Origin of the sequence: Virgibacillus ndiopensis, from assembly GCF_900187325.1 — a bacterium.
In the GTDB taxonomy this organism is placed as follows: Bacteria; Bacillota; Bacilli; order Bacillales; family Amphibacillaceae; genus Virgibacillus_E; species Virgibacillus_E ndiopensis.
Genome location: NZ_FZMZ01000006.1, coordinates 1,326,445 through 1,384,115, shown reverse-complemented (window position 1 = coordinate 1,384,115; position 57,671 = coordinate 1,326,445). Strand labels below are relative to the sequence as shown.

65 protein-coding genes and 2 riboswitches (2 of these 67 only partly in view) are annotated in these 57,671 nt (G+C 35.9%); of the genes, 18 read left to right on the top strand and 47 right to left on the bottom strand.

Annotation, left to right across the window (positions count from 1 at the left end; all coding sequences use genetic code 11):
- The 3 genes from CS937_RS19020 to CS937_RS19605 form a co-directional block, all read right to left on the bottom strand.
- A protein-coding gene (locus CS937_RS19020; RefSeq protein ID WP_099160124.1) for a S8 family serine peptidase crosses the window boundary here: on the bottom strand, positions 1 to 340 show its beginning. Its footprint begins 3,995 nt before the window's first position; only the first 340 of its 4,335 coding nucleotides appear in the window; its start codon is at positions 338 to 340; its stop codon lies beyond the left edge, outside the window.
- 692 nt (positions 341 to 1,032) lie between these two features.
- Positions 1,033 to 2,091: a M20/M25/M40 family metallo-hydrolase gene (locus tag CS937_RS19015; RefSeq protein ID WP_099160031.1), complete on the bottom strand. Its 1,059-nt coding sequence runs from the start codon at positions 2,089 to 2,091 to the stop codon at positions 1,033 to 1,035.
- 191 nt (positions 2,092 to 2,282) lie between these two features.
- Positions 2,283 to 2,450, bottom strand: coding sequence for a hypothetical protein (locus CS937_RS19605; RefSeq protein ID WP_176555890.1), 168 nt, complete (start codon positions 2,448 to 2,450; stop codon positions 2,283 to 2,285).
- A gap of 304 nt (positions 2,451 to 2,754) precedes the next feature.
- Between CS937_RS19605 and CS937_RS19010 the strand changes: the two genes are divergently transcribed.
- Positions 2,755 to 3,309: a thioredoxin family protein gene (locus CS937_RS19010; protein WP_099160030.1), complete on the top strand. Its 555-nt coding sequence runs from the start codon at positions 2,755 to 2,757 to the stop codon at positions 3,307 to 3,309.
- A 108-nt stretch (positions 3,310 to 3,417) separates the two neighbouring features.
- Complete coding sequence (locus tag CS937_RS19005) at positions 3,418 to 4,419, top strand: potassium channel family protein (protein WP_099160029.1); 1,002 nt, start codon at positions 3,418 to 3,420, stop codon at positions 4,417 to 4,419.
- On the opposite strand, the gene CS937_RS19000 is transcribed toward CS937_RS19005, so the two are convergent.
- Complete coding sequence (locus CS937_RS19000) at positions 4,408 to 4,812, bottom strand: YugN family protein (protein WP_099160028.1); 405 nt, start codon at positions 4,810 to 4,812, stop codon at positions 4,408 to 4,410. The genes CS937_RS19005 and CS937_RS19000 overlap by 12 nt on opposite strands.
- Positions 4,813 to 4,920: 108 nt before the next feature.
- Between CS937_RS19000 and yugI the strand changes: the two genes are divergently transcribed.
- Together yugI and CS937_RS18990 are read left to right on the top strand one after the other, a co-directional pair.
- Complete coding sequence (gene yugI / locus CS937_RS18995) at positions 4,921 to 5,307, top strand: S1 domain-containing post-transcriptional regulator GSP13 (RefSeq protein WP_099160027.1); 387 nt, start codon at positions 4,921 to 4,923, stop codon at positions 5,305 to 5,307.
- 285 nt (positions 5,308 to 5,592) lie between these two features.
- Positions 5,593 to 6,762 carry a MalY/PatB family protein gene (locus CS937_RS18990; protein ID WP_099160026.1) on the top strand — a complete coding sequence of 390 codons (1,170 nt, stop codon included), beginning with the start codon at positions 5,593 to 5,595 and terminating at the stop codon, positions 6,760 to 6,762.
- Between the two features lie 47 nt (positions 6,763 to 6,809).
- Here CS937_RS18990 and CS937_RS18985 read toward each other — a convergent pair whose 3' ends face one another.
- Complete coding sequence (locus CS937_RS18985) at positions 6,810 to 7,385, bottom strand: superoxide dismutase family protein (protein WP_099160025.1); 576 nt, start codon at positions 7,383 to 7,385, stop codon at positions 6,810 to 6,812.
- A gap of 313 nt (positions 7,386 to 7,698) precedes the next feature.
- Positions 7,699 to 7,887 carry a hypothetical protein gene (locus tag CS937_RS18980; RefSeq protein WP_099160024.1) on the bottom strand — a complete coding sequence of 63 codons (189 nt, stop codon included), beginning with the start codon at positions 7,885 to 7,887 and terminating at the stop codon, positions 7,699 to 7,701.
- Positions 7,888 to 8,018: 131 nt separating this feature from the next.
- On the opposite strand from CS937_RS18980, the gene kapB reads away from it, so the two are divergent.
- Entirely contained in the window at positions 8,019 to 8,411 is a 393-nt protein-coding gene (gene kapB / locus CS937_RS18975) for a kinase-associated lipoprotein KapB (RefSeq protein WP_099160023.1), read from the top strand.
- Positions 8,412 to 8,453: 42 nt separating this feature from the next.
- Here the strand turns inward: kapB and CS937_RS18970 are convergent, their stop codons facing one another.
- The 3 genes from CS937_RS18970 to CS937_RS18960 form a co-directional block, all read right to left on the bottom strand.
- On the bottom strand, positions 8,454 to 9,629 hold the full coding sequence (locus tag CS937_RS18970) for a cation:proton antiporter (RefSeq protein WP_099160022.1): 1,176 nt from the start codon (positions 9,627 to 9,629) through the stop codon (positions 8,454 to 8,456).
- Positions 9,630 to 9,635: 6 nt separating this feature from the next.
- The gene (locus CS937_RS18965) at positions 9,636 to 10,124 is read right to left on the bottom strand and encodes a cation:proton antiporter regulatory subunit (protein ID WP_099160021.1); all 489 of its coding nucleotides are present in this window, start codon (positions 10,122 to 10,124) and stop codon (positions 9,636 to 9,638) included.
- 72 nt (positions 10,125 to 10,196) lie between these two features.
- Entirely contained in the window at positions 10,197 to 10,460 is a 264-nt protein-coding gene (locus CS937_RS18960; protein ID WP_099160020.1) for a phosphocarrier protein HPr, read from the bottom strand.
- Positions 10,461 to 10,707: 247 nt separating this feature from the next.
- Between CS937_RS18960 and deoD the strand changes: the two genes are divergently transcribed.
- From deoD to CS937_RS18945, 3 genes are all read left to right on the top strand, one after another.
- Positions 10,708 to 11,415 carry a purine-nucleoside phosphorylase gene (gene deoD / locus CS937_RS18955; protein ID WP_099160019.1) on the top strand — a complete coding sequence of 236 codons (708 nt, stop codon included), beginning with the start codon at positions 10,708 to 10,710 and terminating at the stop codon, positions 11,413 to 11,415.
- 115 nt (positions 11,416 to 11,530) lie between these two features.
- A complete protein-coding gene (locus CS937_RS18950) occupies positions 11,531 to 12,124 on the top strand; it encodes a biotin transporter BioY (protein ID WP_099160018.1) in 594 nt (197 codons plus the stop codon).
- A 343-nt stretch (positions 12,125 to 12,467) separates the two neighbouring features.
- Positions 12,468 to 12,941 carry a divergent PAP2 family protein gene (locus CS937_RS18945; RefSeq protein WP_099160017.1) on the top strand — a complete coding sequence of 158 codons (474 nt, stop codon included), beginning with the start codon at positions 12,468 to 12,470 and terminating at the stop codon, positions 12,939 to 12,941.
- Positions 12,942 to 12,981: 40 nt separating this feature from the next.
- Here CS937_RS18945 and CS937_RS18940 read toward each other — a convergent pair whose 3' ends face one another.
- From CS937_RS18940 to CS937_RS18930, 3 genes are all read right to left on the bottom strand, one after another.
- Entirely contained in the window at positions 12,982 to 13,689 is a 708-nt protein-coding gene (locus CS937_RS18940; RefSeq protein WP_425445489.1) for a 3D domain-containing protein, read from the bottom strand.
- A gap of 74 nt (positions 13,690 to 13,763) precedes the next feature.
- Complete coding sequence (locus tag CS937_RS18935) at positions 13,764 to 14,075, bottom strand: YuiB family protein (protein ID WP_099160016.1); 312 nt, start codon at positions 14,073 to 14,075, stop codon at positions 13,764 to 13,766.
- Positions 14,076 to 14,170: 95 nt separating this feature from the next.
- Complete coding sequence (locus CS937_RS18930) at positions 14,171 to 15,388, bottom strand: NAD(P)/FAD-dependent oxidoreductase (protein ID WP_099160015.1); 1,218 nt, start codon at positions 15,386 to 15,388, stop codon at positions 14,171 to 14,173.
- Between the two features lie 298 nt (positions 15,389 to 15,686).
- Here CS937_RS18930 and CS937_RS18925 point away from each other — a divergent pair, with 298 nt between their 5' ends.
- Positions 15,687 to 16,673: an NAD(P)/FAD-dependent oxidoreductase gene (locus CS937_RS18925; RefSeq protein ID WP_099160014.1), complete on the top strand. Its 987-nt coding sequence runs from the start codon at positions 15,687 to 15,689 to the stop codon at positions 16,671 to 16,673.
- 104 nt (positions 16,674 to 16,777) lie between these two features.
- Here CS937_RS18925 and CS937_RS18920 read toward each other — a convergent pair whose 3' ends face one another.
- The 3 genes from CS937_RS18920 to CS937_RS18910 all read right to left on the bottom strand — a co-directional run bounded on the left by CS937_RS18920 (position 16,778) and on the right by CS937_RS18910 (position 18,395).
- Positions 16,778 to 17,134: a HesB/IscA family protein gene (locus CS937_RS18920; RefSeq protein ID WP_099160013.1), complete on the bottom strand. Its 357-nt coding sequence runs from the start codon at positions 17,132 to 17,134 to the stop codon at positions 16,778 to 16,780.
- A 66-nt stretch (positions 17,135 to 17,200) separates the two neighbouring features.
- Positions 17,201 to 18,055 (bottom strand): diaminopimelate epimerase, encoded by an 855-nt coding sequence (gene dapF / locus CS937_RS18915; RefSeq protein WP_099160012.1) that lies wholly within the window; start codon positions 18,053 to 18,055, stop codon positions 17,201 to 17,203.
- 19 nt (positions 18,056 to 18,074) lie between these two features.
- On the bottom strand, positions 18,075 to 18,395 hold the full coding sequence (locus CS937_RS18910) for a YuzD family protein (protein ID WP_099160011.1): 321 nt from the start codon (positions 18,393 to 18,395) through the stop codon (positions 18,075 to 18,077).
- A 159-nt stretch (positions 18,396 to 18,554) separates the two neighbouring features.
- Here CS937_RS18910 and CS937_RS18905 point away from each other — a divergent pair, with 159 nt between their 5' ends.
- Positions 18,555 to 18,779, top strand: a complete 225-nt coding sequence (locus CS937_RS18905) for a NifU family protein (RefSeq protein WP_099160010.1) — start codon at positions 18,555 to 18,557, stop codon at positions 18,777 to 18,779.
- A gap of 52 nt (positions 18,780 to 18,831) precedes the next feature.
- Here the strand turns inward: CS937_RS18905 and CS937_RS18900 are convergent, their stop codons facing one another.
- Together CS937_RS18900 and CS937_RS18895 are read right to left on the bottom strand one after the other, a co-directional pair.
- Positions 18,832 to 19,800 (bottom strand): 2-hydroxyacid dehydrogenase, encoded by a 969-nt coding sequence (locus tag CS937_RS18900; protein ID WP_099160009.1) that lies wholly within the window; start codon positions 19,798 to 19,800, stop codon positions 18,832 to 18,834.
- 12 nt (positions 19,801 to 19,812) lie between these two features.
- Entirely contained in the window at positions 19,813 to 20,787 is a 975-nt protein-coding gene (locus tag CS937_RS18895) for a protein kinase family protein (RefSeq protein WP_099160008.1), read from the bottom strand.
- A gap of 96 nt (positions 20,788 to 20,883) precedes the next feature.
- Here CS937_RS18895 and CS937_RS18890 point away from each other — a divergent pair, with 96 nt between their 5' ends.
- The gene (locus tag CS937_RS18890) at positions 20,884 to 21,396 is read left to right on the top strand and encodes a phosphatidylglycerophosphatase A family protein (protein ID WP_099160007.1); all 513 of its coding nucleotides are present in this window, start codon (positions 20,884 to 20,886) and stop codon (positions 21,394 to 21,396) included.
- A gap of 234 nt (positions 21,397 to 21,630) precedes the next feature.
- Here CS937_RS18890 and CS937_RS18885 read toward each other — a convergent pair whose 3' ends face one another.
- Both CS937_RS18885 and CS937_RS18880 read right to left on the bottom strand, forming a co-directional pair.
- Positions 21,631 to 22,401, bottom strand: a complete 771-nt coding sequence (locus CS937_RS18885) for a TIGR01457 family HAD-type hydrolase (RefSeq protein ID WP_099160006.1) — start codon at positions 22,399 to 22,401, stop codon at positions 21,631 to 21,633.
- A 35-nt stretch (positions 22,402 to 22,436) separates the two neighbouring features.
- Positions 22,437 to 22,874 (bottom strand): DUF86 domain-containing protein, encoded by a 438-nt coding sequence (locus CS937_RS18880; RefSeq protein WP_099160005.1) that lies wholly within the window; start codon positions 22,872 to 22,874, stop codon positions 22,437 to 22,439.
- 108 nt (positions 22,875 to 22,982) lie between these two features.
- Here CS937_RS18880 and CS937_RS18875 point away from each other — a divergent pair, with 108 nt between their 5' ends.
- Positions 22,983 to 23,243, top strand: coding sequence for an SAV0927 family protein (locus tag CS937_RS18875; protein WP_099160004.1), 261 nt, complete (start codon positions 22,983 to 22,985; stop codon positions 23,241 to 23,243).
- Positions 23,244 to 23,334: 91 nt separating this feature from the next.
- A complete protein-coding gene (locus CS937_RS18870; RefSeq protein WP_099160003.1) occupies positions 23,335 to 23,619 on the top strand; it encodes a hypothetical protein in 285 nt (94 codons plus the stop codon).
- Positions 23,620 to 23,636: 17 nt separating this feature from the next.
- Here CS937_RS18870 and CS937_RS18865 read toward each other — a convergent pair whose 3' ends face one another.
- Positions 23,637 to 23,912 (bottom strand): YutD family protein, encoded by a 276-nt coding sequence (locus CS937_RS18865; RefSeq protein WP_099160002.1) that lies wholly within the window; start codon positions 23,910 to 23,912, stop codon positions 23,637 to 23,639.
- A gap of 168 nt (positions 23,913 to 24,080) precedes the next feature.
- Between CS937_RS18865 and CS937_RS18860 the strand changes: the two genes are divergently transcribed.
- Together CS937_RS18860 and CS937_RS18855 are read left to right on the top strand one after the other, a co-directional pair.
- Positions 24,081 to 24,626: a YhcN/YlaJ family sporulation lipoprotein gene (locus CS937_RS18860; protein ID WP_245835854.1), complete on the top strand. Its 546-nt coding sequence runs from the start codon at positions 24,081 to 24,083 to the stop codon at positions 24,624 to 24,626.
- Positions 24,627 to 24,787: 161 nt separating this feature from the next.
- The gene (locus tag CS937_RS18855; RefSeq protein ID WP_245835852.1) at positions 24,788 to 25,720 is read left to right on the top strand and encodes a M23 family metallopeptidase; all 933 of its coding nucleotides are present in this window, start codon (positions 24,788 to 24,790) and stop codon (positions 25,718 to 25,720) included.
- A 43-nt stretch (positions 25,721 to 25,763) separates the two neighbouring features.
- Here CS937_RS18855 and CS937_RS19265 read toward each other — a convergent pair whose 3' ends face one another.
- The 24 genes from CS937_RS19265 to CS937_RS18750 all read right to left on the bottom strand — a co-directional run bounded on the left by CS937_RS19265 (position 25,764) and on the right by CS937_RS18750 (position 49,738).
- Positions 25,764 to 25,871: a methionine/alanine import family NSS transporter small subunit gene (locus tag CS937_RS19265; protein ID WP_141554380.1), complete on the bottom strand. Its 108-nt coding sequence runs from the start codon at positions 25,869 to 25,871 to the stop codon at positions 25,764 to 25,766.
- On the bottom strand, positions 25,871 to 27,403 hold the full coding sequence (locus CS937_RS18850; protein ID WP_099160001.1) for a sodium-dependent transporter: 1,533 nt from the start codon (positions 27,401 to 27,403) through the stop codon (positions 25,871 to 25,873). The genes CS937_RS19265 and CS937_RS18850 overlap by 1 nt, the downstream gene beginning before the upstream one ends.
- A gap of 225 nt (positions 27,404 to 27,628) precedes the next feature.
- Positions 27,629 to 29,179 (bottom strand): Na+/H+ antiporter NhaC family protein, encoded by a 1,551-nt coding sequence (locus tag CS937_RS18845; protein WP_099160000.1) that lies wholly within the window; start codon positions 29,177 to 29,179, stop codon positions 27,629 to 27,631.
- A 168-nt stretch (positions 29,180 to 29,347) separates the two neighbouring features.
- Positions 29,348 to 29,525: riboswitch (Lysine riboswitch) on the bottom strand.
- 45 nt (positions 29,526 to 29,570) lie between these two features.
- Entirely contained in the window at positions 29,571 to 30,353 is a 783-nt protein-coding gene (gene yunB / locus CS937_RS18840) for a sporulation protein YunB (protein WP_099159999.1), read from the bottom strand.
- 50 nt (positions 30,354 to 30,403) lie between these two features.
- Positions 30,404 to 31,489 carry an HD-GYP domain-containing protein gene (locus tag CS937_RS18835; RefSeq protein ID WP_099159998.1) on the bottom strand — a complete coding sequence of 362 codons (1,086 nt, stop codon included), beginning with the start codon at positions 31,487 to 31,489 and terminating at the stop codon, positions 30,404 to 30,406.
- Positions 31,490 to 31,657: 168 nt separating this feature from the next.
- Positions 31,658 to 31,960 carry a YunC family protein gene (locus CS937_RS18830; RefSeq protein ID WP_099159997.1) on the bottom strand — a complete coding sequence of 101 codons (303 nt, stop codon included), beginning with the start codon at positions 31,958 to 31,960 and terminating at the stop codon, positions 31,658 to 31,660.
- A 69-nt stretch (positions 31,961 to 32,029) separates the two neighbouring features.
- Positions 32,030 to 33,424 (bottom strand): bifunctional metallophosphatase/5'-nucleotidase, encoded by a 1,395-nt coding sequence (locus tag CS937_RS18825; RefSeq protein WP_099159996.1) that lies wholly within the window; start codon positions 33,422 to 33,424, stop codon positions 32,030 to 32,032.
- 13 nt (positions 33,425 to 33,437) lie between these two features.
- The gene (locus tag CS937_RS18820; protein WP_099159995.1) at positions 33,438 to 34,262 is read right to left on the bottom strand and encodes a sulfite exporter TauE/SafE family protein; all 825 of its coding nucleotides are present in this window, start codon (positions 34,260 to 34,262) and stop codon (positions 33,438 to 33,440) included.
- Positions 34,263 to 34,648: 386 nt separating this feature from the next.
- Entirely contained in the window at positions 34,649 to 34,729 is an 81-nt protein-coding gene (locus CS937_RS20030) for a putative holin-like toxin (protein WP_373308339.1), read from the bottom strand.
- Positions 34,730 to 35,192: 463 nt separating this feature from the next.
- Entirely contained in the window at positions 35,193 to 36,590 is a 1,398-nt protein-coding gene (gene sufB, locus CS937_RS18815) for a Fe-S cluster assembly protein SufB (protein ID WP_099159994.1), read from the bottom strand.
- A gap of 45 nt (positions 36,591 to 36,635) precedes the next feature.
- Complete coding sequence (gene sufU, locus CS937_RS18810) at positions 36,636 to 37,070, bottom strand: Fe-S cluster assembly sulfur transfer protein SufU (RefSeq protein WP_099159993.1); 435 nt, start codon at positions 37,068 to 37,070, stop codon at positions 36,636 to 36,638.
- Complete coding sequence (locus CS937_RS18805) at positions 37,060 to 38,280, bottom strand: cysteine desulfurase (RefSeq protein WP_099159992.1); 1,221 nt, start codon at positions 38,278 to 38,280, stop codon at positions 37,060 to 37,062. The genes sufU and CS937_RS18805 overlap by 11 nt, the downstream gene beginning before the upstream one ends.
- Positions 38,280 to 39,587 (bottom strand): Fe-S cluster assembly protein SufD, encoded by a 1,308-nt coding sequence (gene sufD / locus CS937_RS18800; RefSeq protein ID WP_099159991.1) that lies wholly within the window; start codon positions 39,585 to 39,587, stop codon positions 38,280 to 38,282. Before sufD ends, CS937_RS18805 begins: the two co-directional genes overlap by 1 nt.
- A gap of 17 nt (positions 39,588 to 39,604) precedes the next feature.
- Positions 39,605 to 40,390, bottom strand: a complete 786-nt coding sequence (gene sufC / locus CS937_RS18795; protein WP_099159990.1) for a Fe-S cluster assembly ATPase SufC — start codon at positions 40,388 to 40,390, stop codon at positions 39,605 to 39,607.
- Between the two features lie 344 nt (positions 40,391 to 40,734).
- Positions 40,735 to 40,905 (bottom strand): YuzK family famiily protein, encoded by a 171-nt coding sequence (locus CS937_RS19600; protein ID WP_176555889.1) that lies wholly within the window; start codon positions 40,903 to 40,905, stop codon positions 40,735 to 40,737.
- Positions 40,906 to 41,117: 212 nt separating this feature from the next.
- Positions 41,118 to 41,948, bottom strand: coding sequence for a MetQ/NlpA family ABC transporter substrate-binding protein (locus tag CS937_RS18790; RefSeq protein WP_099159989.1), 831 nt, complete (start codon positions 41,946 to 41,948; stop codon positions 41,118 to 41,120).
- A gap of 23 nt (positions 41,949 to 41,971) precedes the next feature.
- The gene (locus CS937_RS18785) at positions 41,972 to 42,640 is read right to left on the bottom strand and encodes a methionine ABC transporter permease (protein ID WP_099159988.1); all 669 of its coding nucleotides are present in this window, start codon (positions 42,638 to 42,640) and stop codon (positions 41,972 to 41,974) included.
- The gene (locus CS937_RS18780; RefSeq protein WP_099159987.1) at positions 42,630 to 43,658 is read right to left on the bottom strand and encodes a methionine ABC transporter ATP-binding protein; all 1,029 of its coding nucleotides are present in this window, start codon (positions 43,656 to 43,658) and stop codon (positions 42,630 to 42,632) included. Before CS937_RS18780 ends, CS937_RS18785 begins: the two co-directional genes overlap by 11 nt.
- Positions 43,659 to 43,763: 105 nt before the next feature.
- Positions 43,764 to 43,876: riboswitch (SAM riboswitch) on the bottom strand.
- 95 nt (positions 43,877 to 43,971) lie between these two features.
- Positions 43,972 to 44,283, bottom strand: a complete 312-nt coding sequence (locus CS937_RS18775; RefSeq protein WP_099159986.1) for a thioredoxin family protein — start codon at positions 44,281 to 44,283, stop codon at positions 43,972 to 43,974.
- Positions 44,284 to 44,293: 10 nt separating this feature from the next.
- Complete coding sequence (locus tag CS937_RS18770) at positions 44,294 to 44,650, bottom strand: toprim domain-containing protein (RefSeq protein WP_099159985.1); 357 nt, start codon at positions 44,648 to 44,650, stop codon at positions 44,294 to 44,296.
- Positions 44,651 to 44,845: 195 nt separating this feature from the next.
- Positions 44,846 to 48,067 (bottom strand): ABC transporter permease, encoded by a 3,222-nt coding sequence (locus CS937_RS18765; protein ID WP_176555888.1) that lies wholly within the window; start codon positions 48,065 to 48,067, stop codon positions 44,846 to 44,848.
- On the bottom strand, positions 48,060 to 48,755 hold the full coding sequence (locus CS937_RS18760) for an ABC transporter ATP-binding protein (protein ID WP_425445479.1): 696 nt from the start codon (positions 48,753 to 48,755) through the stop codon (positions 48,060 to 48,062). The genes CS937_RS18765 and CS937_RS18760 overlap by 8 nt, the downstream gene beginning before the upstream one ends.
- A gap of 166 nt (positions 48,756 to 48,921) precedes the next feature.
- Positions 48,922 to 49,305 (bottom strand): glycine cleavage system protein GcvH, encoded by a 384-nt coding sequence (gene gcvH / locus CS937_RS18755; protein WP_099159983.1) that lies wholly within the window; start codon positions 49,303 to 49,305, stop codon positions 48,922 to 48,924.
- Positions 49,306 to 49,375: 70 nt separating this feature from the next.
- Positions 49,376 to 49,738, bottom strand: a complete 363-nt coding sequence (locus CS937_RS18750) for an arsenate reductase family protein (RefSeq protein ID WP_099159982.1) — start codon at positions 49,736 to 49,738, stop codon at positions 49,376 to 49,378.
- A 176-nt stretch (positions 49,739 to 49,914) separates the two neighbouring features.
- Here CS937_RS18750 and CS937_RS18745 point away from each other — a divergent pair, with 176 nt between their 5' ends.
- Positions 49,915 to 50,523, top strand: coding sequence for a Uma2 family endonuclease (locus CS937_RS18745; protein WP_099159981.1), 609 nt, complete (start codon positions 49,915 to 49,917; stop codon positions 50,521 to 50,523).
- 34 nt (positions 50,524 to 50,557) lie between these two features.
- Here CS937_RS18745 and CS937_RS18740 read toward each other — a convergent pair whose 3' ends face one another.
- The 3 genes from CS937_RS18740 to CS937_RS18730 are packed head-to-tail and all read right to left on the bottom strand — an operon-like array spanning position 50,558 to position 55,988.
- A complete protein-coding gene (locus CS937_RS18740; protein WP_099159980.1) occupies positions 50,558 to 52,342 on the bottom strand; it encodes an acyl-CoA dehydrogenase family protein in 1,785 nt (594 codons plus the stop codon).
- A 47-nt stretch (positions 52,343 to 52,389) separates the two neighbouring features.
- Positions 52,390 to 53,565, bottom strand: a complete 1,176-nt coding sequence (locus tag CS937_RS18735) for an acetyl-CoA C-acetyltransferase (protein ID WP_099159979.1) — start codon at positions 53,563 to 53,565, stop codon at positions 52,390 to 52,392.
- Positions 53,566 to 53,588: 23 nt separating this feature from the next.
- The gene (locus CS937_RS18730) at positions 53,589 to 55,988 is read right to left on the bottom strand and encodes a 3-hydroxyacyl-CoA dehydrogenase/enoyl-CoA hydratase family protein (protein WP_099159978.1); all 2,400 of its coding nucleotides are present in this window, start codon (positions 55,986 to 55,988) and stop codon (positions 53,589 to 53,591) included.
- Positions 55,989 to 56,343: 355 nt separating this feature from the next.
- On the opposite strand from CS937_RS18730, the gene CS937_RS18725 reads away from it, so the two are divergent.
- The gene (locus CS937_RS18725; protein WP_099159977.1) at positions 56,344 to 57,273 is read left to right on the top strand and encodes a metal ABC transporter solute-binding protein, Zn/Mn family; all 930 of its coding nucleotides are present in this window, start codon (positions 56,344 to 56,346) and stop codon (positions 57,271 to 57,273) included.
- A 13-nt stretch (positions 57,274 to 57,286) separates the two neighbouring features.
- Positions 57,287 to 57,671, top strand: the 5' portion of a protein-coding gene (locus tag CS937_RS18720) for a metal ABC transporter ATP-binding protein (protein ID WP_099159976.1). Its footprint extends 371 nt past the window's final position; only the first 385 of its 756 coding nucleotides appear in the window; it begins with the start codon at positions 57,287 to 57,289; its stop codon lies off the right edge, out of view.

Below are 57,671 nucleotides of genomic sequence, written 5' to 3'. Positions count from 1 at the left end.
TTTCAGATTGCTGTTCAAGATATTGCTTTACATTTTGTTGTGATGTTAAAGAAGTAGATTTTAACTCAGAGACGACCGCAGAACGTTGAATGAGCTCCGCCTTTTGTGCAGTTACATTCGCCTTTGTAGCACTCGATCTAGCTTCCTTAGCGATCTTTTTCGTGTCTGCCTTTTCCTTGAATTTAATCAAAAATGTAACTTTGTCATCTGTTTTAAATTCATCTAGTAGTCGATCACTAACTTTTACTTTTGCATTAGTCTGGGAGTCATTTAACGAACGATACAACTTCTCATTTGTTTCAGCGCCTGCCATGCTTGGTGTTATTAAAGAAAATATCATGAGTAGTGACGCTACTATACTAAAGAAGCGGACTTGACGTTGTTTCTTTTTTCTCAACTTGTTTCCTCCTCCCGAATTTTGAAAAACAATGCAATGACTGTTGTCTTTGAATAGATTAAAAAAACACATCTATGCCAAATTCAACAAAAAAGACACCCTTAGCTCCCCTCCTTTACTAATAAATAGTTTAAGTAGGTCTCAGCTGTTAGCGTGCCGTTTGTTTTGTTCTCGTTGTTAATGTGACTATAATATACTGCAACAAAAAATTGTGTCGAATTTTGTCGTTTTTGATCAGAATTTTCTAAATTGATAGATAAGAACTGTTTCTCTTATCTATTTTCTAGTCAAAAGTCCTATCACCACTGTCGCATAATTAATCACATATAAATCAAGACATATACCATATAAGGTTTTATTAGATTACATGACTATTAATCTATTATCCATTATTTAACTGCAGTTGGAAAAAATGCATAAATAAACCTATCTATTTCTCTAAAATCCACAATTGAATTATTAAATTGAACTGGAAATTAGTCCCTTTTTACCTTTTTCGATATAAAAATTGTCTAGAAAAGCATTAATTAGTCATGTGTGAAATAGCACTCACAATACTAATGGCCCAAATAAGAAAAAGCCTTAATCGGACAAAAAAGATTAAGGCTTTTCGTATTACTATAGATAATAAATTTTTAATCCTCCAACGGATTTAAACTTTCCTCTCCAGATAATCCAGCAATCATCTTAACAAGTAATTCAATCTCTTCATCCATATCTTTTAAGCTTGCTGTTTCTACTGGAGAATGCATATAGCGTAAAGGCAATGATACAAGTGATACCGGAACACCCTTGCCAGTTAATCGCATTTTATCTGCGTCTGTTCCTGTCATTCTAGGTGTCAACTCATATTGAACATTTATGTTACATTTTCTGGCTGTTTTTTCCAAAAGTTTGTTAATTTTAATATTGATTGGAGCACCCTTTGCAAGAACTGGTCCTTTCTCTAGTTTCACATCACCATGCTTATTTTTGTTAACACCGGGGTAGTCTGTTGCAAATGTAACATCACAGGCAATTGCCATTGTTGGTTCAATACCTGCTGCAGCAAAATATGCCCCACCCATATTTGTTTCTTCATTTACGGTACTTGCTGCATATACACCAACATTACACCCTTCTTCAGACAATCGTTTAAGTACTTCTGCAACAATAAATGATCCTGTTCTATTATCTAAACCTCGACCAGAAACATAGCGATCCATCAATATTTCAGGGTCTGTTTTATATACAGAAAGATCACCAATTTGCACATACTTTTCTGCTTCTTCTTTTGATTTCCATCCACAATCAATAAACAAATCTTCAAGACCAAAGTCATCTTTTAGACCACCGTGATGCTGTGCGTTAACACCAATTACACCTGTGATCGTTTTGTAATTTCCCAATACCGTTGTCTTCATACCAACAGCTGCTTTTGGATTAATACCACCCATTTTATCAAAATGCAAAAATCCATTGTCATCGATGCGGTTGATCACAAGCGCGATTTCATCACAATGCCCTGCCAATAACACCTTAAATGGTGCATTAGGATTCAATACACCAATTGCATTTCCAGCATTATCTGTCCTTATTTCATCTGCAAAAGTCTCTACATATTTAATCCATTTCTTTTGAATTTCCATTTCATTACTTGAGGGTGACGGAGTATGTAATAACTCTAATAAAAAGTCTCTGTTCACTTGTTCCATTTAAAAATTCCTCCTTGTAATCGTTGCCAATTTTTGATTTTTATTTTATCTTTTTCCATACTATCATACAAATTAAATTAAGGCTCTTTTCGTAAATTTTGTATTCGTAGTCTCAATAAAATGCGACGTAAGTTATCTTATGTAGCTGTTATTCCCACAGCCAGTATACACTACGATTTCCGGAGCAGCTGCTATCCTTGCTCTCCTGCCGATATTCCTGCTCTCCTGCTGATATTCACGCTCTCCTGCCGATGTTCCTGCTCTCCTGCCGATGTTCCTGCTCTCCTGCCGATATTCACGCTCTCCTGCCGATATTCCTGCTCTCCTGCTGATATTCCTGCTCTCCTGCTGATGTTCACGCTCTCCTGCTGATGTTCACGCTCTCCTGACGATATTCACGCTCTACTGCTGATGTTCCTGTTCTCCTGCTGATATTCACGCTCTACTGCTGATGTTCACGCTCTACTACCGAGCATCATCTCCCCAGGATGTCATTAGTATAAAAGTAAAATTTTTGCTTGGTGTTTATGTCGCTTTCTATGTTTTTTGTGTAATAACAATACTCTTTTAGGAAACAGCTTAAATTAAAGAGAGCACATTTGTTTACGTACTTGTTTGTATTGGATAAAATTTTATCAAATACGAATAAGGAGTGTACTGAAAATGACATTAAATGATTGGTTCGAAAAAGGAATTTCACCTGATACATATATTGAATCGATGGAAAAACACAAGGAGAATCTGCTGCACATATATGATAATTTTACTCCTCCTGACGATGATGAATTTTTTCAGGCAACAAAAAAGAAGAATCTTCGTGTGATCGTTTTAACTGAGGATTGGTGCGGAGATGCAATGCTAAATATCCCCATTTTACTTCGTATAGCTGAACAAACGAACATAGACGTCCGGATGCTTTTGCGCGATCAGAATTTAGATTTAATGGATAACTATCTAACAAACGGAAAATCTCGTTCGATTCCAATATTTATTTTTATTGATGATAATGGTAATGAAGTTGCAAAATGGGGACCGCGTGCCGAAAAAATCCAACAATTTGCAGATGACTCTAAATCAGAGCTGCCTGCCAAAGGTAATGACGATTATGAAGAGAAGTTCAAAGAAATGCTCATGTTTATGACAAAGGCATTTCGTGACAACTCTGATTTTTGGGATGAAGTATACGAAAGTTTGAAACGGGCGATAGCGAAAAAATGATTTATCGAGGCAACCGATCTTATTCGGATGCCTCGTTTTTGTATAAGTAAATGTTGTGTTTGTCTATACTAATGAATAACGTATACTTAGACAAAATAAGGTGAAAAAATGAGCATTGAATTATTTAAACATATATATTTTCGGCTTCCTGTTGTAGTTAGACTTTTATTAACCATTTTTATTACAATGGTTCTTTTTGGTATAGTTATTCATTTTATCGAGCCTACAGAATTCCCTTCTATTTTTGACGGGATATGGTGGGCATTTGTTACAGGGGCAACTGTCGGTTATGGCGATTATGTTCCGCTTTCGATTCCAGGAAGAGTAGTCGGTATACTATTAATTTTGTCTGGTGGTGGGCTATTAACGTTTTATATTACCACCATATCTGCCGCAACAATTAAACATGAACAGGATTTATCAAAAGGAAAGGTTGCATTTAAAGGAACTAATCATGTTATTTTTATTGGCTGGAATGAGCGAACAAGACATTTACTTAACATGACTTTAAAGCAAAATAATAAAGTTGAAATTGTATTAATCGATCGTACGTTATCCCATTTGCCATACCAACAATTCCCGGTACATTTTATTCACGGTGATCCCAGTGAGGATACTACATTAGAACGGGCACGTATCGATTTGGCAGAAAGTGTTATTATTACAGCGGATATTACAAAAAAAGAACGCCAAGCAGATGTTAATACTATCCTAACAACAGTTGCCATCAGAGGTAATAACAAAAACGTGCGGATTATTGCAGAAATACTCTCAACTGCTCAGGTTGATAATGCGATTAGGGCTGGAGCAGATACGACAATCGGATCAAATGATTTTATGAGCACCTTATTTTACCATGAACTTTTCAACCCTAAAACAACAAAACCTGTCGAGACTATATTGGAGCTATTACTGACTCAACACTTTTCCCATACACGTCTGCCTGGAGAATTTGAAAACAAACCTTTTATGGACATAATACATTTTTTTCTTAAAAAAAATCATCTGCCCTTTGGAATTATTCGGGAAGAAGAATGGAATATCAAGCCTTCCCACAATTTTATTATGAAAAAAGGAGATATAATTCTTACTTTTTCCTCATGGAAGTAAAATTTTCTCCACTTTTTGCATTAAATCTTTTCCAATTTCAACATATTCACTTGGAACATCAGTATCGGGGTTGGTCGGTGATTGAAATTGGTCAAACGCTCCGCGTACTGCACCACCTATTCCTGTTTCATCATATCCTTTCTGATATTCATGCGCTAGAAGAAAAGGTTTATCTACACGTACCGTTACACCTGGGTAATCAAGTGAGCCTGCAACAGCATAAAAGGGAATTCTTAAATAATAATAAACACCTTTATCATCAATTTTATAATCGAAATAGCCTTTTTCATAGTCCCAGTTTGACCCAATAACGAATCCTTCTGGTTTCAGCAAATCTTCTAGAATATATAACGGGAAAATTGTATGTTCTATTTTTGATTCTATAGGAACCATTTACCTCTTCCTTTCACTTTTTTTATTATTTTTTGCTTGAAATCATTATTTATGCTAAAATATTTTATTGTGTAAAAAGAATCGAATAAGTTATAGGAGTTGTTCAGCATGACAGACAAGTTTGAGACTGGTCAAGTTATAGAAGGAAAGGTAACGGGAATACAACCATACGGTGCGTTTGTATCCCTAAACGATGAAATTCAAGGCTTAGTTCATATTTCTGAGGTAACACATGGTTATGTAAAAGATATTAATGATCATTTAACTGTAGGAGACGAGGTTAAAGTTAAAATCTTGAACATAGATGAGGAGAAGAATAAAGTTTCATTATCTATTCGCGCAACTGAAGAGGCACCTAAGAAAAGTCCAAAAGCCCCAAAAGCCCAACCTGCAAAACAACAAGATAATTCAACTACTGGGTTCAATACGTTAAAAGACAAATTAGAAGAATGGATTGAACAGTCAGAAGATCGTGAAGGCACTTTTAAAAATTAATATTTTTTAGAAACGAGGTTTACTCATGTATAGAATCGTATTCTTATACAGTCCGTTTACCTCTTTTTAATAAAAATTGTTATTTTTTACTGAAATGGGTTTATCTTTTATACAACAGGGTAATACTATAACTGTAAGACTTTCTCGTATTCCCCCTGTAAGCAAGGCGTATAAGCGCTTTGCTTTTTTTTGTGTGTTTTTACGATATAATTGAAATATAATGAACTTTTTACAAATAGGTTTGCCAATTAAGGTAGGCAAAGTAAATACTGGGAGGAATACCGAATGGGAATATTTGATACACTACATGACCGAAAGAATACACGATCCGTAAAATGGGACATGTTAAAACCCGTTTTCCAAACTGATGACATCTTACCAATGTGGGTTGCTGATATGGATTTTAAAGCCCCAGAAGCTGTTAATAACGCTTTAATAAAACGTGCGGAACATGGTATTTTTGGCTATACAGTTACTGATAAAGATATTAAAGATTCTATTATTAATTGGGTTTCCAAGCGCCATAGATGGAATATTAAACATGAATTTCTTTCTTTTAGTCCCGGTGTGGTTACAAGTTTACATATGGCAATTCAAGCATTTACACAACCGCATGAAAAGGTTCTAATTCAAACACCGGTTTATACTCCTTTTTATAATGTGATTAAACAACATAACAGAAAAGTTATAAAAAATCCCTTAGTATTAAAAAATAATTACTATCACATTGATTTTAATGACTTTGAAGAAAAATTGAAATCAGGTGTAAAAGCATTTATACTGTGCTCGCCACATAACCCTGTAGGTAGAGTTTGGACTAAGGCTGAATTGAAGAAAATTGCCCGTCTTTGTCTTAAATATGATGTTTTAATTTTATCTGATGAAATTCATGCAGATCTTATTTATCCCGGACAGCATCATACCCCAATTGCATCTCTTTCAGATGAAATAGCTGAGCAAACAATCACATGTATGTCACCTTCTAAAACTTTTAATTTAGCAGGATTACAAGCTTCATACATTATCACAACAAATAAAGAGAGGAGAAATCTCATAAACGAGCAGTTAGGCAAACAAGGTCACCATATGTTGAACACTATGGCTACTACCGCTATGGAAGCCGCTTATCTATATGGAGAGCAATGGCTTGATGAATTACGAGGAATTTTAAAAGAACATCGAGATTATGTAACTGCTATGTTTGAGACCCACACTGATGAACTTAATGTAATCCAGTCAGAGGGTACTTATTTATTGTGGATTGATTGCAGTGGAATGCAAATGGATAGTAAGTCATTAAAGCAATTCATGATTAAACAAGCTAAAGTTGGACTCAATGCAGGTGTTGAATATGGTGAAGAAGGCGAACAATTCATGAGGATTAATATCGCCTGCCCAAGGGAGACACTTGAAGAAGGCGTAAAACGTATTATTAACGCTTTAAAGAATAGATAATCAATCAATACAAGCTGATCCAACCACAAAGGGAGGGTCAGCTTGCTTTACTTTTCTTGCTTATCATTAAATTTTGTTGGGTCTGTAGGGGAACTTTCTGAATCACTTTTCGGATCCGTTTTTAACTCACCACAAGCAATGCGTGTACCTGAATCACCACCAGGTTGACTCACCCCATCGTCTTGACCATCATGAATAACGATAGACGTTCCTTCGCCACGTAATATCGACTTCTTACCATCTAAAAGTGTCGCACCCGCCAGCATTAATTCTGTATCAACAAGTCCTCCTGCATCTGCTTCAATATTAGGTAAATCTCCTAAATGATGTCCTTTAGGATGCATTAATCCGTGTTCTTTTCCTTCTGGATTAAAATGATTTCCAGCACTTTTAAAATCTGGACCTTCACAACTTGGATATTCATGTACATGAATCCCGTGAAAACCTGGTGTTAGCCCTTCCAATTTTAATTTCACCTGAACACCATCCGGTTTTTCAGTTAAAGCAGCAGTTCCTATCATATCCCCTGATGAATTATACATATCAATTGTACGTGTCGTTCGCTCGCCATCACTTTGGCATGAGGATAATAATAATATTGCTATTATTAATAATAAACGCATTTATGCTACTCCTTTTTTTGTATATGCTCTCTATGTAGTATCCACAAAAGCAGCAGAATTATGAACCAAAAAAAAGAGGCTAAGACAAAAGTGTTATAACCAAAGAAAAATCCGAATGTATAATGGTTGGAGCTATAATCCGCTCCGAAAATATACTTCGCTTTCCGCGGGGAGCTGTTGAGCCTCCTCGTGCTGGCGCACAGCGAGGTCTCACCTATGCCTTTCCTCCCGCAGGAGTATACGTATATTTCATCCACTAAAACAGCACTTTGTTCGTCTTTATACTTAAAAAGTTTAGTTATGTTCCAGCCCCTCATTCGTCAGCGTCATCGATATTATTTGCATTTAATTTATACTGTTGATCAATTAGTTGTTCTTCTTTTTTCGATTTTTTGATAAATATATACATCGTTATAGCTGCACCAATCATAAAGATGACCAATGATATGATACCAGGAATATATTCTGTTTTATCTTCTGGAAAATAAAGAAATTCCATCATAATTACTCACTTCCTTCAACTAGATTATAGCAAACTTTACACAATCTCCAAACATAATCTATTTAAATAATAGCCATTTGAACAATTTTTTGTAACAATAGACATAGATGAAAGAAGGAGGTCAGTAGAATATGAACGATTTTTCAATTGGTAAAAATGTTCGAGCACATTATAATTCAGGAATTTATATAGGGGAAGTCTTAGAGGATCGAGGCGATAAATACTTGATTAAAGTTCTTGCTGTCATAAAACATCCAATGCAAGGTGATCTTCACCATCCTGGTAAAGTTGAGGGTGTATTTTTTCATGAACGAAAGGCTCTAGCTCATTACGAAAAAATGAATGTGGCAAAACCCGTTGTCTATTCTTTTGAAGGAGCAATTCCTAATTACAATGATTCCCTCAAAAAAGCTGTTATGAAATTAAAAGAAAAATTAACCAACAAAGATACAGAATTTAATCAACTAGCATTAAAAAGAGTTGAGGAACTAGAAGAAAGGTATTACCATCAAAGTTATTATTAGTGAGAAGTGGGAGGTCTACAGCCTCCCTTCCTTTTTTTAATATTAAGTAGGAACCTTTAAATCCTTCTTCTTCTTTGCTGGTTTCCCATAAATTTTTCTTGTGATTTTTGGAGCGTAGCTGAACAATACCATCCCAACGAAGGCTGAAATTACTATATAAATACCAGCGAACACTTTAATTGAACCAACTGCTACTGCAGCGATAACAACAGAGAATTCACCTCTCGCACATATCGATAATCCTGCCCTTAAAGCTACCCGTTTCGTTAATCCATACAGCCTGCCGCCTACAATTCCAACTAGCACTTTTGCAATAATAGACCAAATTACTAGTACCGTTAATAGAACCGGCATGGGAATACCTTCACCTAGATCAATCGTTGTTCCAAAGTATACAAAGAATGTCGGAAGCATAAGATTTTTAATCGGTGTTACCGTTCCTTCTACACGTTCTATTTTTCCAATTTCTGCTAACATTACGCCAGCCAAGAATGCACCTAATACTTCGGAAAGCCCGAGGAACAAGGCTAGTCCACCGAAAGACATAGCAATTCCAACTAACAATACAATTTTGAAATCTTCATCATCAATTTTAATTAAGAAGGTTTCAAAACGTTTAAACAACGTTTTTCCAAGTACGATTGCAATTAAAGCAAGTCCAACAATTTTTCCGATTAAGATAATTAAATCTAATCCAGAAAAAGTATTGCCTGAACTTAATGCAATCAAAATAGCTACAATAATTGGTGCAATCAAATCTTCAAAAATCAGAATACCTAATACATATTCTGTTTCAGCATTCGCCATTCTCCCTTTATCATCAAGCAGTTTAGCTGTGATTGAAGAGCTTGTTGCATAGGTAATTCCACCAATTAAAAAAGATGTGAACCAGTCCATACCAAAACCAAATGCAATTAGCATGGATACCCCTAAACTGAGTGCTACATCAAGTAGACCAGAGCTCCAAATCTTTTTTGCTATACCGCCTAATCGCCTTGTATTAAACTCTATTCCTAATAAAAAGAACAACAGGACAATAGCAACTTCACTAGAAAAGTGCAATAATGAATTGTGATCAAGAAATCCTGCTAAAGCGATTCCAAAAAGAATATACAATATAACATTTGGAAAATTTACTTTTAATCCAATATAATCAAGCAAAAAAATACCTAATAAAACTATACCGGCACCTAGTAATGTGGGAAAATCACTAAACAAGCATCATCATTCCTCACCCTGGCATAGATCTGTAAGAGTTGCTATTTGTTCATCTTTTCCAACCGCCATTAATACATCCCCTGGCTTTAATGTCGTATCGGCTTCTGGGATTGCAATCACATCATCACCATGGACGATTCCTATAATTGTTGCACCGGTTTTATTGCGAATATCAGATTCCTCAATTGTTTTATTAACAAGTGGTGACTTTTTCTTCAGGGTTATATAATCAACGATAATCTGTTTTTTAAACAAGCGCATTTTTTCTACATCTACTGGTTGATATGTTGCACCTAATAACTGGGCGGCAAGTTCTCTCGTTTCATCAGGTGTTAAGTCCATTGCAAAATCGGCTTCATCATTATCTGCATCATCAAAAAAATAAAGCTCTCTTTTCCCAGTATGATGTACGATAATAACAAGCATATTTTCTTCGGAAGTCTTTAACGTAATTTTTTGCCCAATTCCCGGAAGCTGGGATACAGAAACATTCATTAATTCTTCACCTCAAATTCATATTACAAATTTAAAAAGCTAGAGGATCTACATAATCTCTAGCTTACTCATTTATTCACCTAAATGTTCTTTAATTACTTCCTCGATACCCTTTAATGCATCTTCTTCATCATTACCTTGTGCAGTAACCTTGATTTCAGCACCTTTAGGTACCCCTAATGACATAACACCCATGATTGATTTTAAGTTAACTGTTTTGCCATTGTAAGATACTTCTACCTCTGATTCGAACTGACCTGCTTTATTAACTAATAATGTAGCTGGACGTGCATGGACTCCAGTGTCAGCAGTAATTGTAAATGTTTTCTCTTGCATTTAATTTCATCCTTCCCATATTAATAAACTTACTATGTACTGTTAAAAACATACTTATATGTTTCCCACTAATTCACAGATAAACCGTATAATGCGTTTATTTGTAAAACGTACTAGTAGTATTATATACAATTATACACGTTTGTGAAACTAAAAAAAAGCGATCTTTATTCAATAATTTGTCTTTAATTAAGCGTTATGATAACGTTGTTCTGTAAGAAAATGATATTACTTGGGAGGTACATAAATGAGTGTACATATAGAAGCTAAAAAAGGCGAAATTGCTGATAAAATTTTATTGCCGGGTGACCCTTTACGAGCAAAATTCATTGCAGAAACATTTCTAGACGATGTAACCCAATATAATCAAGTAAGAGGTATGTATGGATATACTGGTACCTACAATGGTGAAAGGGTATCTGTACAAGGTACTGGAATGGGCGTTCCTTCAATTTCAATTTATGTTAATGAATTGATTCAAAGCTATGATGTACAAAAGTTAATACGAGTAGGTACTTGTGGAGCAATCCAAAAAGATGTTAAAGTTCGGGACGTTATCTTAGCACAAGGATCAACGACAGATTCGCAAATAAATAGAATGGTCTTTAATGGAATTGATTATGCACCATTAGCTGATTTTGATTTACTAAAGAATGCATATGATGTTGGGATAGAAAAAGGAATGAATCTTCGTGTTGGAAATGTTTTTACAAGTGATACCTTCTATCGCGAGAATGCAAAAGAAATAAATGAATTACTGGCAAAATATAAAGTACTAGCAATCGAAATGGAAACCTCAGCACTTTATACATTGGCTGCAAAATATGATCGTCAAGCATTATCAGTTTTAACAGTTTCTGATCATATTTTAACAGGAGAGGAAACATCATCAGAAGAACGACAAACAACATTTAACGAAATGATGGAAATTGCGTTAGATGCAGCAGTTAAATAATCCTATTAAACAGTTTTTCAGCAATGAAAAGCTGTTTTTATTGTAAACTCATAAAATAATTGGTTGACAAAATAAATGTTTTTCCTTATGATCATTTTAGAAGGGGGAGATAACAATGAAGGGATTAAGACCAATTGACTTAACTTTTGGAGCAGTATTTGTTTGCTTAATGGCAATTGGAGCTAATATAGCAGTTTGGTTTCCAATGCTAGCTATTCCTATTGGAGGCGCATCTATACCATTATCACTTCAAACATTTTTTGCTATTTTAGCTGGACTGATGCTTGGGAAAAAGTTAGGTAGTATTTCAATGATTACATACATTCTTGTTGGGATTGCGGGAGTTCCGGTATTTGCCGAGATGTCAGCTGGACCAATGGCGTTAATCAGTCCTACAGGTGGATTTATCATTTCGTTTATTTTTATAGCATTTTTTGTAGGAGTTATCGCCGAACTAAGCAGCAAGCCTTCTATTCAAATTTATTCAATAGCCGCAATCGTTGGTTTGATAGCTAATTATGGTATTGGGGTAAGCTACATGTACTTAGCAATGAACACATGGTTAGAACTCGATATTTCCTACCTTATCGCTTGGTCAGGTATGATTCCGTTTTTAATTAAAGATACTGCCTTGGCATGCTTGGCTGCTATTTTTATGGTCAATATAGCCAAACGAGTTCCATCTAAATGGATGATGGTTAAAGCATAAAAATAAAGTGAAACTTCATTCAGTGGGGATTTTCCTTTTCTTCCCCACTGTATGTTAGTTGAACAGAATCGGACCATTACGGGCAGTTGACACCCACTTATCTTCCTTTAGTTTTTTTGTAATCTTCTCGTTAAAGGTTTTACTGCCCGTTAAGGCGGGATAAATTTCTACAAGGATACTTCAATAATGGAGTATCTTTTTTAGTTTCCACTTTTTATTCGGTATGATAATATCTATTTTAAGCGTCTGATTGTTACACTAAACAAACTGTATCTTCATGAACACAATGCATATAATAGGACTTAATTATCATATTTCGGCTAGAAAGGATGTTCAGCCCAACATGCATATTTTCTCAAATTTCCCGTTATCTGCGGCTCTGCTAGCAATTGTACTTACACAAGTAATTAAAATACCAATTCAGTTGATTGTAACAAAAGAGTTTAAACCCGGTTTAGCATTCAGTACTGGTGGAATGCCAAGTAGTCATTCAGCTGCTGTTGCAGCATTAACAACCGGTATCGGCATTGTTGAAGGTGTCACCTCACCTGTGTTTGCAGTTGCATTTGTTTTCAGTGTTATTACCATGTTTGACGCATCAGGGGTCCGCAGACAAGCTGGTGAGCAAGCCGTTGTATTAAACAAATTGATTAAAGACTTCCAATACTTTGTTGATGGTGCAAGGGGTTGGAATCGGAAAGAAGAATATGAAAAACGAGAAGAATTAAAAGAATTATTAGGACATCAACCAATTGAAGTTTTTTTCGGCGGTATTTCTGGAATATGTATTGCTTTTTTGCTCTATAATCTCTATTGAATCAGATAAAGACTAGCTCTCAAGCTAGTCTTTATCTTTTTTAGCTTTTTGTTATCTGTTTTCTAAAAACTTGTAATGCCTCATTTTCATTTAACTCTTTAAGTCGTTCCTCGGTGAGTTTTCCATCACCCATTTCGATAACGTGTACGTCGACTTTTCTTTTACCCCATTCAGAATAAACGTCCTCTACAGTCTCATAATACAAATCAATCTTATTCCCGTTAATTGCTGCACCTTTGTCAGCTACAACACCAAATCCGTATTTGGGAATCCATAGAATTGTTCCAATTGGATACACGTCTAAATCAGCTGCAATAGTAGAATATAAGTCTCTTGTCACTTTAACACCTGAATAGGTGATTCCATATCGTGGGTGATTTGGTGTTTTACCTGTTGATTCCACTCCAGCTGTATAGCCAGTTGCCATTACTGTATCCACTTTTGCACTTGGATACTGCATAGTTACTGCTTCCGCTAATGATTTCGGTCCTTCTATTTGCTCACTAGAAATATATCTTTTTTGCTTTTCTTTGAAGTTAAGTGACTTTTCTTTTAGGGTAACGTGCTTTCCCTTAAATGAATCTTGTGACATTTCTGCTACAGCCTTGCTGGAGCCTTTCTCCACCCATACCTTCATATCAGCTATAGTAACATTCGATATGGTAGTCACAGTAGTGTAAAATGCCCCTAAAAACAATAGTAACATTCCAGTTCTTCTCAAAAATTTAATTTTTTTCAATGATAACACCTCTCTGGATGTCATCATTTCCAATCTATTAACTTTTTATTCATATTAAAATCTTAAATCTATTTAATTCGTATTTAAAACATTTGATAGCCGCTCTTACGCAAAAACTTAATAACAAAGCCAGAAACGATTGTTCCAACTAGACCCGAACCTAAAATAACGATATCGGCAATACCTAAATTAACAAATTTATTAATCATACTTGAAAACGATTCAGCCGGATCATTAAAATAACGAGTTGTCGACATATCATCTACAATCATTATGACCACAATTGGATATATATATGACATTAACCACGTTTTTCTGAGTAACATATTTAATATAAAAGCTATGCCAAAAAAAATAACAAAAAACAATAATATTTCAACAACAAATTGAATCAACACTGTATCCCCCTTAAACTAATCATACAGAGTTCATTTTATCTTAAAATAATAAAAAAGCAAAGGCGTTTGGAATGCCTTTACTTTTTCAACTATTAATAAAATATATTAAACTTACCTTTTTTCATTAGAAGACCTAATCCACCTAATTTAAGTAAATAACGATTATCTATAATTTTCTTCATAACAGTAGCTTTCCACCCGAACAATTTGCGATCATTCAAAACTACACCGATTGCATCCGTATGTCCAAGCGATGCTACAGTACCAAGAATTTTTGCCTCAAATCCTTCCAACTCATGACCTTCTGCTAATGCCTTAACATTATGTGCAACTGTATAGGATTCCTGAATAGCAATTTGTGCTGTTGGCGGGAATGGTCTACCATTCTCAGGATTCATGATTAATGCACAATCACCGATTACAAATATATCATCATAACCAGGGGCACGCATATCATTTCTTACCTCTACTTTTCCTCGGTTCGTTTCAATACCTGACTGCTCAACAATAGAATTTGCACGAACTCCAGCAGCCCAAACAGTTGTTAGTGTTGGAACTTCAACCTGTTTTCCATCTTTCTCATAAACAATACTATCCGGTTTACACTCTTTTAACATTGCACCAGTAATAAATTCTACGCCACGTGATTCCAATGAATTCATTGCATATTCAACAAGCTGTGGATCAAATCCTGGTAATACAGTTGGTGAACCTTCTACATTAATAATACGAACAAGGCTCTTATCAATATCATATTCTTTACATAGTTCTGGAATACGATTTGCCAATTCTCCAACAAACTCAATACCAGTAAATCCACCGCCACCAACAACGATATTTAGGCGTGCTTGATTTTTCTCTTTATCATTATGATACATTGCAAAATTATACTCGATATGCTCGCGTATTAATCTAGCACTATTTATATCACCAATTGTAAATGCATTTTCCATCAAACCAGGAATACCAAATGTCGCTGCTTCAAAACCTAGACCAATAACAAGAATATCATATGTAAGCTCACTATTTTCAAGCTTCACTTTCTTTTCATCTGGCTTAATCGAAACAACAGTATCTTTTACAAAATTTATCTTGCTCATATTTACAACATCTTTAATAGGAATACGTGTACGATCATGATGTAATGTACCCGCAGCATTTTCATGCAACCAAGTTGTTTGGTAATGATAGTCGTTTTTATTAACAAGTGTAATGTTAGCGTTATTCACTCCCATTGACTTCTGCAACTTTACAGTAGTCATCATTCCCCCGTAGCCAGCACCAAGAATCACTATGTTTGGTTTTTTCATCTCTCATCACTTCCATCTGTATGATTTACCTTTGTGACATTCTTCACGTAATTAGGCATAAAAAAAAGACATAAAGACGATATAATTTTGTCACAAAAACGTAATATAATTTCTAAAGAATATCTTAGACCTTTTCACGACAATTTTCAACCCTTTATTACACTTTTATAATATTGAAAATTGTCGTTATACTATTAGTTTACATTTTAATTTTGTTAACTATCACACATAGCATATTCCTTTATGATAAACTCATTTTGTCGTACTATGGAACATAGATGGATTGGAGGAAATCTTAATGACAGATAAAATATATGATGTAACGATTATTGGCGCAGGTCCAGTAGGCCTGTTTACTGCATTTTACGGTGGTATGCGTCAAGCAAGTGTAAAAATCATTGAAAGTTTACCGCATACAGGGGGGCAATTAACAGCCCTATACCCTGAAAAGGATATATATGATATTGCCGGCTTTCCTAAGGTTCGGGCACAAGAATTAGTAGACAACCTTGAAGAACAGGCAAATCTATTTGCTCCAACAATTGTATTAGGTCAAGCAATAGAAAAAGTAGAAAAATTAGACGATGGCTCATTTAAACTAACTTCTGACCAAGAAATTCATTATACAAAAACAATCATTATAACTGCCGGAAATGGTGCATTCCAGCCTCGCCGTTTAAATGTTGATAATAGTGAACAATATGAGGGGGTAAATTTGCATTACCATGTTAAGGACATGAATCAATATAAAGATCAAAATGTTATGCTACTTGGTGGTGGAGATTCTGCTGTCGATTGGGCGTTAATGCTTGAACCAATTGCCAAACAAGTTACATTAGTACACCGTCGCGATAAATTTAGAGCTCATGAGCATAGCGTAGAAAAACTTATGTCATCTAACGTTAACGTTCTGACACCATTTGTTCCTGTTAGTATTGAAGGTATAAATAAAATTAACAAAGTAAAATTAGAAGAAGTCAAAGGTGATCGTGAAATTGAGTTAGAAATAGATTCTTTATTGTGTAATTATGGTTTCATATCCTCACTAGGACCGATAAAGAATTGGGGACTGGAAATCGAGAAGAATAGTATTGTAGTAAACTCGAAAATGGAAACGAACATACCAGGTATCTATGCTGCAGGGGATATTTGTACATATCCTGGGAAAGTTAAACTCATCGCAACTGGATTTGGTGAAGGCCCAACAGCTATTAATAACGCTAAACAATATATAGATCCAAGAGCAAGAATACAACCGAAACATTCAACGAGTATGGAGTTTTAGTAAAGCATTATTCTGTAGAGCAGGTGCCTAAATTGGGTGCCTGTTCTTTTTTTTGTGAATGGAAACAAAAAAACCAGAACACCTATCAGTGTTCTAGCCATAAATTAGCAATTCTCGGGTGTTCCCTCGCGATCTTTCGCTTTAAATGAAGATCCGCACCCACATGATACGATAGCATTTGGATTTTCGATCGCGAATCCGCCACCCATCATGTTTTGTTTAAAATCAATCGTTGTTCCTTCAATGATTGGTATATCTTGTTTAAATATAACTACGGGAATACCGTTTATCTCATCTATCATATCTAATTCATCATTAACATCGTAGTCGAATCCCAATGAGTATGATAATCCGCTACAGCCCCCACCTTTTATACCAAAGCGTAGGCGAACATTTTCTGTTTCTTCTTTCATCATTTCTTTAACCTGGTTAACAGCATTATCTGTTAATGTAATAACCATACATGTTCCTCCTTCTTTATGATGGGTTATATCTTTAGTATACAAACAGTTTAGTTACAGTTCAAATTATTGATTTAAGCTATAAATCCCAGAAGCAATAATTTCTGCCCCACCTGTCATCCAGACCAATCCTTTTGAATCCCAAGTTACGAATAAATCTCCACCACTTAAATGAACACATATTTTAGTATTTCTATTCATATATCCATTTAAAATTGCCGCTACAACTGCCGCACAAGCTCCTGTACCACAAGCCTCTGTTACACCAGAGCCACGTTCCCACACCCGAAAATTTAATTCAGTCTTTGAAACCATTTCAACAAACTCAACGTTTACCCCTTCAGGAAATCGTTCATCTTTTTCAATTATTGGACCGAGCTCATATAATGGTGCATTTTCAATTGACTCGACAAAAAATATCGCATGTGGATTTCCCATAGAGACAGTGGTAACGTTTAATTCCTTATCATTTACGATAAATGTCTCAGCTACAACTTCCCCTTCATCACCTATCATTGGAATTGACGAACGCATTAGCTCCGGTTGACCCATGTTTATTGTTACTTCCTCCACTTCACGATTGGTGACCCTAACTTCTGCATCAACAATATTTGCTTTCGTTTCAATGCGGAAATTTTTCTGCTGAACGATGCCCTGCTCATATGCATACTTAGCAACACACCGTAACCCATTACCGCAATTTTTCCCTTCAGATCCATCTCTATTAAAAATCCGCATCCCTACATCCGCAACGTTGCTTGGATGAATTAATATCAAGCCATCCGAACCAATTCCAGTATGTACGTTTGATACTTTTTTTGCTAATGGGGATAACAAGTCTTCTGCAATTTCAAATTGGAATAAATCAAGATAAATATAATTATTTCCTAATCCATGCATTTTGGTAAAAGGTATCTTCATCCTACATCCTCATTTCTTTTTACTTCCGTACAATTCCATTCTTATCAAGTTGTTTGTAGATTGTTTTTAATTGAGGAATCCCCTCAGCAACCATATCTTCATTAACAAATACAATCGGATAGAAGAGATTCTCTTCAAAAATACGCTCAACAAACCGTTGATGCTTTTCTATGTTTGGAGGTTGATTAATATCAATGTATTCATATTCAAGATTGTTATCATAATACTTTCTGCCTATTGCCGCTTGCAGCCATTCATACGTATCTTTAGAACCAGGTGCACCGACACAGCTTGCACAAATTTGTTCTGCACCATATAGTGTAATTCTAACTTTTTTCATCCCCGTTTAGACCTCCATGTTCATAGTTACTTTTATTTTACAAAATCTTTATTTAAAGATAAAATATAATTAACTACTGAATTTCAAAATAGTAATTTTCGAATAGATTTTTTTTGATATTCATCTTATAATGTTAAATAGGAAAGGAGAAGATGGATAATGCAAGAACAAGTTCAAGAAGTGTTAAACAAATTACGCCCATTTTTACTTCGTGACGGTGGAGATGTGGAGTTAATAGATGTTGATGAAAATGGCATTGTACTTCTTCGTCTCATGGGTGCTTGTGGTAATTGCCCGAGCTCAACAATCACTTTAAAGGCTGGTATTGAACGTGCTTTAATGGCTGAAGTACCAGGTGTTAAAGAAATCGAACAAGTATTTTAATAATAAATGAATGGCAGACATTACAGCGTTAATGTCTGCCTTTTTCTTTTCTCTAACCTCTGACTGGTGTCTTTGGTTCCTTACCATTAAATACACGTGAAATATTTTCCAAACATAACGCAATCATTTCCATCCGTGTTTCAACACTTGCAGAACCAATGTGTGGTAAGCAGAGTACATTTTCCAGGTTTAACAAAGGGTGATCTGATCGGATTGGCTCTTCTCCGAAAACATCTAATCCAGCTGCAGCGATTTCCTTTGACGTCAATGCATTATATAAGGCTGCTTCATCGACCACTTGGCCACGGGAAACATTTATAAATATTGCTGATGACTTCATTTTCTGAAATGAAGTTTTATTAAACATGTACCTCGTTTCCTTTGTTAATGGTACTAATGACACAACGAAATCTGATTTATCCAGTAGTTCATCTATTTTGCAGAATGTAGCTTGAAATTCTTGTTCCGCTTCAAAATTTCTCGATCGATTGTGATACAAAATTTCCATTTCAAAACCTTTAGCACGTTTTGCAACTGCTTGACCGATTCTTCCCATCCCTACAATTCCAATTGTTTTATGATGAATATCTGATCCAGCTAACAATAAGGGTGACCAATGCTCCCATTTATCTTGTTTAATAAAATTGTTCCCTTCCACTATTCTTCTAGCTGTAGCCATTAATAATGTAAATGTTAAATCAGCAGTAGTGTCGGTCAGAACATCAGGGGTATTAGTGACAATAATTCCTTTATTCCTTGCCGCAATTATATTAACATTATCGTAACCTACTGCCATGTTCGCCACAATTTTTAATTTGGTAGCCTTTTCCAAAAGTTCCTTATCAATGCTTTCGGTTAACAAGCACAACAATGCATCTGCATGCTCCATTTCTTTTAGTAAAAGATCTCTAGGGACTGGTATATCCGCTCTTTCCCACATCCGAATATCAAACGAATCAAAATAAGACTCAATAACCTCATTCGGTATTTTTCTTGTAATATAAATTAATGGCTTTTTCATATTAACACCCCATTACAACCAGTGTAACACAGGAATTTCTAATGCTTCATTATCCACACCTGCATTATCAAAAAAATTTGCTAATCGTTTTTCATATACTGTTTGCTTGTCAAGTAGATCGACCATTTCCCTATAACTTTGCTCTTCATTTTGATAAGATAAACAATGTTCGATTTGATCGAATAATTGAATCGGAAAAATTAATCTAGCATATAGTAATCTCCAGCTGAAAACAGATAAGGGCTGTACTGATTGATACTGATGCATAAATCCAGCCATCTCACTACTCACTTCATCCCCACCATACAAAAACTTATTGCGAATATATTCAGCTAAGTCCCTTGTTGGATGATCATATACTAAATGATCAAACCAAAGTACTGGTTTTAATACCTGTTCATTGTATCGTCTAAATGAAATGGTTCCTTGATCTGCCTCATGAAAACGATCATCTTCTTCACTTTCCTGCACATATTGTATTGCATTTTCACTTATGCCAATAATATATGGTAGTATATCCATCATTAATCGATTAAATTGGGTTGAACGTTCTTTGGCACGACTTGCAATATTCGTTTCATATGCTGTTAATTTATTGATCCATAGTTCCTTCCATTGCCCATAACTTGATATTTCCTGTGGCTCATACTCATACGATGAACCAGTTTTATGAAAATTCGCGAGTAGTTCTCCATGCGATAACAGCTCACGTTCTTGTTTATACCGAAACCGCAATACCATGTAGTTATTATCCTGATATTCAGTGAACCATTCCCCATTAATATTTGGAATTGGAATTGCAACATGCCTCATGTTTTGTTCTGTTAAATAATAAGCCAGTGCTGCCTGTTCCATATGAATAACTTCCCTGTTATCGGTTAAAATGGTAAAATAGAAATATTCATTGTTTTTGAAACATTCCTTTCTATCAAGTATTACTTTTTCCTCAACATGGATATCGTAATAGTTAACAAGTAAATCCTTCAAACGATCTCCCCCTGCAAGCCATTTACACTATTGTATGTGAATCATTGATATATCTTAACTAGATACAATAGAAAAATTTAAGAAAGGTGATATAGAATGGATAAGGTAACAAAACAAAGTGAGTTAGAGATAAAAGCAAGAGAATTACTAACAGAACGTGGTGTCACTTTAGACGATATTGCTGAATTAGTATATTACCTACAATCAAAATATCATGATCATCTATCCTTGGAGGAATGCAAGCATAACGTGGATCGCGTGTTGACGAAACGCGAGGTACAAAATGCTGTTTTAACTGGAATTCAACTCGATATGCTAGCAGAAGAAAAGAAATTAGTTCAACCACTTCAGCAAACAATTGAAATTGATGAAAGCTTATATGGAGTGGATGAAATTATTGCACTGTCCATCGTTAACGTCTATGGATCAATCGGATTCACCAACTATGGATACATTGATAAACAGAAACCTGGAATTCTCAAAAAGTTAAACGACAAATCCACAGGTGAATGCCATACATTTCTTGATGATATTGTCGGCGCTATTGCCGCTGCTGCCTCAAGTAGACTTGCGCATGGCTCAGCAGATGATAAACAATTAGATGATTAGAACAAAAGCGCAAGCGCCCAGCGACGTAGGGACTGGACTGAGCCGTAGGAGATAAAGGAAACACGTAGAGCTTAAGCGTAGATGTTGACCTTATCGTACGGAGGTGAGGGAAGTCCATCAGTCGCTGCGTGCTGGAGTTGGATGTTGCTGATGCAGCAGTTTAATTATCCACAGCATTCAAATTTTATAATTTCCTAGTCTAGAACTAAAGGGGGAAGCAATTAGCTCCCCCTTTTAAATATTACAGATCCACTCCTGTAAACTATGTACATAATACGTAGGTTTTTTGTCCAGGTTTGGATAATTCTTAAATGGTGTAACACCAGTAAATACCATTAACGTATCAATTCCTGCATGAACACCAGCGAGTATATCCGTATTATAATTATCTCCTACCATTAGTATATTTTTCTTATCCATTCCCAATGTATTCATTGCTTCATTCATAATAACTGTTTCTGGTTTACCAATAAAAGTTGGTTCACTACCAGTACTAACCGTAATTACTGACGTTATGGCACCATTTCCCGGAAGCAGTCCTCGTTCAGTTGGAATGGCTACATCACCATTTGTAGATATAAATTCAGCACCATTTCGAATTGCCAGACAAGCACCAGCAAGTTTTTCATAATTTACTTCTCGATCGATCCCAACGATGACAAAATCACATTCTTCTTTTGCAACAATTAAACCTTCATTCTCTAAAGCATCGTACAAACCTTCTTCACCAATAACATAGCATCTGGCCGCCTTTTTTTGTTGTTTAATATATTTTGCTGTTGCCATACTCGACGTAAATACATGTTCCGGTGTTGATTTTATCTCCATCTTATTTAACTTATCGGAAACTTGAGCTTGTGTTTTAGATGAATTATTTGTTAAAAACAAATATGGTATATTTTGTTCATGTAAAGCATCCACAAACTCTGTGGCAGCTTCTATTCGTTCGTTCCCCAGGTACATAGTTCCATCAAGATCAATTAAATAACCATTATATTTTTTCAAACTTAATTCCTCATTTCCTTCGTTTCACCTAACGTTCATTCATTTGAAAATGCATTGGCAACACCAAGTTCATTAGTTAAATATGATCGAATTCGATCACCAAATGCATCAAGTACATGCTTGTTTTCTAAAATAGTTTGTAATAATAGTGAATGGTCAATCTCCAAGTATTCTTTAATAACTTTTTTTCGTAGCTGCAATACCCTTTTGTAATTTGATTCATCTTCTTTCGGTAATACATTTTCATCAATCAAAATGTCAATTATGTCATCAAAACTACCCGGGTCTCGCATAATAAAACCATCGATCATCATATTTCCGACATCCATCATCGATTCAACTAACATATGTGAAATGCGCTCTAAGCTCAGCTTTTCCGTATAGGATTCGTAACTTCCCGTTGCCAATTCTTCTAATAAGCCTTCCATATATAAAAGCGTTTGCTCTATTTTACTACGATCAACAAAATACATCTATACCCCTCCAATTTACTTCTATAGTTTAATATATCATATTTAAAATGATGGAATAAACAAAACGTGGTATAGTGTAAAAAACGTCAATTGTAAAGGAGATAAATTATGGGCAACAAATTTGAATACCTTCAGGATAAAACGGTTACAAAAGAAGTACGTTATGTTAGTGTAATGGGGAACTTTAAACGATACGATTTTGCTTTTGTTGAAGAAGGCTCTAAAAAGCTTGTCATTGATTTACATAAAAACCGCTTTGCAGTCTTAGGTAAAGAGGAAATTGAAAAACACGGAGAAATTGAACACATTTTTCATGTAACGGAAATGGAAGCTGATGAATTAAGAGACATTTTACGTGAAATACTTTGAAAAGATATTATTAATTTGGACGAATCCCAACTATTGGAATGATATTTCCTTATCTTTTAGCTAAAGCTAATTTTAAGAAAGGATGAACCATATGGGAAAAAAGGACAAAAAAAAATACTCTAATTTCTCCAATGTGAATAACATGAATAATAATTTAATACCCGAAGAGTTTCCAGAAGGGCCAATGGGGTCACCAATCAATGATGATGAACCTGTAAAAAGCAAGTCAACACCATGGAAAGAGCATCAGCGTAGACAAAGTGCTTTTGTTTATCCATATAAAGAACTTCACGAAGATTTACCTCGTCAGACTCCTGGTGCACATCCAATCCATGACGAACCAGATGATGTTAATCCACAACAAGAAAAGCAGTAGGAGTAAACTACTGCTTTTTACTTATCTATTTTCTTTAGAATAAAATATGCACAACCGAAATTACAGTATTCATATAAATAATCATCTAATGCACTAATTTTCGTATCAAAGGCAGCTTTTGGATTTTGATCATCATAAAATCCTTTTAATCGAAGCTGTTCATAACCCCAGTCCCCAACAATAAAATCATATTTCGATAAAATATCTGAATAACGATCGTTTAATACACTTTCCTGAAAAGCGTTTTTGACGTTTTCAACAATTTCATAATTCTTTCCCTGTACTTCGATCAATCAACTCACCCCGCTTAAACTCTTTATAGTTTATCATATTTAAGCATTATACAACCAGAAATTTCAATTTTATATACCATTATTTCATCTGCATTAATTTAATTGGTATTAGCAAACTAAGTGAAGGGGCAACAACTTTATAGAAGAGGGAGGTAATTTACTTTGAAGGTGTTTCTATCGCTTGTTTTTGCAATGTTTGTAATTGCGGGTTGTGGCAATACAGAAAATGCTACTGACGAAAGAGAGCAAATTTCCGATGAATTGGATCCAACAGAAGAACTTCAATCACCGGCTGAACAAGAACAAAATGACAGACTTGGCTATGTAAGGTACACAAAAGATCAACTAAACAATGATGGCGAACAAAATCATACTGCGAAAGTTGACCGTACTGAAATGGCCAACATGATTACACGAATTATTTTGCGAAATGATGGATTCGATGAAGTAGCAACACTTGTGACCGACGAAGAAGTGCTTATTGCATATCAAAAAAATGATGAACTAGAGGATGATCGAGCAGCCGATATCGCAAAGCGCTCTGCAATGTCGGCTACCCCTAGATTTTATCATGTATATGTGTCAGACAACGAATCCCTTATGAACGATATCCATAGTCTACACAACTCAAGTTCCCAAAATAAAAATTATGATAACACCATCAATCAAATTATAAAAGAGATGAAAAAAACGCCACAGGGTTTAAATAAATAACCAATAACAACGCAAAAGGCTAACACTTTTTAGTGTTAGTCTTTTAATTGTATACCATTTCCAATTGTTTTTTTAGTTAAAAAGGAAAAAGTAAATAGGAATACGTAAAAGAGGTGAAAATGTTAATGTTCAATAAACGCTTTTATTTCATACTTATATTCATGTTATTCTCTTGTTTATGTATAGGAACTCCCATACAGGCTAAAGAGGAATCAATTTTTAACCAGAGGATGGCGTTATACAAAAAAACCGAAGCACTAACATCCATTCCATGGTATTATATTGCGGCTATTGACCAATATGAACGAAATAGTCAAGAGGAAACATCAGATGAACAGGTGATCTCCATTTCCATTGAAAATGATCTATGGTATGGTCTTGGAAATAGTGCAATGATAAAAGACGAAACGGTTATCGGATTTTTTGACGGCATTGGCAAAGACGGTAATGGTGATAAAAAAGCAGATCCTAAAAATGGTGAAGACCTATTATATACAATGGCAAATTGGATTTTACATTATGGACCAACAAAAGATGATATTAAAATCGCACTATGGAATTTCTACAAGCGGGATCTAACTGTTCATAGCATAATGAGTACGGCGAAAGTGTTTAAAAAGTTTCAGAAGCTAGAACTAAAAGATCGTGATTTCCCAGTATCTATTAAACATAACTATAGCTACAACAATACATGGGGTGATCGACGGGGATTCGGTGGTTTACGTATACACGAAGGAACAGATATTTTCGCTAGCTATGGAACACCTGTAAAATCAACAACATACGGTGTGGTTGAGATGAAAGGCTGGAATTTATACGGTGGTTGGCGATTAGGTATTAGGGATATAAATAATATTTATCATTATTATGGACACTTGAACGGCTATGAAGATGATATTGAAGTAGGGAAAATCGTTCAACCCGGGGATGTACTTGGAAGTGTAGGATCTAGCGGCTATGGACCACCTGGAACATCGGGTAAATTTCCACCACATCTGCATTATGGAATGTATAAAGACAATGGATATAGTGAGTGGTCATTTGATCCATATCCATACCTAAAGAAATGGGAGCGGATGACTAAGCAAAAGTAAAAAAAGCCTTTACCATGCAGGTAAAGGCTTTTTCAGATTAATTTTACTTTGAGACTTTTGACTTTTTCACAGCATTTGTGATACTTGCTGCCAATCCTCCCCAAAGAATTACGATACCAAGGATCATAACTACTATCGCTCCACCACTCATTATTTTGCCTCCCTAGCTTCTGAATCTGTTTTCTCTGCTTGAGGTGTTTTCCATTTTGCTAATGATAACAGCACACCTACCACTATTACTCCAAGTGCAACTATCCATCCTGCATAAAATATGAACGAATCTGAATAGTTTCCGTAGTTTCCACTATCAGTATCAAATTGCTTTTGTAGGTTTTGCGCGAACAAACCATACATCGTATATCCTAAAACAATAGGAGTAATAATACCTAAGCTAATTGTCCACCAGGATCCAAGCTTAATATCAGAAATACCATTTGCATGCGATTTGAAATCACCAATTTTACGGAGTATCCACGCTACTACAATAACTTCTACTAAACCAACGAATGCCACACCGAATTGGTTGATAAAGTAATCCACAGAGTCAAGGAAGTTCAAACCTCCTCGTGTGGCAAACAACAAGGAAATCACTGCCGCTAATCCTCCACCGAACAAAACTGCTTTACTTCTGGAGATTTTAAATTTATCAACTAGCCCCGCAACATACGTCTCCGTAATAGACATCAATGATGTTAGCCCAGCTAAAACAAGTGAAGCAAAGAATAAAAATCCAAAAAGTTCGTTTAATGCTGGGAACTGGTTAATAATTTGCGGGAATACAACAAATGCTAAACCAACTCCGCCAGCTACCACGTCGGAAACTGCTACCCCTTGTTGTGTAGCCATAAAGCCAAGTACTGCAAAGACACCAATACCACATAACAGTTCAAAACTTGAATTGGCAAAACCAGTAATAAATGCGTTATTCGTTATATCCGATTTTTTCGGCAAATAACTGGAATACGTAATCATAATTGCAAATGCAATAGATAAACTGAAGAAAATTTGACCATACGCTGCTACCCAAACATCAGGTTCTAGAATTTTACTAAAATCGGGTGCAAAGAAAGCATCCAACCCTGCTGTTGCACCAGGTAAAGTGACTGCCCGAATGACAATTACAAGAAATATAATTACTAATGCAGGAATAAAGATTCTATTAGCAACCTCAATACCCTTTTTAACACCTTTAAATAAAATACCTAAAACTACCACCCATACAACAATTAATGGTATAAGAACACTAGGAACTAATCCGCCAATTTCCCCAGGTGCGGCCAAATTCAAATAATCATTAAACAAAAATGATTCTGTATCTTCTCCCCAATTTAAGTTAAACGAGTAAATTGAATACATAATTGCCCAGGCAATAATTACGGAATAATAAGTTGAAATGACGAATGCGACTAACACTTGCCACCAACCAATCCATTCTGTTTTCTTATTCATTCTTCTGTAAGATAATGGTGCAGAACCACGATGTTTATGACCAATTGTGAATTCCAAAATCAAAATCGGAATACCAGCCGTTAGCAATGCAAATAAATATGGAATGAAGAATGCTCCACCCCCATTTTCATAAGCTACTGCTGGAAATCGCCAAATATTACCTAAACCAACTGCTGATCCTACTGCAGCAAGTATAAAACCAGCTCTTGTCCCCCATTGTGACCGAGTTTCCATTCTCTTGACCTCCCCTAATTTTCCTTATTACTTAAATTCTATGACTTGTTTTAATAAGGAATGTTATAAATGTTTATTTTTTTCTGATATTTATGCTTGTATTATAACGGTACTTTTTGACTATGTCAAAGTATTATTTTACTTTTCAGTATTATTTTTGTCTTTTCTATAATAAAAACCTCCCATTTTAAAAAATGGGAGGTTTTTTATTTGATTTCAACTATATCAGTTGTTTACTTTCGTTTTCGAGAAAAATTGAATTAATAATCCTATAGCTATAATAACAATTATTGCTACTACAAACGCCAACCATACTTGGCCTGTCCAACCAACAATTAAAAACCCTGCGCTTGAGGCAGCAGCAGCTAGAATTGCAAACGGCAATTGCGTTACAACGTGATCAATATGATTTGCTCCAGCACCTGTAGATGACAAAATTGTTGTATCCGAAATTGGTGAACAATGATCACCAAATACTGAACCAGCTAGAACTGCCGCAAGCGATGGAAGGAGCATATCCATATCCGTAATTACAGTCACCTGTGCGGCTATTGGTAACATTATGCCAAACGTCCCCCATGAGGTACCTGTAGCCAGTGCCATTAGACCCGCAATTATAAAGAATAAAAACGGTAATAAAGCAGGACTTATAGACGCATCATTTACGATTTGTGCTAAATAATTACCTGTTTCAAGTGTTTCAATGACAGAACCAATCATCCAAGCTAACAATAATATATAAATTGCTGGAAGCATTGTTTTTATACCTTCATAGAAAACCTTAAAACCATTTGCTTTCGGTTGTTTCTGTGACAAATGAAAAATCAATGCAGTTAAAACAGATAAAACCCCACCAACAAATAGTGACATATTAACGTTCGTATTAGCAAAAATTGTTAATATCGTTGGTTGATCACTTGCTTGTATACCAGTAACAATCATACTAGAAACAGTAGCGACAATTAATACAATAATTGGGACGAGTAAGTTATAAATAGTTCCATTTTTGTGTGACTCAAATGTCTCCTGCAAATCACCAGGAACTTTTTGATTTGGATTAACAACTTCCCCAGTTTCAATAGCATGAAGTTCATGCTTTCTCATTGGGCCGAAGTCCACTTTTAAATACGCCACAAGAAAAACAAGTATTAATGCAGTTATAGCATAAAAGTTTAATGGAATCATTTTAATAAATGCTTCTAAAGGTTGATAATCAGTTACTCCATTTGCTACAAACAGACTGCCTAACAGTCCAATAATGTATGCACCCCAACTAGAAATTGGAGAAATTACTGTAACTGGTGCAGATGTTGAATCAATAAAATAAGCTAATTTGGCGCGGGATATTTTATGACGATCTGTAAGTGGTCTTGCGATTTGACCAACTGCTAGTGCATTAAAGTAATCATCAATAAAAATAATTATTCCAAGAACAGCTGTCATAATTTGAGCTCCAGTTCTTGTTTTAACACGCTGAATCATCATTTCACCAAATGCTCGACTCCCGCCAGTTGCCTGTAGAAAAGCAGCCATAATTCCAAGGAGTAATAGAAAACTTAGTAATAAAATATTTCCGATATTAAGTGCACCATCTGCATAAAAAATTTGATAAAAAATAGTCCAAATTTCATTAAGCGCGTTTAGAACGTTAAAATCATGTATAAATAATGCTCCGACAATAATACCTATACCAAGCGAAAGCAGAACTTTCCGTGTAAGTAAAACTAAGACCAACATGAGTAGTGCAGGGATTAATGAATAAATTGTTCCTTCCATTGATGCTACCTCCAATTATTTTTCTATAGAAGTGCATGGAAATTGCTGAAAAAATAAGAGGAACTCAAGCCTTCGCTGAATTTGGAAGATATTAACTTCCATACAACGCAAAAAAGCAATGATAGAAAATAACCTACCATTGCTTTACAATATACGTTATCCTCCATTTCGATCAGTAGTTCTCCATGCAATTCCGTAATGCATGACAGTACATCTCCTCTTTAAAGATATACCAGCAATAATAAGTCTGACCCTTATTATGCTTCGGCAAACAATCCTTTCGTCAATAATCATCGTTGTCATTCTCCTACTGACTACTCTTATCGCTCGCACCTCTACCTCACCGATCTGATAAGGTTAATTATTAAATTAGTGTCTTTACTATAGCAAATTATTCTTCATCTTTCAAGTCTTCTTCCGGAACTGCTATATCAGGACCATTATTTCCTCCGCCGTAATAGTCAGGTACATCTCTCATAAATCCACCTGAATCAATATAAATTTTAGTACTGACCTTCTCGATATCCGTTGTAAACGGAATAACAATTTGCACATCAACTTCCACTATAATATAAAGTTCATACCACGAACCACTTATCCCAATCGGCTTATCATCAAGAATGACATCAGTCCTAACGTTCCCAACAAGTTCAAGATTAACAGGAATTTTAGGGCCTAAATTAGCAAGAATTGTGTTGCCAGTTGCTTGACCAATAGGGATTTCCACCACTGTAGGATCCTTTTCTGGAAGATCTTCCGCTGTTTCACTATATTCTATAGGAGCCTGATCTAAATCATCATAGTTAGGAGGCTCTCCTCTGTTCATACTACGAAAAAATGCTTCAACACGATCAGTTGCAACGCGATTTATTTTACTTACAACTGATGAATTAAAATTAATAGTGGAAAAGTTTCCTTCATTATCTTTGGTCATCTCCATTACATCATCAAACCTATAATTCTCCGCAAACTTCACAGCAGCATTTATTCCACGTGTAGCAAACTCGGTTGTTTTTACCTTTGCTATTTCCATTAATGTCGGCTTGATACCTTTATTAATTATTTGAATAGATATCAATATCATCACTACAAACAATATCACCGTTATTACTAAAATATTCTTAACTGGAGGTGGAGATCCTTTTTTCCGAAAAAATGTTCGCTTTCTCACCATATATAAAAACCCCCTCAAAACAACATATGCTTGTTTTAAAGAGGTTAGAATTAATCTATATGACAAGATGTAATCATAACATTAACTACTTTGGATAAGTCGCATTCGTAAGGTTTCGTTAACGCTTTGTTGTCCTCACTAATAATGCGAATAACCGGACGATCGCATAAGCTTTTATTTTGCCTAACTACAATCCCCTTCCGCCTATCACTGAGTTCCACCGTTAATCCCTTTGGATAAACAGCTACACCCTTTTTAAATGCAACTACCATTTCTTTTTCAAATAAATTTACGGCTCCTGCATACAATATTTCCAAACCTTCATGTGGTAACATTGCATCACGATATACACGGTTACTCGTTACTGCATCAAATACATCCGCAATACCGATTAATTTAGCATATTTATGAATGTCATTACCAGTTAGACCTCTTGGATAACCTGATCCATCTATTCGTTCATGGTGTTGATAAGCACAGTGCGCCACTACTGAAGGAATATTATTATTCTTACGCAAGAAGTCATACCCTAATTGTGCATGACTTTTGACGATTTCATATTCATCATCTGAAAGTTTATTTGGCTTCTGTAAAATTTCCTGATCAAGAAATATTTTACCTATATCATGAAGCATGGCACCTAGTCCAATTTCAGATAATTCTTTACGTGAAAGATGCATTTCTGTACCAATTGCAAGCGAATAAATGGTAACATTCAAGGAATGCTGAAAAATATAATCGTCTGTAATAAATATATCTGCAAGCATAGATAATGCTTCATCACGATCCAAAATCTCATTTATTATTCTCTCAATAACAGAAGACAGTTGATTTCCCTTTTTCTCTAATAGATAAGACCTGTCATACGCTCCCTTTTCTTTGATTTCAAAAAAAGCACCCTTAATTGCGTCTGTAGCCTCTTTTCTAAGCTTCTCAGAAATTGCAGATTGAACCTGAATATCACTTGTCAATTCATCATCTATGTATAAATATGTAATCCCCTGGTTTGAGAGACGATTAAGTAGTCTTTCCGTTAATAAAACCCCCTTTTGAATCAAAACTTGTCCATTGTCATTATATATTGTTTGGGCGAGTATAGTCCCAGGCTTTGCTGATTTGGTACTAATAAGTCTCATAACGTTCCCCTAACTTTTATATCTTCCAACAATATCTATCTATTTTCGACAAAATACTCCATAGAAATAGTATCAAAGTTTAAAGGGAAATGCTATAAAAAACTTAATTTTCATTTTTATAATGAAACTTTATACAAAAAATGTCTCCCTTTCCGGAAGACATAGTTATTATGAAATTTTAATCAATGCATCTTTTCCAATCATCCCAACTTCCCAGCCGTATGTTTTGGATGCATCAGTTACTTTTTGTAACGGTGCATGTAGTAATTCGTCAATTGTTTTGACACCGACCGCTCGTGCTGCAATGACATTTCGATCTTTTAACTTATCATTTAGAAGATCGACATCTAAAGCACCACACATAATGTAACCAATCTCATTTGAAATCATTAACAAGTTTGTTTTTGGAAGTTCTACTGTAATTGCCGTAAAAAACATTCCTTCTACTTCTAATGGATTTACAGTTATCATGTTAACAAAGGCCTCCTCCTCGATTACACATTATATGTGTATTCAAGGAACTTGGACATTGTCACTTGCCTACCTATAATCGTCTCGCAAGGTTTGTGCTAGTATATCCCGTAAAAACTCAGGTAAATAATACTTCTTGGTTTCAGATTTAGCTACTTCTGGTAAAAGCCTTCCAAACGTGAATGTATCGGCCGTTGCTACCGTATAGGTTTTCGCTTGATCTAATGGTTTTCCGTTGAACATAACCACTTTAACTGATTCATTTTCATTCGCATGAACTTCAGTTTCAATTTCCAACCCTGAGAAAATCATTCGTCCAATAACCTCACCACGAAAACCAAATCCTTTTAGTTTTAATTCTATTAGTTCTTTCGTAAATGAAGCTCGTATTACTTCTAGAAGCTCATCACCATTTAACTTCACAACACATGGATTAATGGGATGCGGGCAAATTCGATGGACATCTTTGTATGTGATGTTACCTGCATGTAATTGATCTAACAACACACCAGCGTTAAGCATGGCACAATCAGCATTCGTCCATCTTCTCATCGTATCTGTAAGTTTTTGCATAATTTCTGTGTCTTGAAACCATTTAACCTCAATACTATTTTCTAAGTGTACAATCGTTCGCCCTAACAAGTTATTTGCTTTCTCTGTCAATTCTCCAAGAGTTTTCTCGGTTTGGAGGTCTTTTGCTAAATGCGTAATATCTGTTGTATACGCTTCTTTATGTATTAATTTATTCTCCGAATGGTCCCATGTTAAAATAACTTCCCCTACAAACGTACAATGTTTACCTGCTGCAGTAATTATTGTTCTATTTATGTGTTCACCAGTACGTAATAAATGATGTGTGTGACCACCAATAATCACATCAATATCGTCAAATTTTCTTGCTATCTCCTGATCCTCACTTATTCCTAAATGAGACAATAAAATGATAATATCCACTGACTGTTTTAAATTTTTCACATAATTCTTAAGTGTTTCGTGAGGGTCGGACACATGCCACCCAAGTAATTCATAATACGCATTAAAAGGAGCCGTCAGCCCAATGATACCAATTCGTACACCATTAATTGACTGAATCGTCACAGCCGGTTGAAGCCATTCAGGTATTGCTTCAGCTGTACTATGTAAATTTGCACACACTACTTGAAAATCAGCTGCATCATACAAGTGATGCAAATCTACATGGGACATTGTAATTCCTTCATTATTACCAATTGTCGCTAGGTCATATCCAACATCATTCATTAAATCCACATTAGCTTTTCCCATGAACGCTTCTGCAATCGGATGAGCACGATCGACATGATCACCAATATCAACCAGCCAACAAGATGTATTTTCGGCTACTTTTTTTGCTTTTTCATCCTTTAAATATCTAGCGACTCGCGGCCATTGTGAAAAGTTACTGTGTAAATCGTTTGTATAGTAGAAATGTAGCTTTTCCTGCATCGTTCAAGTCCCCTTATGAAAATCCTTCTAAAATTAATCGAAGTCCAATAATAACAAGTAAAATTCGTAATATCCACTCTAATGTTTGCCCTTTTAACAGTTGATTCGTTTTAGCACCAAGTTTACCTCCCATCCATGCCCCTGGAATGAAAAAGAAAACATATTCCCATGAAATGTGGCCTAATACAATATGTGTACTAGCACTAATCGTACTAATAAATAAAATCATAAACATAGATGTCGCAGTAGCAATGTGTACAGGCATTCCGAACAAAATAATCATTGCGGGTACCATGATCGAACCACCACCAATACCGAATAAACCAGAGATCACACCAACTATTAGCGAAAGAGCGAATGCTGCAGAAAATGAAACGGTGTAATGGTATGTTTCCTCGCCTATATGAAAGGTTCGTAATGCTTTATGATTACTTGTCAATTCCTTATTAGATAAAGGCGACTTTCTTTTTAACAAAAAAAGCATGGACAATACAACCATTAGAAATCCAAAATATACGGAAAAGTCATCTGCATCGATGAACTGATTTAACCAAGATCCAAAAACCCCCCCGGGAATACTACCAGCCAGAAATAAAAGACCAGTTTTGTAATCGACACGTCCCTCTTTAAAATAAGAAATTGTTGACGATAATGCAGTAAAAATCATAACCACTAATGATATACCAACAATTGTTTGTGGTGTCGCCCAGGTAAATGCATCTGAAAGTTGATTTAAAAATAATAAACTAGGAATTAAAATAACTCCACCACCTAGTCCGATTAAACTTCCTACAAATGCTGTTACTATACCAATAAAAATACAAATTATGTAAACCAACTTTGAATCTCCTCAAATCTATGCTATTCGTTCTCTATACTTTAATACTAGCATTGATTTAGAAAGAATCCTATCTAAATACTTTTTAATTAATGTGAATACAAAAAGAGCTCTTTAGTTTAATTCCCTATTTTTATCTCAAGTTGTATTTTCTTTTTATCTTTTAAAATATTCATATTCATCCAATAGTGAGCAGAATAAGTGTACGTGTTTATTTTGTGGGGAAAATGAGGTATACTATGTATAGAAAGTCATATGATATTAAAAGACCGTCCATGCTGCTACATGGAACGGTCTAATGAGTAATAGCCCTTCAAAGGGGTAGCTCACACGTTTGAGTTAGAAAAGTAACCAACCCAAATGCTAGCTAGGCGTTTAATGGGTGGTTACTTTTTTTGTTGTGACAGTATGGCTACAATTAAGGTTGCGAAAGAGATCATCAGAACCAATGCTTCGAATACTGTCATAATATCACCCCCTTTCAAAAAAGGGGTGAACTACCACCCATGAAAGCCCTATTACACATTAAGTATAACAAACAATGAAGCTTATCACATCATTTCCATGTCTACTTTTAAATTTTCTATTTTCATTTCTACCTTTCAGCCAATCATAAATATCTGTTCCTTCATTTTCAAGCAATAGAGTATAAACAGCATTGTTTGTTGTTGCTCTGTAATATTACTATCATTTCGTACCTGATGATATACTTCCTTGAATCAAACAGGTTTGAAGATAAGCGAAGCCTTGGCCATTGAATGGTCTGATTTAGAAGAGATGATACTTAACTGCATATAACGGGAGATATAGAAGAAGACGAACCTAAAAAAGTTCGCCTCCTACACTAAAAGGAAAATCTGAATCGGCACGCGTGATTTTCCTTACTATATAAGCAACTTACAAACGCTGTTTCACAACGTTTGTAGCATATTATCCGATACTTCCTTCCATCTCAAACTTAATAAGACGGTTCATTTCTACTGCATATTCCATTGGTAGTTCTTTTGTAAATGGTTCGATAAAGCCCATTACAATCATTTCTGTAGCTTCTTCTTCTGTAAGGCCTCTACTCATCAAGTAGAATAATTGCTCTTCAGATACCTTCGAAACTTTCGCTTCATGCTCCAATGAAATATTGTTATTGTAAACTTCATTATATGGAATTGTATCAGAAGTTGATTCATTATCCATGATTAATGTGTCACACTCAATATTGGAGCGAGCACCATCTGCTTTACGCCCAAAGTGAACCATACCACGGTATGATACTTTCCCACCTTGTTTTGAAATTGACTTCGAAACAATAGTAGATGACGTGTTTGGTGCTAAGTGATGCATTTTGGCCCCAGCGTCCTGCAATTGACCTTTTCCTGCGATAGCAATGGATAGTGTGTTACCACGTGCACCTTCACCTCTAAGGAGAACTGCAGGATATTTCATTGTTAGTTTCGAACCAATGTTACCATCGATCCATTCCATTGTTGCGTTCGCATCACATGTTGCACGTTTTGTAACTAAGTTATACACGTTGTTTGCCCAGTTTTGAATTGTTGTATAACGGCAATAGCCATCTTTTTTAACAAAAATTTCAACAACCGCACTATGCAATGAATTAGTTGTATATACTGGTGCAGTACATCCTTCAACATAATGAACAGATGCACCTTCATCAACAATGATCAACGTACGCTCAAATTGTCCCATATTTTCTGAGTTAATACGGAAATATGCTTGTAACGGCGTGGTTGCTTTTACACCTTTTGGTACGTAAATAAACGATCCACCAGACCACACAGCAGAATTCAACGCAGCAAATTTATTATCCGTCGCTGGTATAACTTTTCCGAAATACTCTTTAAAAAGTTCTTCGTTTTCTTTAAGTGCTGTATCTGTATCTTTAAATACGATACCCATTTCCTCTAGATCTTCTTTTAAGCTGTGATAAACTACTTCAGATTCATACTGCGCTGAAACACCAGCCAAATATTTTTGTTCTGCTTCAGGAATACCTAATTTATCAAATGTTTGCTTGATTTCATCAGGTACTTCATCCCATGTTTTACCTTGTCTTTCTGACGGTTTAACATAATAAACAATTTCATCAAAATTCAATTCGGAAAGATCTCCACCCCATTGAGGCATTGGACGTGAATAAAAATGTTCCAATGCTTTCAAGCGATAATCAAGCATCCACTGAGGTTCTTCTTTCATTCTTGAAATTTCTTTAACTATTTCTGGAGTTAACCCTTTTCCAGAGCGGAAAACTGAAACGTCTTTATCATGAAAGCCATATTTGTATTCTTCCATTTCTGGCATATTCTTCGCCATCTAAAAAACCTCCTTTAGGTATTTGGGCCAAGTGGCTACCTACAATTACTCTTCCTTAACACCTTTTTCTAGCGCTTTCCATGCAAGTGTTGCACATTTAATTCGCGCCGGGAACTGGGAAACACCCTGCAATGCTGCAATGTCTCCAAAATCCAGTTCATCAGTATCAACATCTTCTCCAAGCATCATTTTGGAAAACATAGTTGACATATTTAATGCATCATCTATCTGTTTTCCTTTAATGGCCTGTGTCATCATGGATGCAGACGACATACTAATCGAGCAACCTTCACCATCGAATTTGGCATCCGTGACAAAACCATCTTCAACTTTCATTTGCAGCTGAATTCGGTCGCCACAAGTTGGGTTGTTCATATCAACTGTTAATGCATCACCATCAACGGATCCTCGATTTCTTGGATTTTTATAGTGATCCATAATTACCTGTCTGTATAATGTATCTAGGTTACTAAAAGACATCACCAAAATACTCCTTCGTCTTCAAGAGTCCATCGACTAGGGTGTCAATGTCCTCCTCCGTGTTGTATAAATAAAAGCTTGCTCTAGCTGTTGCTGTAACATTTAACCATTTCATTAGTGGTTGTGCACAATGATGTCCAGCACGAACAGCTATTCCCTCTGCATCAAGTGCTGTTGCTGTATCATGTGGATGTACATCATCAAGATTAAACGTTACAAGTGCAGCACGCTTTTCAGGTCCAAAAATTGAAATACCATCGATTGTTCGTAGCTTTTCTAATGCATATGCAGCTAGTTTATGCTCATGCTCTGCTATATTTTCCATCCCAACATTATTCAGAAAGTCAATAGCAGCACCAAGACCAATTGCACCTGCAATAATTGGTGTACCGCCTTCAAATTTCCAAGGAAGCTCTTTCCATGTTGAATCATACAAATTTACAAAATCAATCATTTCACCACCAAATTCAACAGGCTCCATTGATTCGAGATGCTGTCTTTTCCCATATAATACCCCGATGCCTGTTGGAGCACACATTTTATGGCCGGAAAATGCATAGAAATCACAGTCGATATCCTGAACATCAACTTTCATATGTGGTGCACCTTGCGCACCGTCAATTAGCATGACTGCTCCATGTTCATGAGCAATTTTTGCAATTTCTTTTACTGGATTTACTGTTCCAAGTACATTTGAAACATGCGTTACAGCTACTAATTTTGTGTTATCCGTGATGGTTTCACGAACATCCTCTAAACTTATTGTACCATCTTCTTGTAATGGTAAATATTTTAGGCGTGCACCTGTTGCCTTAGCAGCCTGTTGCCACGGAATAATGTTACTGTGATGTTCCATAGGGGTAATCACAATTTCATCTCCGGTTTTTAGGTTACTCCTCGCATAACTATAAGCAACTGTATTAATGGATGTTGTTGTACCACGTGTAAAAATCACTTCAGCCGTACTACTTGCATTGATGAAACGACGTACTTTTTCACGTGCGCCCTCATATTTGTCGGTAGCTCTTGTGCCTAATGTATGCACACCACGATGCACATTTGAATTATCCTGTCTATAATAGGCATCAACAGCTTCAATCACAGGTAGCGGCTTTTGTGAAGTAGCTGAAGAATCAAGATAAACTAAGGGATGTCCATTAACTTCCTGATTTAAAATAGGAAACTGTTGCCGAATGGCCTTTACATCCATTAGTAAACCTTCCTTTCAATTACTTGTTTCAATTGTTCTTTTACAGATTCAATTGGTAACTGACTAACTACTGGTGCTAAGAAGCCATGTATGATTAAACGTTCTGCCTCTTTTTGACTAATTCCACGACTCATTAAATAATACAGTTGAGTTGGGTCTACTCGACCAACTGATGCAGCATGACCTGCTGTAACGTCATCTTCGTCAATTAATAGAATTGGATTAGCATCCCCACGCGCTTTTTCACTTAACATCAATACACGTGATTCCTGCTCAGCGTTTGATTTCGAAGCACCATGTTCAATTTTACCAATACCATTAAAAATGGTTGTTGCACTCTCTTTCATAACACCATGCTGTAAAATATATCCTTCCGATTGTTTACCGAAATGAACTATTTTAGCCGTGAAGTTCTGTGTTTGTTTACCACGTCCCACGGAAACAGCTTTTGCATTTGAATTAGAATTATCACCAACTAGATGTGTTATATTTTCAGAAACCGTGTTACCATCATTCATTTGACCAAGCGCCCAGTCAATTGACGCATCGCGATACGCAACACCACGACGATTGATATATGTTGTTGTTCCTTCAGCAAAATTGTCAACTGCACCAAATGAAATTTTCGCGTTGTTATGCGCAACTACTTCAGTAACGATGTTCGCCACAGTTTGTTCTTCATGGTTATTTGAAATATAGTTTTCTACATATGTTAATGAACTATTATCATCAGCCACAACTAATACATGGTTAAACATTGCTGCCTCAGGATCTTCTTGCCAGAAAATAACCTGTAATGGTACTTCCAGTTGAACATTTTTCGGTACATATACGAAAATACCACCATTCATCAGTGCTGCATGTAATGCTGTTAAACGATGCTCATCAACAGATACTGCATCCTTCATGTAATAGCGTTTAACTAAATCTTCATGCTCGTTTAAAGCTGTAAAGATATCCGTAAAGATGACACCTTTTTCTTTAAGCTCCTTATTCAAAGAAGCATAGGCAACTGAATGATTTCGTTGAATCAAAAGGTTTTCAGATTTATTTTCTTTGTCGAGAAAATCCTGAATTTCTACTGGTAAACTATCTAACGATGAAATCTTATCACCCTGTGCTGAATGTTTAAAATGGCTAAAATTCCATTTACCGATCTTCGTTTTATCTGGCTTAGGCATTTCAAGCGTATCAGCTAGTTCCAAACCTTTAAGGCGTAAGACCCGCATCCATTCTGGTTCACGTCTGTCTTGTGAAAACTGGTTAATATAATCTTTATCGTATGGTAGCTTTGTTTCAACAGTCATATTACCCCTCCTAACTTTTACGCGTTTTGCTCTTGCGTTTCGTCTTCAATACCTAATTCTTCTTTAATCCAGTCATAACCTTCTGCCTCTAATCGCTGTGCAAGCTCAGGTCCGCCAGATTTAACAACACGACCTTGCATCATTACATGCACAACATCTGGTGTAATATAATTTAATAGGCGTTGATAGTGAGTAATGATTAAGCAACCAAAGTTTTCATCACGTAGTTTATTAATTCCTTTAGATACAACTTTTAATGCATCAATATCGAGACCTGAGTCAATTTCATCTAAAATTGCGATCTCAGGTTTAATCATCATTAATTGAAGAATTTCATTACGTTTTTTCTCACCGCCAGAGAATCCTTCGTTTAAGTAACGTTGTGCCATGTTTTTATCAATTTCAAGATAATCTAATGCGCTATCCATTTCTTTGATAAATTTCATTAATGGAATTTCGTCACCTTCTTCGCGACGAGCATTAATAGAAGAACGTAAGAAGTCAGATGTTGTTACACCACTGATTTCACTTGGATATTGCATGCCTAGGAATAGACCTGCACGAGCACGTTCGTCAACTTCCATTTCGAGAACATCTTCCCCATCAAGAAGTACACTACCGTCTGTCACTTCATATTTAGGGTGCCCCATAATTGCTGAAGCAAGTGTTGACTTACCTGTTCCGTTTGGTCCCATTACTGCGTGGAATTCGCCACCCTTTATCGTAAGGTTTACACCTTTTAATATTTCTTTATCTTCAATAGAAACATGAAGATTTTTTATTTCTAGTGTTGATCCTGCCATGTCGATACCTCCAAATACTAGTAATATTAGTTAATTATTTCAAATGGATATAACATCCATTCTCAATTTATTCTCATTACAATCTTAAATCATTTCCAATTTATAATCAACTTTTTTGGGCTAACAAAAACAGTTAATTAATGGGCTATAAGTATAGTTTACCATACATTTTAAAATCGAGTTTCTACTATTATATATAGCCGCGACTAAGATCTGTTTTATCGCCCCAATTAAAACACATGAGTGGTAAGATAAACCTAATCTTTCTCCCACGTGACGGAGGCTTGTTCCGCATCAACAAAAAATACTGGCATCCAATCGGATACCAGCACCTAACTAATATATTACTTATGCAGTTGACTATCGATTTCAGCGACTATGTGTTTACATTGTTCATATTCTTGTTGTCTTCTTTTTTCAACAACAATGCGTTTGTCTAATTTTCTTCCATACTCCGCATAACCTATACCATGCGATTTTTGCATTGCCTTTTCCATCTCAGGCGTGTAATTCATTCGTATTCCACTATGGATAGTGAATCATCCTTTCGATTTAATTACAATAATAAGATTAACACATGGACGATTCCCATTTCAAAACGCAAATAAACGTTGAATTACGTATTCAATAGTAAATTACTTACTGAAGAAACAATAGCCATCATATATAATTATATCTTGCTTTTTTCACTCAAATACTGCCGTATGCTCAAAATTTGCAAATATTGTTACTCTTCGCCACCAACAGGAACAACTGCACCTTCGAATTCTTCAATAATAAAGTCCTGAATTTCTTTAGAATGTAATACATCAACCAATGTATTCAATACTTCATTATCTTTATCTTCTGATCGAACTGCGATGACATTTACATATGGTGATTCTTCACCTTCTATAAATAGAGCATCTTCCAATGGATTCAGTTCCGCTCCAATCGCGTAGTTTGTGTTAATCGCTACTAATGCATTTTCTTCTGAGTTATATAATTCAGGTAAAAGTGCTGCATCTACGTCAGCAGAGAATTTTAAATTTTTCGGATTCTCAATTATATCGTCAACTGTCGCATCAACTTTATCGACACTTTCATCTAATTTGATTAACCCTTCTCGTTCGAATAACGCAAGAATACGGCCGTGGTCTGCTACAGAGCGACTCATAATTACTTCTGTACCATCCTTAATATCGTCTACACTATTAATCGTTTTTGAATAAACACCCATCGGCTCGATGTGAATGCCACCAATGTGTTTAAAATCATACCCAATATCAGCGATTTGCTTCTCTAAATATGGGATATGTTGAAAGTAGTTAGCGTCTAACGTACCGCTTTTTAAATCCTCATTGGGTAAAACATAATCTTGATACTCTTCAATGTTCAATGTAATACCTTTTTCTTTAAGAATGGGTTTTGCTTGTTCTAAAATTTGTGCGTGCGGCGTACTAGATGCTCCAACGGTTATTTCTTTCGTGTTTTCTGAGCCACTGTCCTCATCTGAATTACCACATGCTGCTAAAACTAAAACAAATATTACAGAAACAACTGTTAAAATCTTTTTCATTTTGAATACTCCCCTTTTAATTTTTATCTTTTATCTAATTTACTGGAAATATAATCTCCAATGAATTGGAATATAAATACAATAACTACAATAAATACCGTACAAACGAATACTACGTCAAAATCTCTTCGCTGAAACCCATAAAAATAGGCGTAGTCTCCTAGACCTCCAGCACCGATGACACCAGCCATAGCAGTATATCCGATTAAAGAGATTGCAGTAACTGTTATGCCAGAAATAAGTGCTGGCATCGATTCTGGCAGCAATACACGGAAAATAATTGTTTTCGTTTTTGCTCCCATTGCTTTTGCCGCTTCCACAACACCTTTATCAACTTCCTTCAATGCTATCTCAACTAATCTGCCATAAAACGGTGCTGCCCCAATAATTAAAGCAGGTAACGCCGCATTCGGCCCCCGGATCGTCCCAATTAAAAAATCGGTGAACGGGAATAATAGTAAAATTAAAATAATGAATGGAATTGCTCGAAATATATTCACAATCGCCGCAACAATTATGTTAAGAAATTTATTCTGCCAAATACCGCCTTTTGAAGTTAGATATAAAAGTAACCCGAGAAGGATTCCGATAATAAATGTTCCGACTAATGCTAGCAAGGTCATGTAAAACGTTTCATATGTTGCCAGCCAAAAATCCTGAACATCAAGGTTTGGAAATAATTTAGTTAGCATCACGGATCACCTCCACTTCCACTGAGGTATGCGTGATAAAATCTATAACTTTATCAACTTCCCCTGCCTCACCATCAAGTTGTACAAATAATGTTCCATAAGCGCCAGCCTGAGTTTGCGTAATTTTTCCTTGTAAAATATTAATGTCAATCGTGAATTCTTTTGCAACCTTGCTAATCAGCGCTTGGTTTGTCGTCTCGCCAATGAAATGTAGACGAACAATTTTTCCATGATCATACGTATTAATTAGATGATTGATACCTTCGTTTTCATCGTTCGTTCCCATCACCTGTTCAACAAACTTCTTCGTTACCTGTTGCTTCGGTCTTAAAAATACGTCCAGCACCTCGCCTTGTTCAACAATCTTTCCGTTCTCCATCACTGCCACTTGTTTACAAATTTTACGAATGACGTGCATTTCGTGTGTTATTAAGATGATTGTTAATCCAAGTTTTTGATTGATATCAACTAACAAATCTAATATCGAATTCGTTGTTTCCGGATCCAATGCGGAAGTTGCTTCATCGCAAAGTAGAACTTTTGGATTATTAGCTAATGCACGGGCAATTCCGACGCGTTGCTTTTGCCCTCCACTTAGCTGTGACGGATAAGCGTTTTCTCTTTCCGTAAGACCAACTAAATCAATTAAATCCTGTACTCTTTTTTCACGTTCAGTCTTTGGTACACCAGCTATTTCCAATGGAAAGGCGATGTTATCTTTCACAGTCCTTGACCAAAGTAAATTAAAGTGCTGAAAAATCATGCCAATTTCCTGTCTAGCTAAACGAAGTTGACTTGAATTTAAAGCAGTGATCTCTTGGTCATCAATAATAATTCGACCTCCAGTAGGCTCCTCCAACCGATTCAACAATCTGACAAACGTACTTTTACCAGCACCACTATATCCAATTACACCGAAAATATCGCCCTCTTTTATATCAAGTGTTAAATCATCAACAGCCGTGATCTGACTTTTATTTGATGTGAAAATTTTACTTAACCCTTCAATCGAAATCACAATTTATCCTCCTAAAAATTCCTTAGATACATATTATGTCCTAATAAAGACAAAAAACGCCTTTCTGTAAGAGAACAGAAAGACGTAAATATATGTCTTCACGTTCTCTCATCTGTCAAAGATAACTCTTTGCAGGAATTGGCACCTTTCAAACAACTTAATGTTTGAAGGTTGCCGCGGTTTCGTAGGGCCAGTCCCTCCGCCGCTCAAGATAAGAGATAAGTACTATTTAATTAAATTTGATAATCTAGATATTAGCACCCCTATAATTAGGTGTCAATATAAAAAATAATAATCCACCAATTCATACTATTTAGTTTTCAAACAGCTCAGGCGTATATTTTAATAAATAGCTATAAATATTTGGAATGGATTTGAATGCATAGATTCTCTCTTTAATTTCATTATTCTCTTTAATCATTAAACACGGTACACTTTCTACTTTGTTATTACGCATAAAATCAGGGTGCAACGATGCATTCATTTCATAAAATATTTCCTGTTTATGCACGGACTCAATTTTATCTAACATGGACCTTGCCAAACTACAAGTACCACAAAATGGTGTATAAATATATAATAAATAGTTTTCCTGTTCTAAAGTTTCATTCGTTATTGCCTGCAAAAATACCACCCTAAACTAAAAATATCGGATTAACCGAAATGCTTTTACTTATCAAGGCAGTTGCGAGTATCTGTTCAGGAGTTGTTGCTACTTCCCGGTATTCACTACTTACATAAATATGCTCAGCATGCGGAAGTTCACGTGCCAATTGTTTTCGCAACTTCATCCCTGATTGATCCTCGTCAACTAAAATATATACGTCCTTATTATCCAAATCATATGTTTCTAAAAGCTCATCAAACCGTTCCACTGCAAATGTACCATTTGTACAAATAATCTCTACGTCATCATTAATTACTTTTTTGATTTGCTTTTTGTCCGTTAATCCCTCGACTATAATAACTTTGTCTGAATCATGCGTAAACATCACATGCACTCCCTATCCATTTGGAACGACCCAAGAACTAACCTACTGAATAAAAATGTCCATGAAATATACTATTTGTTGATGGTAATCCATCATTTCGTATTATAACATATACATTTATATGTTATATCAGTTTATGCATTATCAGCTTTTTAAGTACGTGAAAAAGGTGAGTTAAAAACATCTCTACAATTCTTATTTAATTTTTACCACAATATCTCCCGCTGTTAATTTACTGTTTTCAATCATGACTAATTGTTTAACGTTCTCAGGAACTTCAAAGGTTAACAAAGTTTTTACTTTTGCTGGAGGATTTAAGTGAATTTTACTCCAATTCTCAGCTACTACTATTTCATAATCTATTCTATTATACTTAATTCCATTTCCATCCAATAGGTATATATCTCCCTTTTGAGGTTGATATACTGTACTTCCAGATTCATGTCTATCTATTAGTTCCGCTGAAATTGTAATAAATTCTGCATTTGCCTGCTTTGGTTTTATATTCTCTGGATTTTCAGTTACTAACTTATAGGTAAATGTTTTAAACTTTTCCTCCAAAGTATCTCCTATATTCAAGACACGCCAGGCATTCTCAATTTTATTATCAATAATATTTTCTCCTTCTTCCTCAGTTCCCTTATCCATTTTTTTCTCCGATTTGTTACTCTTGCCATCTACCTCAATGGTCTCCTGCACTTCCCCTGATGTTCCTTCTATCGATTGAATATTTTCTGGTCTAGTTACATTAGACTCCTTCGTATCTGGGATAGCTTGCATTAATAACGTGACGATTCCTAAAAACAAACAGATTCCTACTGTACCAAACACATACCGAAAACTTTTTTCTGTTCTTTTCGAATTTGTAAAACCACCAGTCAGACCCTGATATGGTTGTATTATCACTGCTTTTCTAGCAGGTAAAATTGCACCTACTATCCCAGTAACTATTGGGATTAAAATGGTACCAAGTAAAAACAATAATTCATCAGTAGGAAATTTACCATACATCCCAAAAATAATACCAAATGCAATACCTAAACCAATTAATCCAGCTAATAGCCCACTTAAACCACCCTCTATTAATACAAGTGTTCGAATTGTTCTGTTATGCCATCCGAATGCTTTAAGCGCTGCAAGTTCGGTTTGCCGCTCTGCAACATTTTGCCAAATAATTTCAGCTGTCGTTAATATTGCAATCGCAATCGCCACACCCATTGCAACATAGTGCATTGGACCAACTTCCATGGCAACAAACTCTCCAAGCCATGTCGTAAACATAGTTCCCTTTAGTTGGAACGTAACAAATAAGAAGAAAATCAACAAACTTGTTGGTAACGCTATCGCTATTACGGACAATATACTGCGTTTCCACATAATAAGTAAATTTTTTAAACCCATACTAAAAATTGATTTCGTTTTGAATAAATGCCTTTTCAGATTGGAAATTTCCCCAGTTTTAATTGTTTCATATGGGGATATTTTCCGAACTAAGAATCCAGGTATAAGAGTTCCTAAAACGTATATGGATAATCCAAATATACCTATTAATATTAGACGCCAAACTGATGTTTCAAATTCATTAGTTACATAAATTGAGCCAAGAATAAGCCAGCTAATTATCGAAACAAACACGCCGATCATTGTTGCCTCAATAAATAATAATTTCGTTAATTGATTCGGACGCCATCCAATAGAAAGTAAGACGGCGAATTCCTTTTTCCTTGCATACATCATAATTATATTAGTGGAAAACACATAAACGATGGCAACTGCTATAACACTTGCAATAACTCCGGACATTCCTATTTTTGATTCTTTAAAAATAGTCATCGAGGAACCTAGTTTAATCCAAGGCTGTTCCACCCATCCAAGGTTTTCTTTTTCCTCAAGTCCTGGTATATGCGTTAATGCTGGTTGCGGTGAAGATCCTAACGTAATATCCGTAATTAAACCAGTCTTTTCCTCTATCTTTTTCGCAACATCTTGAAGGGTTTGTTCACTCTCCTCAGTTAATTCCTCTACATCTTTCACCTTAACACGGATAGCCGAGATTGGTTTATCTCCGATTATTTTTGCAGCCGCTTCTATATTTGTTAAAATTAATGGTGGTTTAGTCAAAAAGCCATATGGGTTATTAAGCGGTTTCATTTGTTGTGGCGGGTTTATTGGATTTTCATCTTTGTCCAGTACCCAATTCGCTTTAGAAGGAAAATAGGTCTCCATTGGTAATTCGGTTAAAGGATCCTTAGAAATATTTAATTGTCTTGGATCAAATATACCCTTAAAATCCAATTGAAGTCTTGGCCATGAAGAACTGTCTTCACCAAATGATGTAATTTGCCTATAGGCATAATCAATAGCAAGTGTTGAATCTGAAGGAACAGTATATGGTTCTACTTCATAAGAAAAAGGCCAGCGTTCTCCGTATGGACTAGATACCTCTCTATATTCGACAGGAGATGGTTTAAATCGCATCCATTGAGACCCTCCTATATCTCCACCATTACTTATTTGTTCAATAATTTTTTTATGGGTCTCTGAAGTAGTAAATTTATATTGATCTACTTGAGTCTTAGGTTGTTCATCTAAATAAGATTTACCGCCATTTTCCTTAACCATCTCCATCGTAGAATCAGGATTTTCAGCAAAAGGTATATCCACCTTTTCGATTGTATATGTCATTGTTCCATCTACAAACTCCTGGTTACTAAGTATTACAGGAATTTTTGTGTCTTCAATATCTTCCATTACTTCAATTGTTTCAATATTATCCTTTTTAGATAAATACTTACTGTTGCTACCCTTAACTATTGCTTCATCAATTCCAACAAGCTTTGCTTCAGCATCTGGATCAACGCCAGCCAATAAAATATCAGTTCCATAGTGCAATTTCCCATCAAATCGGGTTACACCATATGCGCTTGAATCGCTCGGCCCTTCCCATGTCCCTACTGTAAAATATATACTTCCGTTATCTACTACCGTATCAACGCCATTATCAGTGGCTTCCTTTATGTTCATCCTATATACACCAGGCTCCGTAATGTCTATTTGACCTAGTTGAGTTGAATTTTGTATGTACCCCATCATGGCAATTGGTGCTGCAATATCTATATCTGATATTGCCTTTACCTGTTCGTATTGTTCTAAAGAAATTCCACCCGCTATGCCACTAAGATAGTTCGGCTCCAACAATTTCTTTTCTTCCGTCACACTTCTTGCATCAGGTGGACGAACAACGATATGGTAAGATGATTTCCACCGTTTCTGCAGTTCATCGACCACTGTAGCCTTATTAGCTTGCGTTATCCCAACTAAATAACTGAGCCCTATACTAACTATTAAAGCGCCAACTATAAGTAATAAAAATCGTTCCTTATTCCGCCACCAAGAGTTCCAAATAAACCTAAGCATGGACCTCGCCCCTTGAATCTCTAGTAATTTTTCCATTCTTCATCTCTACAATTCTATTAGCCCTTGCAGCCAAGTCTGGATCATGTGTAACAAAAATAACTCCACATCCTTTTTCTTTATTTAAGGATGAAAGTTTCTCAAAGATTATTTCACCGGTATGAGTATCTAAATTTCCAGTTGGTTCATCAGCCAGTAACCAACTTGGTTCATGAACTAATGCACGTGCTATAGCTACTCGCTGTTGCTGCCCACCAGAAAGTTGTGAAGGTAAAGAATGAAGTTTATCCTCCAATCCTACATCTTTCAATAAACTTTCTGCACGTTCTTTTTTGTTGTAGGAAACTTTTCTTGAAAATAATGGAGCCATAACATTTTCTAATGTGGTAAGTGTAGGTAGTAGGTGAAATTGTTGAAATATAAATCCGATATTTTCAAAACGAAAATCAGCTAATTGTTTTGGTCTTCGGTTGTTAATTGGTTCATTGCCGTACATGATTTCTCCACTTGATGGTAAGTCTAATGTTCCTATTAAACTAAGTAGTGTTGATTTCCCTGACCCGGATGGACCAACAATTGCCACAAATTCCCCCTCATCAAACTTTACATTAATGTCCTCTAAAGCATAAGTGCTAATCCCGTCCCCTTGAAATATCTTACTAACGCCCGTGCATCCCATCGTATGTACCAATTTCACCCCACCTTAGGAAATTTCTGAATTTTATTTAAGTATAACATGTAATGTAATTGAAATAAATGTAATAATTCGATAAATTAGAGAAAGAGAATAAATAAAAAGGCTGACATGCATCCTTCCATCAGATACTATGTCAGCCTTTAAGTTACGATTAAATTAATTAGTCTTCTTTAATAACTTCTTCATACTTCTCAGCAGATAATAACTCATCAAATTCTGATTCATTAGATGGTTCTACAACAATCATCCATGCATTTTCGTATGGTGATTCATTGACAAATTCAGGGCTATCCTCTAATTCTTCATTTACTTCAACAACTTTTCCACTAATTGGTGCATATAATTCTGAAACAGTTTTAACTGATTCAACACTTCCGAAAGGCTCATCTGATTCGATTTCGTCTCCTACTTCTGGCAGCTCAACAAATACGATATCCCCAAGTTCAGATTGTGCAAAATCTGTAATCCCGATGCGTACTTTGTCGCCTTCTTTTTTTACCCATTCGTGTTCTTCTGAATATAATAAGTCTTTTGGTAAGCTCATTGAAATCCCTCCGTTAATTCATTGCAATATTACTATACAAGGTAATAGCATTTATTTCTAGTATTTCATCTTATTTTTGTAGCCAATTTTCATTGAACGTCTCTTCCTTGAATCCAACTGTAACTTTCTGTCCATCTGTTACAATTGGGCGCTTGATCAACATACCATCAGAAGCAAGTATTGTTGTCATTTCATCTATCGTTGCGTCCTTTATTTTGTCCTTAATATTTAATTCACGATACTTTTTACCACTTGTATTGAAAAACTTTTTGGCAGGTAAATCACTCACTTCAATCAAATCTAGTAGTTTTTCTTTTGATGGTGTCTCGTCCACAATATGTATGCTAGTATAGTCTACTTTATTATCATCTAACCATTTTTTAGCTTTCTTACATGTACCGCAATTAGGGTACCAGTAAAATGTTAATGCCATATTTAGACCTCCTTAACTATTTATTTTGTTTACATTTATTATAGCAAACTTCGAGGTAGGTGGTCGATGGAAATCTCAATCACAAAAGTTTACTCAATATTCACGCATAAAAAAGGCTGTATCCGAAGTGGTATGCTATAATAATATGTAATAGAGTAAATTTTGGAGGGATTGCTATGGGCAATCGTAACAATAAAAACAGGGACAATCCCAAAGATAATATATTAAAGGAAAGTGGTCTAACATACGAAGATTATGCATCAATTGACGATGGTAATCGCTATGAATTGGTTAGAGGACAATTAGAACTATTGAGTCCCGCACCATCAATCCCCCATCAATTGATCAGCTTTGAAATGCAAAAAAATATTGCACGAAATTGTGAGTCAGACTACATCATATTATATGCGCCTGTTGACGTAATTTTATCCCCTACCGAAGAAGTGCGGCAGCCTGATCTTGTTCTTGTAAACCGAAAGCGTGTAGATATTTTAAGCAAAAAAGGGGTGGAGGGTACACCAAATCTTGTGGTTGAGATCCTTTCATCTTCATCATTAAAACGAGATAAAATAGATAAATTAAAAACATATGCACGTTATCGTATCCCAGAGTATTGGATAGTAGAACCTACTAGTGGCATTTTAGAGGAATATATAATTCAAGATGAGCAATATGAACTTTTCAACATATTCCAAGGTGATGAAATTGTTCATTCCCCAAACATTCCTTGCATTTCTTTTACCATGGCAGAAATTATGAACAGCATACCCGAGATTCGAGATTAAAAGTATCCCCCCTTGAACAGGGGGGTGATTTTATTTACACAATATACTTCTCTTCCTCAATAATCTTAGCCGCGATTTCACGCTTTTTAGCAATTACATTTGTTGGCGTATGACGGGTTAACTTACGTAAGGATGATAACATCATACGTAACGTATCACCAGATTCTACCGCAATTAATGTTTCTTTTGCATCCGCTTCTATACGGTTGAAAGCTCCTTGTACGTAAACTTGTGTGTAAAGAAGTTTTTGTTTATTCTTCTCTTCGCCAGATTTAGAAATTGCTTTTTCTGTACGAAGAATTGCTGATTCCATGTTATATACTTCCGCGGTCATATCGGCAAGATTTACAAGAATTTCTTGTTCGTTTTCTAGTTTTTGCATATATTTCTGTGCAGCTAAACCAGCACCAAGTAAGACCATTTTCTTCGCATTTTTCAAAAGATATTTCTCCTGCGCTAACGCTTCATCACCTGGTTCTTCAGGCATCATCATCATAAGTTCTTCTTGTAACCCCTGCGCTTTTTGAAGAAGTGGTAATTCACCTTTCATTGCTTTTTTCAGCAAGGTGCCAGGTACGAGCAAACGGTTGATTTCGTTTGTTCCTTCAAAAATACGGTTAATACGAGAATCACGGTACATTCTTGCTACTTCATATTCTTCCATGAAGCCATATCCACCATGAAGTTGTACCGCTTCATCTGCCACGTAATCCAGACATTCTGTTGCCGTGTACTTATTCATGGAGCACTCAATTTGATATTCAGCAATTGCACGCGCTACCTCACGACCATCTTTCAATTGTTCATCAGTTAAAGCTCCCATGCGTTGTTCAAACAAGCCAACTGTACGATAAACGGCACTTTCATTTGCATACGTTCTTGCAGCCATGGTTGCCAATTTTTCTTGTGTTAAAGAGAAACTGGAAATAGATGTTCCAAACTGTTTACGTTCGTTAACGTATTTGGTTGCTACTTCAATACCGCGTTTCGAACCACCAACACCACCGATTGCCAATTTATAGCGCCCTACATTAAGAATATTAAATGCAATAACGTGCCCGCGACCCTTTTCACCAAGAAGGTTTTCAACAGGAACCTCCGCATCCTCTAATATTAACGTACGAGTTGACGAGCTTTTGATTCCCATTTTGTGCTCTTCCGGACCTGTAGATACACCTGGGAATTCGCGTTCAACAATAAACGCAGAGAAATGGTCACCGTCGATCTTTGCATAGACTACGAAAACATCAGCAAAAGCCGAGTTCGTGATCCATTGTTTCTCACCATTTAATATATAATGTGTTCCTGCATCGTTTAATTTAGCAGTAGTTTTTGCACCTAACGCGTCTGATCCTGAACCAGGCTCTGTTAATGCATATGCTGCAAGCAACTCACCAGTTGAAAGCCTCGACAAATATTTTTCCTTTTGCTGATCGTTACCGAAAAACACTATCGGAAGTGAACCGATACCAACATGTGCACCGTGTGTTACTGAAAATCCGCCAGCACGTGAAAATTTTTCGGTAATTAAGGAAGAACTGATTTTATCTAATGCTAGACCACCGTATTCTTCAGGTACATCTGCACCTAAAAGTCCTAGTTCACCAGCTTTTTTCAATAGATCAACAGAATGTTCAAATTCATGATTCTCCAAATTTTCAACCTTTGGTAACACTTCTTTTTCCACAAAATCTTCAGTAGTTTTAGCGATCATATGATGTTCATCTGTGAAATCTTCTGGTGTAATAACATCATCACCGGTTAAATCCTCAATTAAAAATGCTCCACCTTTAAATAACTTTTCTTTTGTTTCACTCATATTAATCGTTCCTCTCTATTATGAAATATAAATTTCAAAAAACTAGACTACAAAAGTTCAAATACGCCAGCAGCTCCCATACCACCGCCAATACACATTGTAACGACACCATAATGAACGTTACGACGTTTCATTTCATGGATAAGACTTAATGTTAATTTTGTACCTGTCATGCCAAGTGGATGACCAAGTGCAATTGCGCCTCCATTTACGTTTACGATGTTCGAATCTAAATCGAGTGCTTGAATAACGCGAACCGATTGAGAAGCAAACGCTTCATTTAATTCAAACAACCCGATATCAGAAAGCTCTAGTCCTGCAATTTTTAATGCTTTTGGAATAGCTTCTACAGGTCCAACTCCCATAATCTCCGGTTCCACACCAGCTACGGCAAATGAACGGAATTTAACAAGTGGGGTTAACCCTTCTGCAACCGCTTTTTCACGATCCATTAAAAGTACCGCTGCTGCACCATCACTCATTTGTGATGAGTTACCCGCTGTTACCGATCCTTTCACGTGGAATGCTGGGCGAAGTTTAGCTAAAACATCTACAGTTGTTCCTCGGCGAACACCTTCATCCATTTCGAACATATAATTTTTCTCTTCAATTTTGTTGTTTTGTCCAACAATACGCTCAGTTACCTCGACAGGAACAATCTCATCATTAAACTTACCTTCTTGAATTGCTTTTGCTGCGCGCTCATGACTTTGGACAGCAAACGCATCCTGGTCTGCTCGTGAAATGCCAAAACGATTAGCTACTTCCTCAGCAGTGTGTCCCATTCCCATATAGTATCCTGGAGCATCTTGGACAAGCTTAGAATTTGGCTTGATTACGTGACCCCCCATCGGGATCAGACTCATTGATTCTGTTCCACCAGCTATCATCGTATCACTTGCCCCGATCATGATCCGTTCAGCCGCAAAAGCAATACTTTGTAATCCTGATGAACAATAGCGATTGATTGTAACACCTGGTACGGTATTTCTTAGTCCAGCTAAACCTGCAATATTCCTTGCTACGTTCATACCTTGCTCTGCTTCAGGCATTGCTGTTCCAATAATGACATCATCAATGTTTCCATCGTAGTTTCCTGCACGCTTTAACGTTTCCTTTATTGTTAGAGCCGCTAAATCATCTGGGCGAGTATTCCTTAGTGACCCTTTATTTGCTTTTCCTACAGGGGTTCTTGCACCTGCAACAATAACTGCTTCCTTCACCTTTCTTCCCCCTCTTCTATTAATTAATTACGTAATGGCTTCCCTTTAACTAGCATGTGTTGCATACGCTGCTGCGTCTTTGGTTCACCAATTAAACTCAAGAATGCTTCACGCTCTAAATCTAGCATTACTTGTTCATCAATTAATGTACCTTCTTTAACGCGTCCACCTGATAAAACATATGCTAGTTTTTCAGCAATTTTCACATCATGATCAGATGCATAGCCACTTAATTGTAGTGATTTCGCACCAAGCAACATGGCAGCGTAACCCGGATCACCAACCACTGGAATTTGTTCACGTTGTGGAGCTTGATAACTTGCTTTAGCTAGTGATAACACCCTTTCTTTTGCATCACTTAACAAGTGATCAGGATTTACACTAATAGCATCATTATTATTCAAAAATCCATTTTCACGAGCTTCAGCTGCAGATGTTGAAACTTTTGCGGTAGCAACTTTTTCAAACACATCATTTGCTACTTTAGATAAATCAAAATCAACACCTTTTGGCATGTTACGTAGCTGCTTCAAATAAAGCTCTTTCGTTCCGCCGCCACCAGGAATGAGACCAACACCGAACTCAACAAGTCCCATGTATGTTTCAGCAGAAGCTTGGATCGATGTAGCTGGTAAGGAAACTTCTGCTCCGCCACCAAGTGTCATATTAAATGGTGCCGTAACAACCGGCTTCTCAGAGTATTTTATATTCATTGCCATGTTTTGGAATTGACGCACTACCATATCTAACTCAAAGAAGTTATCATCTTGTGCTTCCATTAGCATCATTGCAAGATTAGCTCCAACACAGAAGTTCTTGCCTTGATTTCCAATAACAAGCCCTTCATAGTTTTTACTTACTTCGTCAAGCGCAAAATTAACCATTTGGATAATATCCAGACCGATAGCATTACTTTGTGAATGGAATTCCAGTCCAGCAACACCATCTCCTAAATCTATAAAACTAGCACCCGTATTCTTTTTAATGACCCCATTAACATCTTTTAAACGTTTTAAATTAATCTCTTTTTTATTGAAACTTTGTTGTTTATACACTCCATTATCATAATAATAAACATTGCCATTCTCTGTTTTATAAAAGGATTCTTTACCATCTTCTATGAGTTTAAGCACCCATTCAGGTATCGTTTCGCCTTCTTCTTGCATCCGCTCAACTGATTTGCCAAGACCGATCGCATCCCAGGTTTCAAATGGTCCAATTTCCCAGCCGAATCCCCATTTCATTGCCTGATCAATAGAGACGATATCATCAGCGATTTCACCAACCAAATTTGCTGAATAAGTTAACACTGGCTTTAGAATGGACCACACAAGGTCACCCGCTTTATCTCCTTTTGCCGATACAAGCGCTTTCAATTTACGGTGTGAGCCTTTTTCCTGCTTCACCATTTCAGTTGCAGGAGTTTTTAATTTTTTACGATCCTCGTATTCTAGTGTTTTTGGATTCAATTCATAGATTATGCTTCCACTTTTATCTTTTTTCTTTAGGAAGAAGCCTTGACCGCTCTTAGAACCAAGCCAACCGTTTTCCTGCATTTTTAAAATAAAGTCAGGTACATCAAATATTTCTTTTTCAGCACCTTCAACTTGATCATAAACATTTTTTGCTACATGAATGAATGTATCCAATCCTACAACATCCAATGTACGGAAAGTAGCACTTTTTGGACGCCCAATCATTGGTCCTGTAACCGAATCGACTTCACCGACACTAAAGCCGCCTTCAAGCATTTTTTGCACAGTGACAAGCAGGCCATATGTACCGATTCGATTGGCGATAAAGTTCGGTGTATCTTTTGCTTCAACAACGCCTTTGCCAAGAACATTTTCACCAAATGTTTTCATGAATGCTAAAACTTCCGGATTCGTATCCTTTGTTGGAATAACCTCAAGCAACTTCAAATAACGTGGTGGATTGAAAAAGTGTGTTCCAAGAAAATGCTTACGGAAGTCCTCTGAGCAATCAGCAGCCATATCTTCTACTGAAATCCCAGATGTATTGGAACTAACAATTGTGCCTGCTTTACGATATTTATCTACATTTGCAAATACTTTTTTCTTAATATCCAAGTTTTCAACTACAACTTCAATAATCCAGTCAACTTCTGCCAATTTTTCGATATCATCATCCATATTACCAACCTCGATTAAATCAAGGCTTTTTTTTGTCGTAATTGGAGATGGTTTTTGTTTAATTAGGGCTTTTTTACTTTGTGCTGCCATGCGATTACGTACAGCGTGATCTTCTAGTGTTAAACCTTTCTTTTCTTCATCCTTTGTTAATTCCTTTGGTACAATATCGAGCATAATCGTTGGGATTCCAACGTTAGCCAAGTGGGCAGCAATTCCAGACCCCATAACTCCAGAGCCTAACACCGCGGCGCGCTTGATTGTTCGTGTCATGATTTGTCCCCCTAACCCATTTTGAATGAATACTCATTCATTTTGTTGCGAAAAATAAAAGATAGTTCCCTATCCATCTAATGCATATTATAAATTAAATTCTGACATTTCGCAATACAAACGAATGAAAAAATTTTAACTAATTTTAAAGTTTATGACATTTGTCTCCAAGAACGAGAACAACCGCTGTTTAACCTTCATTCACATCCATTATAGTATTGAAACCGACCATACATATGTTAGAGAAATAATGAATAATTATAGTAGTAAAACATAATCGTAATCATTACTGTTTACAAATCGTAATCATTACGGTATTATAATTTAGGATTACACATTTGAGGGGGACCATACATTGAAAAAAACAGTTATATTATTTCTATCTATTCTATTAACGATTGTTATTGCCGGTTGCAGTTCTTCCACAGAAGACAACAATACTGGATTAACTATTTATACATCAATTTATCCAATTCAGTATATAGCAGAACAAATTGGCGGCGATACGTTAAACGTAAAATCTATTTATCCACCTGGTGTTGATGCACATACGTACGAACCGACAACGAAAGAAATGACATCTATTGCTTCAAGTGATGCATTTATTTATATGGGCGCTGGTATGGAAGGCTTTGCAGAAAGTGCTGCGGATGCATTACAATCAGAGAACGTTGAACTAATGGAATTAGGTAAAAATGAAGAGTTATTCCACACAGAAAAAGAACTTTCAGAGGAACATGCTGATGACGGACACCATCATGGTGACCATGATCCGCATATTTGGCTTGATCCATTGCGCATGGTTGATATGGCAGAAATGATTAAAGACAAATTAATTGAATTAAATCCTGATAAGACAGAGCAATATACGGATAACTTTGTCACTTTAAAAGATGAACTAGTAGCATTGGATAAGCAATATCAAAAAACTTTACAAAATAAAGATAACAAAGAGATTCTTGTTTCCCACGCTGCATATGGGTACTGGGAAGAACGTTATGGATTAGACCAAATTGCTATCAGTGGTTTAACATCAAGCGATGAACCATCACAAAAAGAACTGACACAAATAATCGATGAGACAAAAGAGCTAAACATAAACTATGTAATATTTGAACAAAACGGGACTGATCGAATTTCTAAAGTCATTCAGGAACAAATAAATGCTGAAGCATTGTATATTCATAACCTTTCTGTATTAACCGATGATGATATTAAAAATGAAGAGGATTATCTGTCCTTAATGAAACAGAATTTAAAAGTACTTGATAAAGCAACCGAGTAAAGAGGTGTAATCAATGACTGAATCCATTGTCACAATGAAGCAAATACACTATGCCTATGAATATAAAGAAGTCTTAACGAATATAAACTTTGAAATACCACGTGGAGCTTTTATGGGATTAGTCGGACCTAATGGCGGAGGTAAAACTACTCTTATTAGATTAATTTTAGGACTCCAGAAACCTGATCATGGTTCCATATCCCTTTTCGATAAATCGATTGACAAGTTTAAGGAATGGAACCAAATTGGCTTCGTATCACAAAAGTCCAATACTTTTAACAAAGGCTTTCCTGCAACAGTATTCGAAGTAGTATCAATGGGGTTAACTGCCAAAGTTGGGTATTTAAAATTTTTAACAAAACACCATAAGGAAAAAATTTCACAAGCAATTGACCAAG

Coding starts and splice junctions, on each gene's coding strand:
- CS937_RS18870 (WP_099160003.1), top strand. CDS start 23,335: ATGGGAAAAAAGGACAAAAAAAAATACTCTAATTTCTCCAATGTGAAT.
- deoD (WP_099160019.1), top strand. CDS start 10,708: ATGAGTGTACATATAGAAGCTAAAAAAGGCGAAATTGCTGATAAAATT.
- CS937_RS19015 (WP_099160031.1), bottom strand. CDS start 2,091: ATGGAACAAGTGAACAGAGACTTTTTATTAGAGTTATTACATACTCCG.
- CS937_RS19010 (WP_099160030.1), top strand. CDS start 2,755: ATGACATTAAATGATTGGTTCGAAAAAGGAATTTCACCTGATACATAT.
- CS937_RS18880 (WP_099160005.1), bottom strand. CDS start 22,874: ATGTATTTTGTTGATCGTAGTAAAATAGAGCAAACGCTTTTATATATG.
- dapF (WP_099160012.1), bottom strand. CDS start 18,055: ATGAAGATACCTTTTACCAAAATGCATGGATTAGGAAATAATTATATT.
- CS937_RS18855 (WP_245835852.1), top strand. CDS start 24,788: ATGTTATTCTCTTGTTTATGTATAGGAACTCCCATACAGGCTAAAGAG.
- sufC (WP_099159990.1), bottom strand. CDS start 40,390: ATGGCAGGATCAACACTAGAAATAAAAAATCTTCATGTTTCTATTGAA.
- kapB (WP_099160023.1), top strand. CDS start 8,019: ATGAACGATTTTTCAATTGGTAAAAATGTTCGAGCACATTATAATTCA.
- yunB (WP_099159999.1), bottom strand. CDS start 30,353: ATGGTGAGAAAGCGAACATTTTTTCGGAAAAAAGGATCTCCACCTCCA.
- yugI (WP_099160027.1), top strand. CDS start 4,921: ATGACAGACAAGTTTGAGACTGGTCAAGTTATAGAAGGAAAGGTAACG.
- CS937_RS18825 (WP_099159996.1), bottom strand. CDS start 33,424: ATGCAGGAAAAGCTACATTTCTACTATACAAACGATTTACACAGTAAC.
- CS937_RS18925 (WP_099160014.1), top strand. CDS start 15,687: ATGACAGATAAAATATATGATGTAACGATTATTGGCGCAGGTCCAGTA.
- sufD (WP_099159991.1), bottom strand. CDS start 39,587: ATGACTGTTGAAACAAAGCTACCATACGATAAAGATTATATTAACCAG.
- CS937_RS18765 (WP_176555888.1), bottom strand. CDS start 48,067: ATGCTTAGGTTTATTTGGAACTCTTGGTGGCGGAATAAGGAACGATTT.
- CS937_RS19265 (WP_141554380.1), bottom strand. CDS start 25,871: ATGAGTGGTGGAGCGATAGTAGTTATGATCCTTGGTATCGTAATTCTT.
- CS937_RS18740 (WP_099159980.1), bottom strand. CDS start 52,342: ATGAGTGAAACAAAAGAAAAGTTATTTAAAGGTGGAGCATTTTTAATT.
- CS937_RS18980 (WP_099160024.1), bottom strand. CDS start 7,887: ATGATGGAATTTCTTTATTTTCCAGAAGATAAAACAGAATATATTCCT.
- CS937_RS18965 (WP_099160021.1), bottom strand. CDS start 10,124: ATGAATGTTTCTGTATCCCAGCTTCCGGGAATTGGGCAAAAAATTACG.
- CS937_RS18950 (WP_099160018.1), top strand. CDS start 11,531: ATGAAGGGATTAAGACCAATTGACTTAACTTTTGGAGCAGTATTTGTT.
- CS937_RS18890 (WP_099160007.1), top strand. CDS start 20,884: ATGGATAAGGTAACAAAACAAAGTGAGTTAGAGATAAAAGCAAGAGAA.
- CS937_RS18730 (WP_099159978.1), bottom strand. CDS start 55,988: ATGACACGAACAATCAAGCGCGCCGCGGTGTTAGGCTCTGGAGTTATG.
- CS937_RS19005 (WP_099160029.1), top strand. CDS start 3,418: ATGAGCATTGAATTATTTAAACATATATATTTTCGGCTTCCTGTTGTA.
- CS937_RS18830 (WP_099159997.1), bottom strand. CDS start 31,960: ATGATAACTGTAAATCCATTAGAAGTAGAAGGAATGTTTTTTACGGCA.
- CS937_RS18905 (WP_099160010.1), top strand. CDS start 18,555: ATGCAAGAACAAGTTCAAGAAGTGTTAAACAAATTACGCCCATTTTTA.
- CS937_RS19600 (WP_176555889.1), bottom strand. CDS start 40,905: ATGAATTACACGCCTGAGATGGAAAAGGCAATGCAAAAATCGCATGGT.
- CS937_RS18850 (WP_099160001.1), bottom strand. CDS start 27,403: ATGGAAACTCGGTCACAATGGGGGACAAGAGCTGGTTTTATACTTGCT.
- CS937_RS18945 (WP_099160017.1), top strand. CDS start 12,468: ATGCATATTTTCTCAAATTTCCCGTTATCTGCGGCTCTGCTAGCAATT.
- CS937_RS18785 (WP_099159988.1), bottom strand. CDS start 42,640: ATGCTAACTAAATTATTTCCAAACCTTGATGTTCAGGATTTTTGGCTG.
- CS937_RS18910 (WP_099160011.1), bottom strand. CDS start 18,395: ATGAAAAAAGTTAGAATTACACTATATGGTGCAGAACAAATTTGTGCA.
- CS937_RS18805 (WP_099159992.1), bottom strand. CDS start 38,280: ATGGATGTAAAGGCCATTCGGCAACAGTTTCCTATTTTAAATCAGGAA.
- CS937_RS20030 (WP_373308339.1), bottom strand. CDS start 34,729: ATGACAGTATTCGAAGCATTGGTTCTGATGATCTCTTTCGCAACCTTA.
- CS937_RS18875 (WP_099160004.1), top strand. CDS start 22,983: ATGGGCAACAAATTTGAATACCTTCAGGATAAAACGGTTACAAAAGAA.
- CS937_RS18745 (WP_099159981.1), top strand. CDS start 49,915: ATGGGCAATCGTAACAATAAAAACAGGGACAATCCCAAAGATAATATA.
- CS937_RS18960 (WP_099160020.1), bottom strand. CDS start 10,460: ATGCAAGAGAAAACATTTACAATTACTGCTGACACTGGAGTCCATGCA.
- CS937_RS18845 (WP_099160000.1), bottom strand. CDS start 29,179: ATGGAAGGAACAATTTATTCATTAATCCCTGCACTACTCATGTTGGTC.
- CS937_RS18770 (WP_099159985.1), bottom strand. CDS start 44,650: ATGTTTACGCATGATTCAGACAAAGTTATTATAGTCGAGGGATTAACG.
- CS937_RS18920 (WP_099160013.1), bottom strand. CDS start 17,134: ATGGTTATTACATTAACAGATAATGCTGTTAACCAGGTTAAAGAAATG.
- gcvH (WP_099159983.1), bottom strand. CDS start 49,305: ATGAGCTTACCAAAAGACTTATTATATTCAGAAGAACACGAATGGGTA.
- CS937_RS18930 (WP_099160015.1), bottom strand. CDS start 15,388: ATGAAAAAACCAAACATAGTGATTCTTGGTGCTGGCTACGGGGGAATG.
- CS937_RS18900 (WP_099160009.1), bottom strand. CDS start 19,800: ATGAAAAAGCCATTAATTTATATTACAAGAAAAATACCGAATGAGGTT.
- CS937_RS18835 (WP_099159998.1), bottom strand. CDS start 31,489: ATGAGACTTATTAGTACCAAATCAGCAAAGCCTGGGACTATACTCGCC.
- sufB (WP_099159994.1), bottom strand. CDS start 36,590: ATGGCGAAGAATATGCCAGAAATGGAAGAATACAAATATGGCTTTCAT.
- CS937_RS18990 (WP_099160026.1), top strand. CDS start 5,593: ATGGGAATATTTGATACACTACATGACCGAAAGAATACACGATCCGTA.
- sufU (WP_099159993.1), bottom strand. CDS start 37,070: ATGTCTTTTAGTAACCTAGATACATTATACAGACAGGTAATTATGGAT.
- CS937_RS19000 (WP_099160028.1), bottom strand. CDS start 4,812: ATGGTTCCTATAGAATCAAAAATAGAACATACAATTTTCCCGTTATAT.
- CS937_RS18790 (WP_099159989.1), bottom strand. CDS start 41,948: ATGAAAAAGATTTTAACAGTTGTTTCTGTAATATTTGTTTTAGTTTTA.
- CS937_RS18985 (WP_099160025.1), bottom strand. CDS start 7,385: ATGCGTTTATTATTAATAATAGCAATATTATTATTATCCTCATGCCAA.
- CS937_RS18750 (WP_099159982.1), bottom strand. CDS start 49,738: ATGGCATTAACATTTTACTGGTACCCTAATTGCGGTACATGTAAGAAA.